The 54,279-nt window shown below is 57.3% G+C and carries 52 protein-coding genes; 22 read left to right on the forward strand and 30 right to left on the reverse strand.

Features of this window, described 5'->3' with window-relative positions; translation table 11 throughout:
• The first annotated feature begins 446 nt into the window (after positions 1-446).
• The 7 genes from tdcA (at position 447) to tdcG (ending at position 9,331) form a co-directional block, all read left to right on the forward strand.
• Positions 447-1,385, forward strand: coding sequence for a transcriptional regulator TdcA (gene tdcA, locus ACI2JR_RS13310; RefSeq protein WP_462478745.1), 939 nt, complete (start codon positions 447-449; stop codon positions 1,383-1,385).
• Between the two features lie 187 nt (positions 1,386-1,572).
• Positions 1,573-2,562: a bifunctional threonine ammonia-lyase/L-serine ammonia-lyase TdcB gene (gene tdcB / locus ACI2JR_RS13315; RefSeq protein WP_132724553.1), complete on the forward strand. Its 990-nt coding sequence runs from the start codon at positions 1,573-1,575 to the stop codon at positions 2,560-2,562.
• A gap of 21 nt (positions 2,563-2,583) precedes the next feature.
• Entirely contained in the window at positions 2,584-3,915 is a 1,332-nt protein-coding gene (tdcC, locus tag ACI2JR_RS13320) for a threonine/serine transporter TdcC (protein ID WP_132724552.1), read from the forward strand.
• A gap of 28 nt (positions 3,916-3,943) precedes the next feature.
• Positions 3,944-5,152 carry a propionate kinase gene (gene tdcD, locus ACI2JR_RS13325; RefSeq protein ID WP_462478746.1) on the forward strand — a complete coding sequence of 403 codons (1,209 nt, stop codon included), beginning with the start codon at positions 3,944-3,946 and terminating at the stop codon, positions 5,150-5,152.
• A 32-nt stretch (positions 5,153-5,184) separates the two neighbouring features.
• Complete coding sequence (pflB, locus tag ACI2JR_RS13330) at positions 5,185-7,479, forward strand: formate C-acetyltransferase (protein WP_462478747.1); 2,295 nt, start codon at positions 5,185-5,187, stop codon at positions 7,477-7,479.
• Between the two features lie 13 nt (positions 7,480-7,492).
• Positions 7,493-7,882 carry an enamine/imine deaminase gene (locus tag ACI2JR_RS13335; protein WP_132724546.1) on the forward strand — a complete coding sequence of 130 codons (390 nt, stop codon included), beginning with the start codon at positions 7,493-7,495 and terminating at the stop codon, positions 7,880-7,882.
• An 84-nt stretch (positions 7,883-7,966) separates the two neighbouring features.
• Positions 7,967-9,331 carry an L-serine ammonia-lyase gene (gene tdcG, locus ACI2JR_RS13340; RefSeq protein WP_462478748.1) on the forward strand — a complete coding sequence of 455 codons (1,365 nt, stop codon included), beginning with the start codon at positions 7,967-7,969 and terminating at the stop codon, positions 9,329-9,331.
• A 56-nt stretch (positions 9,332-9,387) separates the two neighbouring features.
• Here the strand turns inward: tdcG and ACI2JR_RS13345 are convergent, their stop codons facing one another.
• A complete protein-coding gene (locus ACI2JR_RS13345; RefSeq protein WP_462478749.1) occupies positions 9,388-10,086 on the reverse strand; it encodes an RluA family pseudouridine synthase in 699 nt (232 codons plus the stop codon).
• 326 nt (positions 10,087-10,412) lie between these two features.
• On the opposite strand from ACI2JR_RS13345, the gene ACI2JR_RS13350 reads away from it, so the two are divergent.
• Positions 10,413-11,105, forward strand: coding sequence for a lysostaphin resistance A-like protein (locus ACI2JR_RS13350; RefSeq protein WP_462478750.1), 693 nt, complete (start codon positions 10,413-10,415; stop codon positions 11,103-11,105).
• 15 nt (positions 11,106-11,120) lie between these two features.
• Here ACI2JR_RS13350 and ACI2JR_RS13355 read toward each other — a convergent pair whose 3' ends face one another.
• Positions 11,121-12,155: a malate/lactate/ureidoglycolate dehydrogenase gene (locus tag ACI2JR_RS13355; protein WP_132724538.1), complete on the reverse strand. Its 1,035-nt coding sequence runs from the start codon at positions 12,153-12,155 to the stop codon at positions 11,121-11,123.
• A gap of 316 nt (positions 12,156-12,471) precedes the next feature.
• On the opposite strand from ACI2JR_RS13355, the gene ACI2JR_RS13360 reads away from it, so the two are divergent.
• The 4 genes from ACI2JR_RS13360 to ACI2JR_RS13375 are packed head-to-tail and all read left to right on the forward strand — an operon-like array spanning position 12,472 to position 16,301.
• Positions 12,472-13,503, forward strand: coding sequence for an ABC transporter substrate-binding protein (locus ACI2JR_RS13360; RefSeq protein ID WP_462478751.1), 1,032 nt, complete (start codon positions 12,472-12,474; stop codon positions 13,501-13,503).
• A 1-nt stretch (position 13,504) separates the two neighbouring features.
• Entirely contained in the window at positions 13,505-14,359 is an 855-nt protein-coding gene (locus tag ACI2JR_RS13365) for an ABC transporter ATP-binding protein (protein ID WP_132724534.1), read from the forward strand.
• Positions 14,331-15,197 (forward strand): ABC transporter permease, encoded by an 867-nt coding sequence (locus ACI2JR_RS13370; RefSeq protein WP_462478752.1) that lies wholly within the window; start codon positions 14,331-14,333, stop codon positions 15,195-15,197. Before ACI2JR_RS13365 ends, ACI2JR_RS13370 begins: the two co-directional genes overlap by 29 nt.
• A 27-nt stretch (positions 15,198-15,224) precedes the next feature.
• Positions 15,225-16,301 (forward strand): iron-containing alcohol dehydrogenase family protein, encoded by a 1,077-nt coding sequence (locus ACI2JR_RS13375; protein WP_132724530.1) that lies wholly within the window; start codon positions 15,225-15,227, stop codon positions 16,299-16,301.
• Between the two features lie 43 nt (positions 16,302-16,344).
• Here ACI2JR_RS13375 and gap read toward each other — a convergent pair whose 3' ends face one another.
• From gap to ACI2JR_RS13430, 11 genes are all read right to left on the reverse strand, one after another.
• The gene (gene gap, locus ACI2JR_RS13380) at positions 16,345-17,355 is read right to left on the reverse strand and encodes a type I glyceraldehyde-3-phosphate dehydrogenase (protein ID WP_462478753.1); all 1,011 of its coding nucleotides are present in this window, start codon (positions 17,353-17,355) and stop codon (positions 16,345-16,347) included.
• 78 nt (positions 17,356-17,433) lie between these two features.
• Positions 17,434-18,414: a GlxA family transcriptional regulator gene (locus ACI2JR_RS13385; RefSeq protein WP_132724526.1), complete on the reverse strand. Its 981-nt coding sequence runs from the start codon at positions 18,412-18,414 to the stop codon at positions 17,434-17,436.
• A gap of 198 nt (positions 18,415-18,612) precedes the next feature.
• Complete coding sequence (locus tag ACI2JR_RS13390; protein ID WP_462478754.1) at positions 18,613-19,890, reverse strand: TonB-dependent receptor; 1,278 nt, start codon at positions 19,888-19,890, stop codon at positions 18,613-18,615.
• Positions 19,891-20,006: 116 nt separating this feature from the next.
• Positions 20,007-21,413, reverse strand: coding sequence for an FAD-binding oxidoreductase (locus tag ACI2JR_RS13395; RefSeq protein WP_462478755.1), 1,407 nt, complete (start codon positions 21,411-21,413; stop codon positions 20,007-20,009).
• A 26-nt stretch (positions 21,414-21,439) separates the two neighbouring features.
• Entirely contained in the window at positions 21,440-22,255 is an 816-nt protein-coding gene (locus ACI2JR_RS13400) for an ABC transporter permease (RefSeq protein ID WP_132724522.1), read from the reverse strand.
• 1 nt (position 22,256) lies between these two features.
• Complete coding sequence (locus ACI2JR_RS13405) at positions 22,257-23,087, reverse strand: ABC transporter ATP-binding protein (protein ID WP_132724520.1); 831 nt, start codon at positions 23,085-23,087, stop codon at positions 22,257-22,259.
• Entirely contained in the window at positions 23,084-24,067 is a 984-nt protein-coding gene (locus ACI2JR_RS13410) for an ABC transporter substrate-binding protein (RefSeq protein WP_462478756.1), read from the reverse strand. Before ACI2JR_RS13410 ends, ACI2JR_RS13405 begins: the two co-directional genes overlap by 4 nt.
• A gap of 11 nt (positions 24,068-24,078) precedes the next feature.
• Positions 24,079-24,948: a creatininase family protein gene (locus ACI2JR_RS13415; protein ID WP_462478757.1), complete on the reverse strand. Its 870-nt coding sequence runs from the start codon at positions 24,946-24,948 to the stop codon at positions 24,079-24,081.
• Between the two features lie 22 nt (positions 24,949-24,970).
• Positions 24,971-25,426 (reverse strand): RidA family protein, encoded by a 456-nt coding sequence (locus ACI2JR_RS13420; protein WP_132724514.1) that lies wholly within the window; start codon positions 25,424-25,426, stop codon positions 24,971-24,973.
• Entirely contained in the window at positions 25,416-26,699 is a 1,284-nt protein-coding gene (locus ACI2JR_RS13425; protein WP_462478758.1) for an amidohydrolase family protein, read from the reverse strand. Before ACI2JR_RS13425 ends, ACI2JR_RS13420 begins: the two co-directional genes overlap by 11 nt.
• Before the next feature lie 11 nt (positions 26,700-26,710).
• Positions 26,711-27,679, reverse strand: coding sequence for a PDR/VanB family oxidoreductase (locus ACI2JR_RS13430; protein WP_462478759.1), 969 nt, complete (start codon positions 27,677-27,679; stop codon positions 26,711-26,713).
• 208 nt (positions 27,680-27,887) lie between these two features.
• On the opposite strand from ACI2JR_RS13430, the gene ACI2JR_RS13435 reads away from it, so the two are divergent.
• From ACI2JR_RS13435 to ACI2JR_RS13470, 8 genes are all read left to right on the forward strand, one after another.
• Complete coding sequence (locus ACI2JR_RS13435) at positions 27,888-28,787, forward strand: LysR family transcriptional regulator (protein WP_462478760.1); 900 nt, start codon at positions 27,888-27,890, stop codon at positions 28,785-28,787.
• Positions 28,788-29,089: 302 nt separating this feature from the next.
• The gene (locus ACI2JR_RS13440) at positions 29,090-30,079 is read left to right on the forward strand and encodes an ABC transporter substrate-binding protein (RefSeq protein ID WP_462478761.1); all 990 of its coding nucleotides are present in this window, start codon (positions 29,090-29,092) and stop codon (positions 30,077-30,079) included.
• 11 nt (positions 30,080-30,090) lie between these two features.
• Positions 30,091-31,509 carry an amidohydrolase family protein gene (locus ACI2JR_RS13445; protein WP_132724504.1) on the forward strand — a complete coding sequence of 473 codons (1,419 nt, stop codon included), beginning with the start codon at positions 30,091-30,093 and terminating at the stop codon, positions 31,507-31,509.
• 21 nt (positions 31,510-31,530) lie between these two features.
• A complete protein-coding gene (locus ACI2JR_RS13450) occupies positions 31,531-32,520 on the forward strand; it encodes an isopenicillin N synthase family dioxygenase (RefSeq protein WP_132724502.1) in 990 nt (329 codons plus the stop codon).
• Positions 32,521-32,882: 362 nt separating this feature from the next.
• A complete protein-coding gene (locus tag ACI2JR_RS13455) occupies positions 32,883-34,112 on the forward strand; it encodes a PocR ligand-binding domain-containing protein (protein WP_462478762.1) in 1,230 nt (409 codons plus the stop codon).
• A 17-nt stretch (positions 34,113-34,129) separates the two neighbouring features.
• Positions 34,130-35,182 (forward strand): AraC family transcriptional regulator, encoded by a 1,053-nt coding sequence (locus ACI2JR_RS13460; RefSeq protein ID WP_132724498.1) that lies wholly within the window; start codon positions 34,130-34,132, stop codon positions 35,180-35,182.
• A 134-nt stretch (positions 35,183-35,316) separates the two neighbouring features.
• Positions 35,317-36,501, forward strand: a complete 1,185-nt coding sequence (metK, locus tag ACI2JR_RS13465; RefSeq protein WP_462478763.1) for a methionine adenosyltransferase — start codon at positions 35,317-35,319, stop codon at positions 36,499-36,501.
• 18 nt (positions 36,502-36,519) lie between these two features.
• Complete coding sequence (locus ACI2JR_RS13470; protein WP_462478764.1) at positions 36,520-37,113, forward strand: BMC domain-containing protein; 594 nt, start codon at positions 36,520-36,522, stop codon at positions 37,111-37,113.
• Positions 37,114-37,297: 184 nt separating this feature from the next.
• Here the strand turns inward: ACI2JR_RS13470 and ACI2JR_RS13475 are convergent, their stop codons facing one another.
• The 15 genes from ACI2JR_RS13475 to ACI2JR_RS13545 form a co-directional block, all read right to left on the reverse strand.
• A complete protein-coding gene (locus ACI2JR_RS13475; RefSeq protein ID WP_462478765.1) occupies positions 37,298-38,122 on the reverse strand; it encodes an MIP/aquaporin family protein in 825 nt (274 codons plus the stop codon).
• 86 nt (positions 38,123-38,208) lie between these two features.
• Positions 38,209-39,126: a glycyl-radical enzyme activating protein gene (locus ACI2JR_RS13480; protein ID WP_132731388.1), complete on the reverse strand. Its 918-nt coding sequence runs from the start codon at positions 39,124-39,126 to the stop codon at positions 38,209-38,211.
• A gap of 109 nt (positions 39,127-39,235) precedes the next feature.
• Positions 39,236-41,779, reverse strand: a complete 2,544-nt coding sequence (grpM, locus tag ACI2JR_RS13485; protein ID WP_462478766.1) for a glycyl radical diol dehydratase GrpM — start codon at positions 41,777-41,779, stop codon at positions 39,236-39,238.
• Positions 41,780-41,858: 79 nt separating this feature from the next.
• A complete protein-coding gene (locus ACI2JR_RS13490; protein WP_132731390.1) occupies positions 41,859-42,434 on the reverse strand; it encodes a DJ-1/PfpI family protein in 576 nt (191 codons plus the stop codon).
• A 10-nt stretch (positions 42,435-42,444) separates the two neighbouring features.
• Positions 42,445-42,744, reverse strand: coding sequence for a hypothetical protein (locus ACI2JR_RS13495; protein WP_132731391.1), 300 nt, complete (start codon positions 42,742-42,744; stop codon positions 42,445-42,447).
• A 25-nt stretch (positions 42,745-42,769) separates the two neighbouring features.
• The gene (locus ACI2JR_RS13500) at positions 42,770-44,278 is read right to left on the reverse strand and encodes an aldehyde dehydrogenase family protein (RefSeq protein WP_462478767.1); all 1,509 of its coding nucleotides are present in this window, start codon (positions 44,276-44,278) and stop codon (positions 42,770-42,772) included.
• 44 nt (positions 44,279-44,322) lie between these two features.
• A complete protein-coding gene (gene pduB, locus ACI2JR_RS13505; protein WP_132731393.1) occupies positions 44,323-45,108 on the reverse strand; it encodes a propanediol utilization microcompartment protein PduB in 786 nt (261 codons plus the stop codon).
• A 21-nt stretch (positions 45,109-45,129) separates the two neighbouring features.
• The gene (grpH, locus tag ACI2JR_RS13510) at positions 45,130-45,411 is read right to left on the reverse strand and encodes a propanediol utilization system shell hexameric protein GrpH (RefSeq protein ID WP_004863596.1); all 282 of its coding nucleotides are present in this window, start codon (positions 45,409-45,411) and stop codon (positions 45,130-45,132) included.
• Between the two features lie 202 nt (positions 45,412-45,613).
• Positions 45,614-46,825 carry a propionate kinase gene (tdcD, locus tag ACI2JR_RS13515; RefSeq protein WP_462478768.1) on the reverse strand — a complete coding sequence of 404 codons (1,212 nt, stop codon included), beginning with the start codon at positions 46,823-46,825 and terminating at the stop codon, positions 45,614-45,616.
• Between the two features lie 26 nt (positions 46,826-46,851).
• Positions 46,852-47,361 carry a heme-binding protein gene (locus ACI2JR_RS13520; RefSeq protein ID WP_462478769.1) on the reverse strand — a complete coding sequence of 170 codons (510 nt, stop codon included), beginning with the start codon at positions 47,359-47,361 and terminating at the stop codon, positions 46,852-46,854.
• A 19-nt stretch (positions 47,362-47,380) separates the two neighbouring features.
• A complete protein-coding gene (locus ACI2JR_RS13525) occupies positions 47,381-47,653 on the reverse strand; it encodes a EutN/CcmL family microcompartment protein (protein ID WP_132731396.1) in 273 nt (90 codons plus the stop codon).
• The gene (locus tag ACI2JR_RS13530; protein WP_462478770.1) at positions 47,635-48,390 is read right to left on the reverse strand and encodes a flavoprotein; all 756 of its coding nucleotides are present in this window, start codon (positions 48,388-48,390) and stop codon (positions 47,635-47,637) included. The genes ACI2JR_RS13525 and ACI2JR_RS13530 overlap by 19 nt, the downstream gene beginning before the upstream one ends.
• The gene (locus ACI2JR_RS13535; RefSeq protein ID WP_462478771.1) at positions 48,387-48,653 is read right to left on the reverse strand and encodes a hypothetical protein; all 267 of its coding nucleotides are present in this window, start codon (positions 48,651-48,653) and stop codon (positions 48,387-48,389) included. The genes ACI2JR_RS13530 and ACI2JR_RS13535 overlap by 4 nt, the downstream gene beginning before the upstream one ends.
• On the reverse strand, positions 48,646-49,338 hold the full coding sequence (pduL, locus tag ACI2JR_RS13540) for a phosphate propanoyltransferase (protein WP_462478772.1): 693 nt from the start codon (positions 49,336-49,338) through the stop codon (positions 48,646-48,648). The genes ACI2JR_RS13535 and pduL overlap by 8 nt, the downstream gene beginning before the upstream one ends.
• 125 nt (positions 49,339-49,463) lie before the next feature.
• Positions 49,464-50,579 carry a 1-propanol dehydrogenase PduQ gene (locus ACI2JR_RS13545; protein WP_132731400.1) on the reverse strand — a complete coding sequence of 372 codons (1,116 nt, stop codon included), beginning with the start codon at positions 50,577-50,579 and terminating at the stop codon, positions 49,464-49,466.
• Positions 50,580-50,951: 372 nt separating this feature from the next.
• On the opposite strand from ACI2JR_RS13545, the gene ACI2JR_RS13550 reads away from it, so the two are divergent.
• Positions 50,952-51,353: a RidA family protein gene (locus ACI2JR_RS13550; protein WP_462478773.1), complete on the forward strand. Its 402-nt coding sequence runs from the start codon at positions 50,952-50,954 to the stop codon at positions 51,351-51,353.
• Here ACI2JR_RS13550 and ACI2JR_RS13555 read toward each other — a convergent pair.
• A complete protein-coding gene (locus ACI2JR_RS13555; RefSeq protein WP_132731402.1) occupies positions 51,297-52,259 on the reverse strand; it encodes a LysR family transcriptional regulator in 963 nt (320 codons plus the stop codon). The genes ACI2JR_RS13550 and ACI2JR_RS13555 overlap by 57 nt on opposite strands.
• Positions 52,260-52,352: 93 nt before the next feature.
• Here ACI2JR_RS13555 and ACI2JR_RS13560 point away from each other — a divergent pair, with 93 nt between their 5' ends.
• Positions 52,353-53,186 carry an SDR family oxidoreductase gene (locus ACI2JR_RS13560; protein WP_132731403.1) on the forward strand — a complete coding sequence of 278 codons (834 nt, stop codon included), beginning with the start codon at positions 52,353-52,355 and terminating at the stop codon, positions 53,184-53,186.
• 127 nt (positions 53,187-53,313) lie between these two features.
• Here ACI2JR_RS13560 and ychF read toward each other — a convergent pair.
• Positions 53,314-54,279, reverse strand: a 966-nt coding sequence (ychF, locus tag ACI2JR_RS13565) for a redox-regulated ATPase YchF (protein WP_462478774.1), incomplete at its 5' end; no start/stop codon positions are given.

Consider the following 54,279-nt stretch of genomic DNA (forward strand, 5'->3'; position numbering starts at 1 on the left):
GTTTGTATGAAATAGTTTGCGTAATAATGAATAAAACATACTTTTACAAACAAATAAGGCCAAAAAGTGTGACCTCCTGCGATATTTAAACTAGGGAAAATCTTATTTGTCATTATATTTTATTATTTACGCCGTGAGTTTAATGATGATTTCGACGAATAATCCCCCCGATAGCGGTTAAATATCAAACTCCGACCCCGTAAAATAGCCTAAAAATTAACCTTTGTTATCCCCATAAAATATTTTTATCCGCGCATATTTTTTTGACTGAAATCATGATTATTTTTGGTTTTTTTAATTTAACTGTTTGAAATTTATCTTTGTTTTTTGTTTTTGCTCGCCAAGTAAAATACCGCTTAGAGGTGTTTGTGAGTGGTCTCACATAACCGTGCGATCGCCATTTGCTACACTCCACGGCGTCGAGAAAATAAATAAAGTGGGTTGCTATGAATACGATTCCTCTGCCAAAAACACAGCACCTGGTGGTTTTCCAGGAAGTGATCAGAAGTGGTTCCATTGGCTCGGCGGCAAAAGAATTAGGATTAACGCAACCGGCGGTCAGTAAAATCATTAATGATATTGAGGCTTATTTTGGCATTGAGCTGGTGGTGCGGAAAAATACCGGCGTGACGTTGACCAATGCCGGCCAGGTGCTGCTGTCGTGGTCTGAGTCGATCACCCGCGAAATGAAGAACATGGTGAATGAGATGAACAGCATGAACTGCAATACGGTCGTTGACGTCTCCTTCGGCTTCCCGTCGCTGATTGGTTTTACCTTTATGTCTGACATGATCCATAAGTTCAAAAAGGTGTTCCCCAAAGCCCAGGTCTCCATGTACGAAGCGCAGCTCTCCTCATTCCTGCCGGCGATTCGCGACGGACGGCTCGACTTCGCCATCGGTACGCTGAGCGATGAAATGAAACTCCACGATCTGCACGTGGAGCCGCTGTTTGAATCCGAGTTTGTGCTGGTGGCCAGTAAATCCCGAACACGCACCGGCACCACCACGCTGGAATCGTTGCACAACGAACAGTGGGTGTTGCCACAAACCAATATGGGTTATTACAGTGAGCTCCTCGCCACCCTACAGCGCAGCGGCATCAACAGTGAAAACATCGTTAAAACCGACTCCGTCGTCACGATTTATAATCTTGTTCTCAATGCTGATTTCCTGACAGTTATTCCCTGCGATATGGTCACGCCGTTCGGTTCCAACCAGTTTATTACCATTCCCGTTGAACAGGCCTTACCGGTAGCGCGCTATGCGGCGATTTGGTCGAAGAATTATCGAATCAAAAATGCCGCCTCGGTATTGGTGGAATTAGCGAAAGAATACTCAGCCTATAATGGCTGCAGGAGACGCCAGTTAATTGAAGTTGACTGATTAAACGAGCTTATTTTTATTAATTATAAATTCATACCAGCGCGCTGATTTTCAGCCTTTGGTAACGGCTAACTATACCCTGAATAATTTAAATTGTCGCATCATCGCCGGTTGTTTATCCGACTGCGGAACGGACAGTTTGAAGCGTGAGGGGATGATGATTTAATACCCTGATCAAGAGGCTATAATGCATATTACATACGATCTCCCGGTTGCCATTGAAGATATCCTCGAAGCAAAAAAAAGATTAGCAGGTAAGATTTATAAAACGGGAATGCCGCGCTCGAATTATTTCAGCGAGCGTTGTCAAGGCGAAATATTCCTCAAGTTTGAAAATATGCAGCGCACCGGATCTTTTAAAATCCGCGGTGCGTTTAATAAGCTTAGCTCATTAAGCGAAGCGGAAAAACGCAAGGGGGTGGTGGCCTGTTCCGCCGGTAACCATGCGCAAGGGGTCTCGCTTTCCTGCGCGATGCTCGGCATTGACGGCAAAGTGGTGATGCCAAAGGGGGCGCCGAAATCGAAGGTGGCCGCCACCTGCGATTATTCCGCGGAGGTCATTCTTCACGGCGACAACTTTAACGATACCATCGCCAAAGTTAGCGAAATTGTTGAGCTCGAAGGCCGTATTTTTATTCCGCCTTATGACGACGCCAAAGTGATTGCCGGACAGGGCACCATTGGTCTGGAAATTATGGAAGATCTGTATGATGTCGATAATGTCATTGTGCCAATTGGCGGCGGCGGTCTGATTGCCGGAATCGCCATTGCGATTAAATCCATCAACCCGACGATTAGAATTATTGGCGTCCAGTCCGAAAATGTCCACGGCATGGCGGCATCGTATTATGCGGGGGCGATCACCAACCATCGTACCAACGCCACCTTAGCCGACGGCTGTGATGTTTCGCGTCCGGGAAATCTGACCTATGAAATTGTGCGCGAACTTGTCGACGATATTGTGCTGGTCAGTGAAGATGAAATTCGACATAGCATGGTGGCATTAATTCAGCGGAATAAAGTGATTACTGAAGGGGCTGGCGCGTTGGCCTGCGCCGCATTATTAAGCGGCAAGTTAGATAGCTATATCCAGAACCGAAAAACGGTCAGCATTATTTCTGGTGGCAATATCGACCTTTCCCGCGTTTCGCAAATTACGGGTTTAGTTGACGCTTAATCTTATTGTTGAGGACAGGATATGAGTACTACTGATAGCATTGTATCCAGCGAGACAAGACAGTCATCCTGGCGTAAATCGGACACCACCTGGACGCTGGGATTATTTGGTACCGCCATCGGCGCCGGGGTGCTCTTTTTCCCCATTCGCGCCGGGTTTGGCGGGCTGATCCCGATTCTGTTAATGCTGGTTTTAGCCTACCCCATCGCCTTCTACTGCCACCGGGCGCTGGCGCGTTTATGCCTCTCCGGTTCTAATCCTTCCGGCAACATTACGGAAACGGTGGAAGAGCACTTTGGTAAGACCGGCGGGGTGGTGATCACGCTCCTGTATTTCTTTGCCATTTGCCCGCTGCTATGGATATACGGCGTTACCATCACCAATACCTTTATGACCTTCTGGGAAAACCAGCTCCAGATGCCGGCGCTGAACCGCGGCTTTGTGGCGCTGTTCCTGCTGCTGCTGATGGCGTTCGTCATCTGGTTCGGGAAGGACCTGATGGTTAAGGTGATGAGTTTTCTGGTCTTCCCGTTTATCGCCAGTTTGATTCTGATTTCACTGTCGCTGATTCCTTACTGGAACTCTGCGGTTATCGATCAGGTTCATCTCAGCGATATCGCCTTAACCGGCCACGATGGCATCCTGGTGACCGTATGGCTGGGGATCTCGATCATGGTCTTCTCCTTTAACTTCTCGCCCATCGTTTCTTCTTTCGTGGTTTCAAAGCGGGAAGAGTATGAAAAGGATTTCGGTCGCGACTTTACCGAGCGCAAATGTTCACAAATTATCTCCCGCGCCAGCATGCTGATGGTGGCGGTGGTCATGTTCTTCGCCTTTAGCTGCCTGTTTACGCTGTCTCCGCAAAACATGGCGGATGCCAAAGCGCAGAATATTCCGGTGCTCTCGTATCTGGCCAATCACTTTGCGGCCATGTCCGGCAGCAAATCGACTTTCGCCACGGTACTGGAATACGGCGCGTCGATTATTGCGCTGGTGGCTATTTTCAAATCGTTCTTCGGCCACTACCTCGGCACCCTGGAAGGTCTGAACGGGCTGATTCTTAAGTTTGGCTATAAAGGCGATAAAACACAGGTCTCCACCGGCAAACTGAACACCATCAGCATGGTCTTCATTATGGGCTCCACCTGGGTTGTGGCCTACGCCAACCCCAATATTCTCGACCTGATTGAAGCGATGGGCGCGCCAATTATTGCCTCGCTGCTGTGCCTGTTGCCGATGTACGCCATCCGTAAAGCGCCGTCGCTGGCGAAATACCGTGGCCGGCTGGATAACGTGTTCGTCACCGTGGTGGGATTACTGACCATCCTGAACATCGTCTACAAACTGTTTTAATTAAGCTCGGGACCCGCGGAGTCGTAACATGAATGAGTTTCCGGTAGTACTGGTGATTAACTGTGGATCGTCTTCAATTAAATTTTCAGTCCTCGATGCCACCACCTGTGATGTATTAATGGCAGGGATTGCCGATGGTATTAATACGGAACAGGCCTTTTTATCGATTAACGAAGGAGAGCCAGTAAAACTGCCTCACCGCAGTTACGAAGGTGCATTAAAGGCGATGGTATTTGAACTGGAAAAACGCGCTTTAATGGCCAGCGTGGCCTTAATTGGCCACCGTATTGCCCACGGCGGAAATATATTTACCGAATCGGTGATGATTACCGATGAAGTCATGGAGAATATCCGCCGGGTTTCTCCGCTGGCCCCGCTGCATAATTACGCCAACCTCAGCGGTATTGAGTCTGCACAACAGCTCTTTCCCGGCGTCAGGCAAGTGGCGGTATTTGATACCAGCTTCCATCAGACGCTGGCGCCGGAAGCGTATATCTACGGGCTGCCGTGGAAATATTATGAGCAGCTGGGCGTGCGCCGCTATGGCTTCCACGGGACCTCGCATCGCTATGTGGCTCAGCGGGCACATAGGCTGCTGGATCTGGCGGTAGAGGATTCGGGGGTGGTGATTGCCCACCTTGGCAACGGGGCCTCTATCTGCGCGGTGCGCAACGGGCAGAGCGTGGATACCTCGATGGGCATGACCCCGCTGGAGGGGCTGATGATGGGCACCCGCAGCGGGGATGTGGACTTCGGCGCGATGGCGTGGATCGCCAGCGAAACCCACCAGACTCTGAGCGACCTGGAGCGGGTGGTGAACAAAGAGTCCGGGCTGTTAGGCATTTCCGGCCTCTCTTCTGATCTGCGGGTGCTGGAGAAAGCCTGGCATGCCGGCCATGAGCGCGCGCAGCTGGCGATCGGGACCTTTGTCCATCGTATTGCCCGACATATTGCCGGACATGCCGCGTCGCTGCATCGCCTGGACGGTATTATTTTCACCGGCGGCATTGGCGAAAACTCGGTATTAATTCGCCGTCTGGTGATTGACCATCTGGCGGTGCTGGGGGTGAGGTTAGATCCGCAGATGAATAATTTACCTAATTCCCATGGTGAAAGAGTGATTTCCGCACTGCGCTCTCAGGTTATTTGCGCCGTTATTCCCACCAATGAAGAGAAAATGATTGCCCTCGATGCGATTCACTTAGGAAAAATTAACGCACCAGCGGAATTCGCATAACTTATTTTTGTCCTGTAGAGAGACTATTTTTCATGAAGGTAGATATCGATACCAGCGATATGCTGTATGCCGAAGCGTGGCAAGGTTTTAAAGGTACGGACTGGCAGCACGAAATTAATGTCCGCGATTTTATTCAGCACAACTATACGCCATATGAAGGGGATGAATCATTTCTCGCTGAAGTGACGCCGGCCACCGCGGCGCTGTGGGAAAAGGTGATGGCGGGTATTCATATTGAAAACGCGACCCATGCGCCGGTCGATTTCGACACCAATATTGCGACCTCCATTACCGCGCATGACGCCGGATATATCGACCAGGAACTGGAAAAGATCGTCGGCCTGCAAACCGACCAACCGCTGAAGCGAGCTCTGCATCCGTTCGGCGGCATCAATATGATCAAAAGTTCCTTCGATGCCTATGGCCGGGAAATGGATGCCCACTTTGCGTATCTGTTTACCGAGCTGCGCAAAACACACAACCAGGGAGTATTCGATGCCTACTCCCCGGATATGCTGCGTTGCCGCAAATCCGGGGTGCTGACCGGTCTGCCGGACGGCTATGGCCGCGGACGGATTATCGGCGACTATCGCCGCGTGGCGCTGTATGGCATCCGCTATCTGGTGCGTGAGCGCGAGCTGCAGTTTGCCGATCTGCAGGCAAATCTCGAGTACGGACAGAATCTGGAAGCGACCATTCGCCTGCGGGAAGAGCTGGCGGAGCACCGCCGGGCGCTGCTGCAAATGCAGGAGATGGCGGCGAAGTACGGCTGCGATATTTCGCGCCCGGCGCGCAATGCGCAGGAGGCGGTGCAGTGGCTCTACTTTGCCTATCTGGCGGCGGTGAAATCGCAGAACGGCGGCGCCATGTCGCTGGGCCGTACCGCAACCTTCCTCGATATCTACATTGAGCGCGACTTCAACGCCGGCCGCCTGACGGAGCGGCAGGCGCAGGAACTGATCGACCACTTCATTATGAAGATCCGCATGGTGCGCTTCCTGCGCACTCCGGAATTCGACACTCTGTTCTCCGGCGACCCTATCTGGGCTACCGAGGTGATCGGCGGAATGGGGCTGGACGGGCGTACCCTGGTTAGCAAGAACTCGTTCCGCTACCTGCATACCCTGCACACCATGGGGCCGGCGCCGGAGCCAAACCTGACGGTGCTGTGGTCCGAAGCGTTACCGGTGGCCTTCAAAAGGTATGCGGCCCAGGTCTCCATCGTCACCTCATCTTTGCAGTATGAAAATGACGATCTGATGCGGGTGGATTTTGACAGCGACGATTACGCCATTGCCTGCTGCGTCAGCCCGATGATTATCGGTAAGCAGATGCAGTTCTTCGGCGCGCGCGCCAACCTCGCCAAAATCCTGCTGTACGCCATCAACGGCGGGGTGGACGAGAAGCTGAAGATCCAGGTGGGTCCGAAGATGGCGCCGCTGCTGGACGACGTGCTGGACTATGAAACGGTGATGGCCAGCCTCGATCGCTTTATGGACTGGCTGGCGGTGCAGTACATCAGCGCGCTGAATATCATCCACTACATGCACGACAAGTATAGCTACGAAGCTTCGCTGATGGCGCTGCACGATCGCGACGTCTATCGCACCATGGCCTGCGGGATCGCCGGGCTGTCGGTCGCGACGGATTCGCTGTCGGCTATTAAGTACGCCCAGGTGAAACCGGTACGCGACCACACCGGACTGGCGGTTGATTTTGTTATCGACGGCGACTATCCGCAGTACGGCAATAACGATCGGCGGGTCGACAGCATCGCCTGCGATCTGGTCGAGCGCTTTATGAAGAAAATTAAAGTGCTGCCGACCTACCGCAACGCCGTCCCGACCCAGTCGATTCTGACTATCACCTCCAACGTGGTGTACGGCCAGAAAACCGGCAACACCCCGGACGGCCGCCGGGCCGGAACGCCGTTTGCGCCGGGGGCCAACCCGATGCACGGCCGTGATCGCAAAGGGGCGGTGGCGTCGCTGACCTCCGTGGCGAAGCTACCGTTTGCCTACGCCAAAGACGGCATCTCCTACACCTTCTCCATCGTCCCTGCGGCGCTGGGCAAAGAGGCGGGCGTTCGCAAAACCAACCTCGTGGGCCTGCTGGATGGCTACTTCCATCACGAAGCGCAGGTCGAGGGCGGTCAGCACCTGAATGTCAACGTGATGAACCGGGAGATGCTGATGGATGCCATCGCTCACCCGGAAAACTACCCGAACCTGACGATTCGCGTCTCCGGCTATGCCGTACGCTTCAATGCGCTGACGCGTGAACAGCAGCAGGACGTCATTTCACGCACCTTTACCCAGGCGCTTTAACGCCGGAGGAACGATGAGAAAGAGGATTGCAACACAACGCGCGCCCGGCGCTATCGGCCCCTATGTACAGGGGGTCGATCTGGGCAACCTGGTGCTGACCTCGGGGCAAATTCCGCTCTGCCCGCACACCGGCAATATTGCCGACAACGTTGCCGATCAGGCGCGGCAAAGCCTGGAAAACGTCAAAGCGATTGTCATGGCGGCGGGACTGGAAGTGGGCAGTATCGTCAAGACCACCGTGTTCATCACCGATCTTAACGACTTTGCCACCATCAACCAGGTGTATCAGCAGTTCTTCGATGAGCATCAGGCCGCCTATCCGGCGCGCAGCTGCGTGCAGGTTGCCCGACTGCCGAAGGATGTGAAGCTGGAAATTGAAGCCATCGCCCTACGTGAAGTCTGAAGTTCCGGCGGCGGGGCGTGCGCTCCGCCGCCAGCAGGAGAGTGGCATCCGCTCTTTACTGAACGGTAAGCCGAGGGGGGAGATATGATTAGCACATTCGATATTTTTAAAGCGGGCATCGGTCCTTCCAGCTCGCATACCGTCGGGCCGATGAATGCCGGGAAGCGGTTTATCGAGCGCCTGGTAAGGCTGGGGGATATTTCCCAGGTTACGCGGATTGTGGTCGATCTGTTTGGTTCTCTGTCGCTGACCGGGAAAGGCCATGCTACCGATGTCGCCATTATTATGGGGCTGGCGGGAAACAGCCCGCAAAGCGTGGATATCGACGCCATCGCCGGCTTTATTCAGCAGGTGACCCGCAGCGGACGCCTGCCGGTCGCCAACGGTGCGCAGACCGTGGACTTCGATATTACGCAAGATATTATTTTCCACACCGAAACGCTGCCGTTTCACGAAAATGGCCTGCGTATCACTGCGTGGAACGGCATAAGCCCGTGGGAAAGTCAAACCTATTACTCTATCGGCGGCGGCTTTATTGTCGAAGAAGGGGGGACGGAGCAGGCGCATGATGCGCAACGCCCGGTACCCTTTGATTTCCGCTCGGCCGCCGACCTGCTGCACCTGTGCGCGCGCAACGGACTTTCGGTCTCCGGGCTGATGATGCAAAACGAGCTGGCGCTGCGCGGTAAAGCGGAGATTGATGCCGGTTTTATGCGCATCCACGCGGTGATGTGCGACGGCATCGACCGGGGGATGAATACCGAAGGGGTACTGCCCGGCCCGCTGAACGTTCCGCGTCGCGCGGCGGCGTTAAGGCGACGGCTGGTCTCCAGCGATAGCCTCTCCAGCGACCCGATGAACGTCATCGACTGGATCAATATGTTCGCCCTGGCGGTCAGCGAGGAGAACGCCGCGGGCGGGCGGGTGGCTACCGCGCCGACCAACGGCGCGTGCGGCATTATTCCCGCGGTGCTGGCCTATTACGATAAATTCCGTCGCCCGGTCAACGCCGGTTCGCTGGCCCGCTATCTGCTGGCGGCCGGGGCGATTGGCGGGCTGTATAAAATGAATGCCTCCATTTCCGGGGCCGAAGTGGGCTGCCAGGGGGAGATAGGCGTCGCCTGTTCAATGGCGGCGGCCGGCCTGACCGAACTGCTTGGCGGCAGTCCGGCACAGGTTTGCATTGCGGCCGAAATTGCGATGGAGCATAACCTGGGACTGACCTGCGATCCGGTGGCCGGTCAGGTGCAGATCCCCTGTATTGAACGTAATGCCATCAACGCGGTAACAGCGGTGAATGCCGCGCGGATGGCGCTGCGTCGGACCTCCGAGCCGCAGGTTTCGCTGGATAAGGTTATCGAGACCATGTATGAAACCGGCAAGGATATGAACGATAAGTACCGCGAAACCTCCCGCGGCGGGCTGGCGATCAAGGTTGTTTGTACATAGTCATCTCCGCAAAGACGGGGCGGCGTGTCGCTCCCGGTTGTGTCGCATGATCGGGTTCAGAACGGGCTGTCATTTCTGGCGTGGATGGGCTCCCCGCTGATGGGATGGACAAAGTGCAGCTCACTGGCATGCAGCATCAGGCGCGGGGTCCTTTCGCTACCGGGAAACGACAGGCCCCCGTAGAGATCGCAGCCTAAAATCGGGTGTCCCCGCAGCTGACAGTGGATGCGCAGCTGATGAGTGCGCCCGGTCTCCGGGAACAGCTGCACCCGGGTCACCGCCAGCGCGCTACCATCTTCCCCCCTGCGCTGCAGACGTTCCAGCACCCGATAGCGTGAGCGGGCGGGCTTGCCGCGGGTTGCACAAATCGTCATCCGTGGGAAGCGCGGCGGATCTTTGGCGATAGGCGCATCAATGACCCCTTCATCGTCAAGCAGATGACCGCACAGCAAGGCGCTGTAAACTTTACTCACCGTTCGCTGGCTGAACTGCTGGCAGAGCGCGGCGTTGATCGCCTTATTTCTGGCGACCACCATCAGCCCGGAAGTCCCAAAATCCAGGCGGTGAACCAGGGTGCAGCCGGGGAACGCCTGCACCAGCCGATAGTGAACCGAATCGAGATTTTGCGGATTTTTCCCCGACAGGCTGAGCAGGCCGCCGGGTTTGTTAATCAACAGCAGGTGTTCATCCTGATAGAGGATCGCTATCGGGGTATGGCACGGTGGCGCAACGAAAGTATCGACAAGGGTGGACATGGCGTGGCACTTAAAAAGGGTGGCAGCGGATGATAGCGAATTTTTCGCCCTCTGGCGACCGCCGGCGCTGAGCTGGGGGAGGCGTGCGGCCAGGCCGTAGCGTTCAGCCGACGGGGGAAAGGGGCGATGGCCCGGCGAAAATGCTCACCAAAAATAAGGGGGTTACGCGATGGCGCTCATTATTTCATTGATAATAAGTCTCATCTGCATTTAAATGGCGATGCCGCGACCGATCGCCCATCAGGGTTATCCGGCATGCGTAGGATGGTGCGGAAGGTGCGGCGCAGACCGATATCATTGAGCAGACACCTTGTCAGGGAGAGACGATGGAAAGCGTAAAATACGGTGAAGAGTTTATTGCCAGGAGTAAAGCGGTAAGCGGATGTTTTGCGATGTTTATCCTGGCGATGGGCATCACCTTTTTTCCCCTTTTTATTAATAACAGCGCCGACCTGATGGCTCGCGGGCTGCTTATCCCGCTGCTGTTGGCGACAGAGTTTCTTATTATTGTTCCCCTTTACTACTTCTTCTTCAGGAAAAGAGAGGGGCTGGGGCGCGGGAGCGTCGATCTGAAAACGCTGCTGTCGCTGTTTGCCATCATTCTGCTTCTGCAGTGTATTTTTCCGTGGCTGACGGGGATGAGCAAGCCCGAAGGCTGGAGCGTCTCCCAGGTGGCGCTCCCGGGATATCTCTTCTGGCTCAATGCCATCGCGATGGTGGTGCTTGCCCCCGTATACGAAGAGATTGTCTTTCGCGGCTGCCTGTTTAACGCCTTCCGCTTCTGGTTCAACGATCGGATTTACGGGTCAGCGATTGCGGTGTCCGTGCTGTTTTCGCTTATGCATCTGCAGTATTCCGATTTTCGCACCTTCCTGCTGTTATTCATGATCTCATTAACCCTGGTGGCGGCCAGGGTGAAATCAAAGGGGCTCCTGATGCCGATCCTGCTGCATGGCGCAATGAACGCCATGGTGCTCGGCATCCAGTACAGTGCCTGGGGAGCGGGCGCCGCAGGCTAAAGCCGGCTTCATATCTCAACGCTGCGGCGCAAACAGGGCGCCCTCCAGCGCTTTGAACTGCTGCCAGCTGACATCATCGATTTCAATACCGTGCTGCAGGCGATATTGCCGCTGCTGCTGCTCCGCATCGCCGGGCAGCAGCAGCCCGTCGTCGTCCCGCGATGTTCGGGTCCATGCCAGCATGTCGGCCACGGCCTCGCTATAGCGCTCGCCCGCGCCGAGCAGGGTCGGGTCGAAGACGATCGACAGCATGTTGTTGATGATACCGGGCCCGGCGGGAGGCGGGGCGCTTTCGGTTTCTCCGCCGGTCAACGCCGCGCCGAGCAGGCTGCAGATCAGCGCCAGTCCGGCGCCTTTATGGGCGCCGAACGCCAGCAGCGCGCCGAGCGGCTCCTGCATCAGCCAGCGCGGATCGCGGGTCGGGTTGCCCGCATTATCCACAGCGCAGCCCGGCGGCAGCTCCCGTCCCGCGTTCCAGGCGATGCGCGCTTTGTTGCCGGCAATCGTGCTGGTCGCGAAATCAAGCACTACAGGCGGCCTGCCGGCGACAGGAATACCGACGCAGAAAGGGTTGGTGCCAAAGCGCGGGCGCTGGCCATTGAACGGCAGCACCACCGAGCGGGCGCCGACGTTAGCGAAATGTAAGGAGACCAGCCCCGCCGCCGCCGCCTGTTCTGCCCAGGCGCCGATGCGCCCAAGATGATGGGTCTGCGCCAGGCCCATAATACACACGCCAAACTGCCGCACCCGCAAAATGGCCTGTTCGATAGCCAGCCGACCGGTCAGCTGGCCAAAACCGTTGCCGCCGTGAAAGGAGATAACGGGCCCGGCATCGCGGAGCAGCCGCGGAGTGGCCTGCGGATCGAGTTCCCCGGCCCGAATGGCCTGGATATAGCGGGGAATAAGCGTGACCCCGTGCGAGTCATGGCCTTGCAGCGACGACTCGACAAGATTATCCGCCACTTCGCCGGCAATAGTCTCCGTCACTCCGGCTTCCTGCAGATGCTGGCGTAAATAACGACGTAGCTCATGATGATTGAAAACCGGCATAACCGCTCCCTGTTTATTCCTCTCAACAATATGAGCGGCAAACTATAGCGCCGTTTATTTCTTAACATAACGACAGAAACTAACTTTATATATCTGAAAAACGCATAGTGATAATCGGGTGTTAATTCTTGCCGGCAAAATAGACCACGATGTCATTTAACTGTTATCACCTGACGGACGTCCGGATTAACGGGAATAATATATAGCAATAAATAATTTATTAATCCCGGGAAATGGCTTCAGGATAAATCGACTTTTTTATATACGCCTCAGGATATGACGGCGATCGGTGGGTTGATTATTGACGGGAGCGGCAATGAATTTACGGCAAGGCAACGGGATATCTTATCGATGGAAACGGCCGGCAACGGCCTTATTCCTGTTCAGTACCCTGCTGGTGGCGACCGGGGCCAGGGCAGAGGGCACCATCGGTATTGCCCAGCAATACGGCATTGGCTATCTGATCCTCGACGTGGTGAGAGATCATCAGCTGATCGAAAAGCATGGCAAGGATGAAGGGCTGGATATCAAAGTCGAATGGCGAACGCTGTCCGGGGCCACCGGACTCAATGAAGGGCTGCTTTCCGGTGCGCTGGACGTGGTGGCCGCCGGCGTCCCGCCGGCGCTGACGCTGTGGGACCGCACCCGGGGCAAGCAGAATGTCAAAGCTATCGCCGCATTAGGGTCGATGCCGAACTACCTGCTGAGTAACAACCCGGCGGTGAAGAGCGTGCAGGATCTGAGCAGCAAAGACCGTATCGCGGTACCCGCCGCCGGGGTGGGTTTTCAGTCGCGGACGTTGCAGATAGAGACCGCGCGGCTGTTTGGCGCCGCTGACTATAAGCGCTTCGATAACATTACGGTCAGCCTCCCGCACCCGGACGCCAGCGCGGCGCTGATTGGCGGAAAATCGGAAATTACCGCCCATTTTTCCAGCCCGCCTTTTCAGTATCAGGCGCTGGAGCATGCCGGTATTCATAAAATATTAAGTTCCTATGATGTATTAGGCGGACCGGGAACCTTTAATCTGCTCTATACCACGGAGAAATTTCATGATGACAATCCAAAAACCTATCGCGCCTTTTTCGCTGCCTTAGCGGAAGCGCAGGAAATCATTAAAGCCGATAAAGCCGGGGCCGCGCAATCCTATATTCGGGTGGAACAGTCTAAGCTCCCGGCGGCGTTTATCGAGAAAATGATCGCAGACCCGGAAAATAATTTCACTATTACCCCGCAGCGGACGTTTGTTTATGCCGATAAGCTGTATCAACTGGGGATACTGAAACATAAAGCCGAATCCTGGAAAGATTATTTCTTTAGCGAAGCGTATACCCTGCCGGGGAGTTGATATGTCTGAAATATCCGCCGCATTACCGCCGCCGCTGCTGCGCGTTGAGGGCGTTAATCTGCAATACCGCACCCGCGAGCGGCTGGTGCAGGCCACCCATGACGTCAGCTTTGACGTCTGGCCGGGGGACCGGTTTGTCCTGCTTGGGCCGTCCGGCTGCGGAAAATCCAGTTTACTGAAAGCCATTGGCGGGTTTCTGCCCCCGGTCTCCGGGGCGATCCGCCTGGCGGGAGAAACGGTTAATCGCCCTGGCCCCGATCGGATGATGGTTTTTCAGGAGTTTGACCAGCTGCCGCCGTGGAAAACGGTGGCGGAAAACATCGCTTTCCCGCTGATCGCCAGCCGCCGGGCGGGGCGAGCGGAGGCGATGGAGCGCGCGGAGTACTTTCTGCATAAGGTGGGGCTCGGCGCGTTTCGCCATGCTTACCCCAATACGCTCTCCGGCGGGATGAAGCAGCGGGTCGCCATTGCGCGCGCGCTGGCGCTGCATCCCCAGGTCCTGCTGATGGACGAGCCTTTTGCCGCCCTCGATGCGTTGACCCGGCGCAAAATGCAGGAGGAGCTGCTTAGCCTGTGGCAAGAGGTGCGGTTTACGCTGCTGTTTGTCACCCATTCCATCGAAGAGGCGCTAATCGTCGGCAGCCGGGTACTGCTGCTGTCGCCGCATCCCGGGCGGGTGAAGGCCGAGCTGAACTGCCATCAGTACACGCTGGCGGACGCCGGCGGGGAGGGGTTCCAGGCCGATGTCGCGCGGATCCACGACCTGTTATTTCCGCCCCCGGCATCACCCGAGGTCGGCGCAAAGGATCATCACTCAGGGAGTCAATATGAGCAACCTACCTCCTGTCCGGCCTGAATTTCAGCGCGAGCTGCCGCCGCTGGAGAATTTCACTCTTGCCGAACCGCTGCCGCTGCACGTGCGGCTGGGAAATCAGGCGTGGCTGCGTAAATCCCTGTTGCTGCTGGTGCTGATCGCCGTATGGGAAGGGGCGGCGCGCTGGCAAAACAATGATCTGATGTTTCCCGGTTTCTGGCAAACCTTTACCGCCCTGCATGAGGATATCGCGAGCGGCGAGCTGCTCCGCCGGGCGTGGCTGTCGGTCAGTTTGCTGTTAAAAGGCTATCTGCTGGGTACGCTTCTGGCGCTGCTCATCAGCGCGCTGGCTATCTCGACGCGCCCTGGCCGGGATTTACTGAGCACCCTGACGGCGATGTTTAACCCGCTTCCCGCCATCGCGCTGCTGCCGCTGTCGCTGCTGTGGTTCGGCCTGGGGAACGCGAGCCTGGTGTTTGTGATCGTCCATTCGGTGATATGGCCAATGGCGCTGAATACCTGGTCCGGCTTTATGGGGGTGCCGGAGACGCTGAAAATGACCGGGCGTAACTATGGATTAACCGGATGGCGTTACGTGCTGTGGATCCTGATCCCCGCCGCGCTGCCGGCGCTGCTCTCGGGGCTGAAAATCGGCTGGGCCTTTGCCTGGCGGACGTTGATTGCGGCGGAGCTGGTGTTTGGCGCGTCGAGCGGCAGCGGCGGGCTCGGCTGGTACATTTTTCAGAACCGCAACGAGATGTATACCGACCGGGTGTTCGCCGGGCTGGTCATGGTCACCGCCATTGGCCTGCTGGTTGAGGGGCTGGTATTTGCGACGCTGGAAAGGCTGACGGTGAAACGCTGGGGTATGCAGAACTAGCGCCGGGCAAGAGGGAGAAAAACGCGAATGATAGCGATGAAAGTGCCGGAAAATTATCTGCAGCAGGCGGGGGTACTCAACAAGGTGGGGGAATACGTTGCGCCGCTTGCCCGCCGGGTATTGATTGTCGCCGGCAGCCATGCCCTTGGCGTGGCCGGAGACACGCTGCGTCACAGCCTTCAGCGCGCAGGTATCGGTTTCGACGTCGCCCGTTTAACCGGGAAATGTACCCTCGCGACCGTGCAAAATCTGGCGCGCCAGGCGCAGGAGAGCGGTGCCCAGGGCGTGGTTGGCCTCGGCGGCGGCGCGGTGATGGATACGGCAAAAGGCGTGGGGGAGCTGGCCGGGCAACTGCCGGTGATTCAGGTGCCCACGGTGGCGGCAACCTGCGCCGCATGGTCGCCCTTCAGCGTGCTTTACAACCACCGGGGCGGGCATAGCGGCAGCCTGCCGCTGCGGCGGTTTCCCGCCTGGATCCTGGTGGATAGCGAGGTTATCGCCGCCGCGCCGGTGCGTTTTTTAAAAGCCGGGATTGTCGATGCGCTGGCGAAATGGTTCGAGTTCAGCCCCTATCAGTCGCCAGACGGCGACGCGCCCGGCCTGACGCTGCAGCTTAAGTTTTCGGCGATGGCGCTGGAAGTTTTTGAGTCGTCTGGCATGCAGGCGCTGGAGGATAATCGTCGCCAGCGGGTGACCCGGGAGTTAGTGCGAACCATCGATGCGGTGATTGCATTCGCCGGGCTGGCTAACAGCGTCCGCGATGAGAGCCAGCGGATTGGCGTGGCCCACGCGATTCACAACAGCATGACCCATCATGAGGCGTTTCATCACTGGCTGCATGGCGAAAAGGTGGGCTACGGGCTGGCCGTACAGGCGATGTTGCAACACCGTCATCCGGCCGACCGCGAGCCGCTGCTGGGCTGGCTGCGGCGGATGGACGTGCCGCTGACGCCTGCGGAGTGGGGAAGCGGCGATCCGCTCCCCCTGCTGGCAGGCATTGCGGCAGGGGTGCAGATTAAACCTGAGGCGCGTGAACATCTGCCCTTCCCGGTGGATAGCGCCAGCCTGCAGCAGGCGCTGCTGGCGACCCTCAACCGGCAGTAGACGGTGAACGCCCGCGCTCGTCGGGCGTTGATCCCGGGCAGGGTTAGCGCTCGCGCCGGGCCATGAACTGCGCCAGATCGACCAGACGGTTGGAGAAGCCCCATTCGTTGTCATACCATGCGAGGATCTTGACCATATTCCCGCCAATCACCAGCGTCGACAGGCCGTCGACGATCGATGAGCGCGGGTCGCCCTGATAGTCGCTGGAGACGAGCGGTTCGTCGCTGTAGCCGAGAATGCCCTGCAGCGGGCCGGAAGCGGCGGCCTGACGGAATGCCTCGTTGACTTCCTCCGCCGTCACCTCGCGTTCCAGCGTGACGGTAAGGTCGACAATCGACACCACCGGCACCGGTACGCGCAGGGAGTACCCGGTCAGGCGGCCATCCAGTTCAGGGATCACTTTGCCCAGCGCTTTGGCGGCGCCGCTGGAGTAGGGAACGATAGACAGCGCAGCCGCCCGGGCGCCGCGGAGATCTTTTTCCGGCTGGTCGTGTAACGCCTGGCTGTTGGTGTAGGCGTGGGTGGTGTTCATCAGGCCGTGTTTGATCCCGAAATGCTGATGCAGGACCTGGGCGGCGGGGGCAAGGCCGTTGGTGGTGCAGCTGCCGTTGCTGACGACCGCGTGCTGCTGCGGATCGTACCGTTCGTGGTTGACCCCCATCACGATGGTTAAATCATCATTCTTACCCGGAGCGGAGATGATGACGCGTTTTGCGCCGCCGCGATCAATATGTACCGCCGCCTTTTCGCGTTCGGTGAAGAAGCCGGTGGCTTCGATAACGATATCGACTTCGGCATCGCGCCACGGGATACGCGCCGGGTCGCGTTCGCTGTAGACGACAACCGGTTGACCATCGACGCGCAGCTGCCCGTCGGCGGCCTCCACGCTGACCGGCAGGGTGCCCAGCAGCGAGTCGTATTTCAACAGGTGGGCCAGCGTTTTGCTGTCCGTCAGATCGTTGATCGCCACAATCTGGATATCAGGATTACCCAGCGCCGCGCGCAACACGTTACGTCCAATCCTGCCGAAACCATTAATACCGACCTTAACCATGATCCACTCCTTATTTGTTGTCTCTGGTTTTACTGTAGGTTGTCGGCATTTTGGCGTAAACGACAAATAACGATCACTTTACGCCATTTTGCGGCAGTGAAAGCGCTGCCGATATTCGCCCGGGGTGAGGTGAAGCTGTTTTTCGAAGATGCGGCGCAGGTTAATGGCGCTGCCGAGACCGGATTGTTCGGCGATGTTCTCCAGGGTGTCGCTCGTTTGCTCCAGCAGCTGCCTGGCGGCGGCGAGCCGGGCCTCGGCGACATAGCGCGCCGGAGACGCCCCGGTTTCACGGGTAAACACGCGGGTAAAATTGCGTGGACTCATCGCGACTTTTGCCGCCAGCGCTTCCACGCAGAGATCGGCGGTGATATTGGCGAGGATCCACTTCAGCAGCTCGCTTATCGGACCTGAGCTGCTGATTTGGTCGAGGTTGTAGCGGCTAAACTGCAGCTGACCGCCGGGGCGACGGAGATACATCACCATATCCTGGGCGATATCGCGGGCGAGGGTGAAGCCGTAATCGTCTTCCACCAGCGCCAGCGTCAGGTCGAAACCGGAGCTGACGCCGCCGGAGGTCCAGATCGGACCGTCCTGAATATACAGCGGCCCGCCTTCCACCCGCACCTCCGGGAAGGCCGACTGCATGGTGTCCAGCAGCTTCCAGTGGGTGGTGGCCCGCCGGCCGTTCAGCAGCCCGCTTTGCGCCAGCAGCATCGCGCCGCCGCAGACGGAGGCGATGCGCCGGGCGTGGGGCGCGGCGAGGCGCAGCCAGTCGACCACGGCGATACCTTCCTGCTCGTTTTGCCCTCTGCCGGTGATGATGATGGTATCAAGCGGCTCCCGCGGATCGACCTCGTGAAGACGATGGTCGGCAAGCAGGTTCAGCCCGGACTGGCCATGGATCACCTGATGCGGCTGGGTGGTGGCGAGGGCGATACGGTAGCGCGGGCGCTCCACTCCCTCCGCGTGCAGTCGGTTGGCCTGCATCAGAATGTCGGCAATACCGGCGGATTCAAACAGCATCCCGCCGTCGGGGACGATAATCAGTATTTTCTTCATGTCCTGAAAAGTAAACCTTTGACAAAATAAGTCAACAGGGAGTCGGGGGAATGAACGGTTCAGAGGGGGATGATGGCCGGCTAGCGGCGCGATGTGGCGCTGCCCCGGGAGATAAAAAAGCAGCAATGCGGCCATAGCGCATTGCTGCCCGGAGGTTAACTCCGCTGGCGCGCAGGCCGCTCGCCGGCCGCCAGAGGATTAAAAGTCATACTGTAACGCGAGACGGTTTTGCCAGAAATTTTTATCCGCGGTGGAGTTGGTCTGTACGCCAGCAAAGTCCGTGAGGCTCAGTCCGTTCAGCGGCCCCCCGAAACGGTAGGTGCCGTAGATCAGGTATTCGGACTGATGGCTGCTGGAAGCGCCGGCCGCGGGGGTTAAATCCATAAACGAGTAGCGGCTGCCGAGGGAAACCTGCTCCGTGGCGGCCCAGTTCAGATCGGTGGAGTAGGCGTTGCCGCTGCCGAGGTCCTGCGTACTGGTAAAGAAGGGCTGCGCGAAGTAGGGACCGGAAGAGGTATTGTGCGCGTACGGCGTCACCAGGGCGCCGTTGCCGTAAGCGTTACCGTTGGCGGCGATGTGGTTATAATTCAGCGTCCATGCCAGAGCCGGGGCCAGCTTCATACTGAACTGCGCGCCATAGCTGGTGCTGTTCACCTCGCCGGCCAGCGCTTTGCCTTCGCTCAGGCCGCGAATGAACTGGAGGCCGATTTTGGGCGCAGCGGCATATTCGTTCCACGAGAGGAAGCTGTCGGCATAGACGATCCGCGTGTAGTCGTCATAGTTTTCGTACCACATCTGGGCGTTAACTTTTTGTTCGCCGAACTGCAGGGCCCGCCCGCCGCCGACGCCCCACATCCCGTTGGTGCGTTGCTCTACGTCGGTATAAGCGGTGGTATCCAGAAACTGGTCGTCGCCCCAGGGCTTATAGCGGGTGATTTTCGTGGCATGCAGGAAATTGTCGCTATCGCCATAGCTGGCATCAACCGCCCGGAAAAGTATCGGCGTAATGCGCCAGTCGTAGTCGCCGATGAAGGGAATATTAATCCGCTGGTCGCCGGCGGTGATTCTGAACTGGTCATAATGCCAGCTGAGCCAGGCTTCGCCGACGCCGGTTTCATTGGGCCCCAGCTCGCCGATCAAATGATCATCGTTATGGGAAATCCCGCGCTGCAGAATGCCGCTGACGCCGAGGCTGACGCCATAATATTCCGCCGTGGCGTATTTTACGTTGCCGCCGTAGCTGACCGTGTCCTGCGATAGGCCCGAAACAAAATAGGCGTTATGGGTCGAATAATATAGTGTGCGCAGGCTGCCGCTGACGCTACCGCAGGTAAAGAATTCCGCTAGCGAACCGGCGCCGCCGGATTCACAGTCCGAGGTTAAGGGAATTGCGGCCTGGCCGGCCGGGATGAATAATCCCTGGGAAATGAGCAACGCCCCCAGCGTCAGTCCACGTTTCATGGTTTTGCTTTTCATTTACATCACCCTGTTAAATATCGCTTCAATTTCGGGAAGGAAAATACCGGCCATTAAGATGGCGGGTAATAACGTTGTGCTTTTATTTTGTAGGGCGGCCGGTAAGCTTCGGGCTTTTATTTATCGGTTAAGGACAACGGGTTGTTGTCTAAGACTAACTGGTCGCGCAGCGCCCAGCCGCGCAGCTTACCTGGGTTAAGCAAACCGTCTGGGTCGATATATTTCTTAACGGCGACGACGTCCGGGCGAATAATTCCCTGCTTGCCGTCTTCAACCTGAAAAACATGCGGGTTATTAATCTTGATATCGTTATCGCGGAATATCTGCATAATTTCATTAAGCCGTTCTTCTGTCGAATAGCGCACCAGCTGCAGGCCGCTGGCGGTAATATTGCCATCATTATCGCGCAGGAATTCAATATGCGAGATGACCTCCCCGGCGAACCGCTGCTCCATCTGCAAAATTTGCTCCGGGAAATGCTGATAATTAAACGCCGTTTGTAAATAGGTCAGCGTATTGTCAATTTTGAGCGCATGTAGCGTGGTGTGGTTCCAGCAATATTCCATTAATGAGGCATGGTTCTCCCGGGCCTCGTCGCCGCTCTGGCGGATGGCGTTTTCTCCCCGATGCTTCGGCACCAGACCGGCGCAGAGCCCTTCACTCTCCTCGGCGATAACGCTGATGACCGCGTGCTGCCCGGCCCGATAGTGGCCCTTGAGGTGGCTAAAATAGGCGGGGATCGGCGCGGCAAGCAGCGCGAGCTGGCGCTTGACGAAGCCGGGCGAGCGGAGGCACTCGTTGGCATAATTCAGGGCGTCGGCGAAGTCGTCAAACACATCCAGGCGTTCGATCCAGCGGTGCACGGGAGCCAGCGCCAGTTCGACTTCAAGGATGATGCCGTTGCTGCCGTAGGCGTGATGAAGCAGCAGCGCCTGCGGTGCCGGAATGGTCAACACGCGGGGAGAGGCCTCCACGGTCATCACTTTGACGCTGAGCACATTGCCGGGCGCCGCCAGGGGACCGTAGTTAATGGAACCGATGCCGCCAAAACCACCGCAGTAGAGGCCGCCTAAGCTGGCCAGACGAAAGGTCGACGGCATACAACGCAGCTCCCATCCCGTCGGGCGGGTGGCGTCTTCAATCTCCGCCAGGCGAATGCCGGCCTGGGCGCGCACCGTGCCGTTTTTGAGTTCGCAGATCCGGTTCAGGGCGGTCATCTCCACCAGGATTCCTCCCTCCAGAGGCACCAGCTGGCCATAATTACCGGTGGCGCTGCCGCGTAGGATCAGCGGCAGCTGCTGCTGTACGCAGGCGGCAACCAGCTGTCGCAGCTCTTCTTCGTCCCGCGGACGGACCACCGCATCCGCCTGTTTTCCCTCAAGCTGCTGGTTGAGCACCGGGCTGAACCAGTGAAAATCGCGGGAAAGACGTTTGATCTTCGCCGGCTGTAAGGTCCACTCCAGCTCCGGCAATGCCTGCTGGATCAGCGCGACCGCCTGTTGACGTTGCTCACGAGTCATCATTTTTCTACCTGTTAATCATCAATACGTTAGTGAGATTGCACCGCTTCGCTTTCATGCCATGCGCTGAGCGCCCGCCGCGACACCCAGGACATCACTCCAAACAGCGCGATACCGGCGAGGGAAATTAACAGCAGAGCGGCAAACATCAGCGGGATGTCCAGCTGGTAACCCGCCTGCAGAATCTGATAGGCGAGGCCGGTATTCGTGCCGCCGGTGCCGGCGACAAACTCCGCCACCACGGCGCCGATCAACGACAGGCCGCTGGAAATACGCAGGGCGCCGAAGAAATAGGGCAGCGCGGAGGGAATGCGCAGTCGCACCAGAGTTTGCAAACGGCTGGCGTGATTTAACCTGAAATAGCTCAGCAGGCCGGGCGATACGCTACGCAATCCCTGGGTGGTATTGGCGATAATCGGGAAGACCGCCATCAGGGTTGAGCACACCACCAGTGAGAGGGTGGCGTCTTTTACCCAGATAATGATCAGCGGCGCGATAGCGACAATTGGCGTCACCTGCAAGAAGACGATGTAGGGAAACAGCGCGGTTTCCACAAAACGGTTCTGCACCAGGATAAACGCAATGGCGGTGCCGATGACGATCGACAGGAGAAACGAGATCAGGGTGATCTTCAGCGTGAACAGCAATGACAGCAGCAGCGGCGTCAGATGCGTCCACAGACTTTCCACCATCACCAGGGGGGAAGGCACCAGAAATTGCGGAATGCGGAAATAGCTGACCGCCCCCTGCCACAGCAAAATCACCAGTACCGCGACGAGGGTTGGATAGAGAATTTTGAGAAAACGGGGATGATTAATCCACGGTGTCGATTTAGCGGGTTTCATATTATGGCTCCATACCGGATTGGCTTGCCTGTAAGAGACTGTCCTGCAGCTGCCGGGCATAGTGGGAGAATGACGGGCTGACGCGGAAATCCTCACTGCGCGGGAACGGCTCTCTGATGGCGATATCTTCGACGACCCGGCCCGGGCGGGCCGCCATCATAATCACCCGCTGAGAGAGGAACACCGCTTCATGGATCGAATGGGTGACGAATACCACCGTCAGGTTCTGCTCCTGCCAGAGACGCAGGAGATCGCTATCGAGCTTGTTACGCGTAATTTCATCCAACGCGCCGAAGGGCTCATCCATCAGCAGCAGTTTTGGTCGCGTCACCAGGCCACGGGCGATGGAGACGCGCATCTGCATGCCGCCGGAAAGCTCACGCGGCAGGACGTTGGCGAACTTGCCCAGCCCCACCAGTTCCAGAGCTTCGCTCACCCGGGTGTTGGCTTCCGCCCGCGGGACGCCGGCAAGATCCAGAGGCAGCCGAACGTTGCTGTGGACGCTGCTCCAGGGCATCAACGTGGCCTCCTGGAAAACGAAAGAGAGGGGGACCTGGGCTTTTTCCCGGCTATCGCGACGCCACAGCATCAGCTTGCCGTCGCTGGGCTCCACCAGACCGGCGACCATTTTCAACAGGGTGCTCTTACCGCAGCCGGAGGGGCCGAGCAGGGTAACAAACTCCCCCTGATTGATGGTCAGATTGACGGGCAGCAGCGCCCGGGTGCCGTTGCTGTAAATCTTCTCCGCCGACAGCACTTCGATGGCGGGGGCCGCGGACGGCTGAGCGAAGCGGCTGTCGCTCATGACGGTGAGTTTAGGGGCGGTATTCATGGCATGACTCCGGCATCTTTGACCATATCCAGGGTATAGGTCTGCTCAAAAGGCACTTTGCTGGCGTCGATAAGCTTGTTTTTCACCAGCATATCCCAGGTTTTTTTCAGCCGCGGTCGGGTGATGATACCGATGCCGTCGGTCATGGCGTCGCCGCCGGTGACCAGCTGATATTTCTTCATCTGGGCAATACCGAAGGCGATCTGCTCGGCCCCCATTTGCGGATTCGCTTTGCTAATTAGCTCATTTCCGGCGCCGGGATCCTGAAGATAGCTTTTCCAGCCCTCCATCGAGGCTTTAACGAACGCCGCCACGGCCGCCGGACGTTTCTTGATGGTGTCGGTCATACAGATAATCGAGTTGCCGTAGGGAGGGTAGCCCCAGTCGCTGAGCGGATAGACGTAGAACGGCTGCCCCCCTTTGGCGACGGAGAACGGCTCGGAGGTCACGTAGCCCTGCTGCACCAGATTTTTGTCCGCCAGGAACGGCTGGACGTTGAAGGTATAGGGGCGCACTTTGGCGCTGCCCAGCCCCAGCTCGTTCTTCGCCCACGGCCAGAAAGAGGTATAGGCTTCGGTGGCGAGCAGGAAGGTTTTATCTTTTAATTCTGCGGGGTTACCCACCTTATCATGGGTGATAAATACCGTTGGCGAGTGCTGAAAAACGGTGGCGACGGTGACGGCGTGCACGCCGGCCTGCCAGGTTTCCAGCGCCTGGCCGTTGTCGCCGAGGGTACAATCGGCCTGACCCGCCGCCATCAGCTGCATCACGTTGATCTGCGGGCCGCCCATTTTAATGTCGACATCGAGGCCGGCGTTTTTATACAGCCCTTTGGCCTGAGCCTGATAGAAGCCGCCGTGTTCCGCCTGGGCATACCAGTTGGTCAGGAAGGTAAACTTTTCCGCGGCGAGGCAGGATGCGGAGGTGGCGATGGCCGCAAGGGTCAGCATTGTATAAGCCGGAGTACGCATATTTTTCATCAGAGTTCCTTTTACTCAGCAACGGAAGGGGAAGGCGTGGACTGTACAAAGCCGTTCCAGTGGTGTTTTCCCCAGCTTGGTTCATGACGTACGACCCACTCCATGCGGTGGATTTCGCTAATCGCCTGTGCCCAGCTGACGGCCAGGGATTCAAGCAGCCCCTGGCCCTGTTCCAGAGTCGCCGGGGTCGGATCGCCGATGACGCCGCTGGGGCCAAAGTCGTAGGAGGCCCAGGCCGCCGCAGGGCGGCCTTTCGACAGGGTCGGACAGGGGAACGGCGGCGGAAAGTTAGCGACGGCGCGCTCCATATGGACGCACTCCGGCGCGAGGGCCAGCATCAGCGCTGTTTCGCTATGGCCCGCGTGCATCGCCATTGTCTGTTCCTGAGGGCTAAGAAACTGCTTTTCGCTATTGGGGACGTTGAACACATCGTGCGGGATGATGATCATATCGCCGTGGCGCAGGCGCATTTCCCGGGAGGCCATCTGCAGGACCTGCGGCTGGCCGCCGTGACCGTTGATCATCAGCAGCTTGCGAAAGCCGGCCCGATACAGGGATTCGGCTATCTCAAGGAGAGTGTGCAGCAGCGTGTCGCCGCTCAGGGTCAGGGTGCCGGGAAAATGCAGATGCTCGTCGGACTTACCGTAGGTAATTGGTGGGATGGCGTAGGCCGGGATATCCGCCGGCAGCCGGGCGAGAGCATGGCCCGCGACGCCGGAAGAGATGACGCTGTCCACGGAACAGGGCAGATGCGGACCGTGTTGTTCAATCGCACCGGTGGGGAGCACGATAACCGTATTGCTTTTGTCTGGCAGGTCGGCAATCGCCGTCCAGCTCAGAAAAGGGAGAAAGCGCTCTGCAGGAATATAACCGTTGATCATCGCTGTGCCTCTGGGTCAAGAATTATTGGGGTAACCAGACCGTTGCTTCAACTTCAATAAGCACCGTGGCGTCGGGCAGCATTTCGCTGACCTGCACCACGGTAGAAACCGGCGGCTGTTGGGGGTAAAACAGCTTTCTTACCCGGCTGTAATAGGGAAAATGGTCAAGATTGCGAAAGTACTGCACCAGTTTGATGACGTCGCTCATCTGCCCTCCCGCGGATTCCACGGTTCGGCGGATGCTTTCCAGGACGTACCAGCTCTGGGCCAGGATCGGTCCCTGTTTCGCATCCGTCGAAAACTCGCCCGTTTCTCCCAGTAGTTCCCGCACCTCCTCCGGCACATCCTGAAAGCCGTTGACGATGGTGCCGCTCAGCGGGTTGACCGGGATAATGCCGGAGAGAAAAATAAAATCGCCGGCTCTGCGCCAGGCGGCATACCGCGCCAGCGGAGCGCCCGCGCCTGCTTCAAGACTCATACGTCATCTCCTGTCGCCACACCCGCTGGTGGGTTAACCTGCCGCGGTTAACCACCAGACGAGCTGCGCTATTTAAAGGCCAGGTAAACATGTCGCTACCCGGGAAAATCACCAGCGTGGCCGCGTTGCCGACGGCGAAAGGCGCTGCGTCCTCCGGCGCACCGGTTAACGCCGCCCGGTCGCAAATCAGCCGCGACTGCCGGTCGAAAACATCGCTGAGCTGGGCGCTGAACAGGCCGCAGGCCAGGGTATCCAGCGGGTCATAGCTTCCCGCCGGGCAGAAAGCGTCCTGCACATTGTCGCAGCCGAGCAGGGTGGCAACGCCGGTGGCGCGGGCCTCCTGGAGTAGCGTGATCCCCCGCTGGCGCGGCGTGCGGCCAGTAACCGCATCCTGTAGCAGCAGGTTGGTCATCGGCAGGGCGATAAGGGTGACGGAGTGCGCTGCCAGCTGACGCAGGATCTTCTCCGCCTGCTCTTCGCTGCCGCAGGCCAGGGCGCAGCCGTGACTGCAGCAGATGTGTCGCGGAAAAGCGTGGCGGGAGAGGTACTCCGCCAGCCAGGCCAGCCCCCGGGGATTGTCGTTGAGCTCCTCATCGATATGCAGATCAAGATCCAGCCGCCAGCGGGCCGCGCTGCGTAGCAGGTTTTCCATGGCCGCGGGATCCCAGTTGGAGGAGTGGACAAAACCGCCGAGTAAGCCGCCTTCGCCGCTGTTGGCCACCGCCTGCGCAATGGCCTCCGCGGCGGCCGGGTCGGCAAACAGTCCCAGCGGCGCCAGCGCCACCCGCTCCAGGGTGACGCCGGGATGGTCCAGACGGGCGATTTCGCGCCAGGCATCAGGCGCGGCGGCGGTAAACCAGTCGATATGGGTGCGCAAATGTGTGACGCCATTGGCCGCAGCCCGGGCCAGCGCGGCGGACGCGCGGCGCTGGAGATCCTGTGCGGTCCAGTATCGGCGATCCTCGTGCATGGCGCGGATGGCGGCCAGCAGACCGGGTTCCGACGGACGGCAGCGTTCAATGGTATAGGTCTTATCCAGATGGGCGTGGGGTTCGACAAGGCCGGGCAGCGCCAGCGCGCCGCCGAGATCCCATAAGCTGAGATTCGGTTGGCCGGTTGGTGCTATCGCCGCGATCCGCCCGTCGGCAAAGGTCAGGTCCGCCGTCAGCGGCGCGCCGTTGTGCCGCGTCGGCCAACCCGCAGGCAGCGCCCATGCCGGGAGGCGGGCGTTGCTGACGCCGGCAAGCGGCGCGTGGCGTGAGGGGATGCGCATCGTCAATCTCCTCACAGGTCGAGGACCAGAACCGGCGTTTTCGAACGCGAACAGCACAGGGTAATCTGACTGTTGCTGGCTTTTTCTTCCGCCGTCAGGACGCAATCCCGGTGTTCAGGAATGCCGTCGATAACGTCGGTAATGCAGGAGCCGCATATTCCCTGCTCGCAGGAGAGCATGACCTCGACTCTGGCGTGCAATAATACCTGGGCGATGGTTTGTTCCGGCGCAACCGGCAGGCGCTGGCCGGTTGACGCCAGCTCAATATAAAAACTTTTATTTTCTGCTTCATTATTCAGCCCGACGGGAGTAAAGCGCTCAAAAAAGAATTGCGTGGCCTGCCAGTCATATATTGGCATCAGATCCTGTAGCCGCTGAATAAAGCCATCCGGGCCGCAGGCAATCACGGCGGTATCGGCTTCAGACACGGTTAAACAGGCGGGGATCCGGCGGCGCAAAGAGTCGCCCTCGTCGCTGCAATGGATAACGACATTTCCCGCCGCAGAGAGCTGCTCCAGCCGTGCGGTAAAGGCCGCGTGCCGGGCGGTGGCGACATAATAATGAATTTCAAAATCAAGCTGTTGCCGTGCTATCTCTTCAGCCATCGCCAGCAGCGGGGTAATGCCGATACCGCCGGCCAGCAGCAGGTAACGCCCGGCCGCCGGCAGCGGGAAATGGTTGCGCGGGCGGGAGATGGAGAGTCGGTCGCCGGGTTGAAGCTCATGGTGCAGATAGCGGGAGCCACCGGAGGAAATATCATCCAGCTTGACGCAAACTTCATAACTCTGGCGGTGGTCAGGTATCCCGCAGAGGGAATACTGCCGCGGGCCGATGCCGGGAATCATAATATCGATATGGGCGCCCGCAGAATAGCCAGGGAGTATTTTCCCGGCTGCGGGAATGAATTTTAATGACAGATTACCCAGCCCATTTGGGCTTATTTCCTTGACTGATACAGGAATCAGATCGCCGTCTTTCATTAACGTTTACCATCCCACATTAGGCCGTCTGCAGGGCAGCGAGGGTCAGCGAAGGGAGAAAACGCCCTCCGCCGTTGGCTGCCCGGTGTGTGAGTTAATCGGTGAAACGATTGTTTCTCCACTATGAATGCTACGGTATTGTGATAAAACTGTTGCGTCCAGAGCTTTGATTCGCACAACCCGTTGCAAAAAAGAGAGCACCCAGACCATGTTTGCATTCTCCCGTTTTCTGCTGTATTTCACCGAAGTGGCCCGCCAGGGGTCGTTTCGTAAAGCATCAGAGGCGCTGCATGTCTCGGCGTCTTCCATCGATCGTCAGATTTTGCGCGTCGAGAATGAGCTGGCGATGCCGCTGTTCGAACGCCATCCGACGGGGCTGCGCCTGACGGCCGCCGGGGAACTGCTGCTGCATGCGGCAAATAACTGGAAAAAGGACTTTACCCGGGTGTGTGAGCAGCTGGATGACCTGCGCGGGCTGCGGCGCGGGCATGTACGCATCGCCACTATCGATGCCATTAACCGGCATTTCTTTTCGGCGATGCTGAAGGAGGTGCATAACCATTATCCCAACATTTCTTTTACATTAACCACCATGAACAATATCAACATCCAGCAGGCGCTGATCTCGGGCGAGGCGGATTTTGGTATCATGCTCAACCCCCAAAGTTCCCGTGAACTGCAGGTCCGGGCCTTTGCCGAAATGAATATCGGGATCGTGGTGCCCAAAGGCCACCCGCTGGAAAGCCGCAGCGCCGTGCGGTTTAATCAGTGCATCGAATACCCGTTTATCATTCCTTCCGCGCCGCTGATGATCAGCGAACCGGTGGAGGCGCTGGTGAATATCAGCGGCAATGAGGTCAGGGAAGTGGCTGTTTCTAATAACATTCACATGATAAGAACCTTGATTAAAGAGCAGATGGGCATCGGTATTTTGTGTCGTCTGGATATTCTGGATGAGATACAGGCGGGCCAGCTGGCGTTTATTCCGATGACCGATCCACAGCTTAAACCTTTCACCCTGGCGCTATGTGTATCCTCCGCCCGACAGCTGTCGCTTGCCGCCTCTATGATGCTCAATCAGCTGGAAATCCTCTTCAGTCAGATTTGACTCGCAGGCACTAAAACATTCCACGGGCGCACTATTATGGTGCGCTTTATGTATTGATGAATCAAAGGTTGCATGAAGGTAGTCGCTGACAAAGCGCTATTCTGGCGGAGGCGCCGGGGATGAGATATGCCGATCGTCCCTGGCATAGTTTTTGTATAACTGAACATGAGTATAAGCGGTCAGTCCGGTTTATCCGTACGGGACATTGCTCAGTAACCATTTCGCGGTTCAATGTCGACCGGGGTGGGAGGCTGAGCCGTTGTCCGCTCGTCCTCTTTCCCGGCGTTATGAGGAGAGGGGCAATGAAAATACGTTCATGCATTCCCTGGGGCTACCGTATGCTGGGCCTGGTTGCCCTGAGCGGTATGTCTCTGGCCGTTCAGGCCGAGGATAAAATTGTGCTGCTGACCTCCTGGTACGCCCAGGCGGAGCAGGGCGGCTATTATCAGGCTCAGGCAACGGGGATCTACAAAAAATACGGTCTGGACGTCGAAATTCACTCCGGCGGCCCCCAGGTTAACGGCATGCAGCTGCTGTTATCAAAACGAGCTGACGTCATTATCGGCTACGATCTGCAACTGCTGGAAGGCATTCAGCGGGGATTCCAGGCCAAAGCCATCGCCGCCCCCTTTCAGTATGATCCCCAGGGACTGCTGACCCACGCCAATGTTACCTCGCTGGAGGGGCTGAAAGGGAGAACCATTCTGGTGTCCAGCTCCGGCCAGGCGACGTGGTGGCCGTGGCTGAAGGGGCAGTATCAACTGAATGATGCCCAGGCCCGACCCTATACCTTCAATATTCAACCCTTTGTCGCGGATGACAACGTCGCCCAGCAGGCCTACGTCAGCTCCGAGGTTTTCCAGGTGCAAAAGGCGGGGGTGAAATCGAACTTCTTCCTGTTTTCTGAACACGGCTATCCCCCCTATGGCGGCATTCTGATTGCCCGCCCGGAAACCATCGCCGATCGCAAAGCGGCGATGGTGAAGTTTGTGCGCGCGTCGATGGAGGGATGGGTGAGCTACCTGAATAATCCGGCCCCGGGAAATACGTTGATTAAAAAAGATAACCCCAAAATGACCGACGATCTGCTGGCCTGGGCCGTCACGCAAATCCGCCAGCATCACCTGATTGATGGCGGCGACGCCGCTACCGAGGGCTGGGGAACGATGACGGAAACGCGCTGGCAGAAGACCCGTGATTTTATGGTCAGAGCCAACCTGCTGGATGCCGCGACCGACTGGAAGCAGGCCTACACCACCGAATTTGTGCAGGATATGCAGGTTAAACCCTGAGGAGCGACGCCATGTCATTATTGATTAAAAACGCGCATGCCATCCTCAGCGGTCTCCCGGGGGATGCTGCGCGGCTGGCCGGGCCGGATATCCGTATCCGCGATGGCGTTATCGCCGCCATCGGTTCGCTGGCGGCGCTGCCGGAGGAGCGGCAGATCGATGCCCGGGACTGCGTGGTCTATCCGGCTTGGGTGAATACGCATCACCATCTTTTTCAGTCGCTGTTAAAGGGGGAACCCCAGGGGCTGAATCAAAGCCTGACGGCATGGCTGAGCGCCACGCCATACCGTTTTCGCGCCGCGTTCGATGAGCACACTTTTCGTCTGGCGGTGCGTATCGGGCTGGTGGAGCTGCTGCGTTCGGGCTGCGCCACCGTCGCGGATCACAACTATTTATACTGGCCCGATATGCCTTTCGACACCTCGGAGATTGTGTTCAGCGAAGGCGAGGCGCTGGGCATGCGGATTGTTCTGTGCCGCGGAGGCGCTACCCAGGGGCGAGCCGTTGAGCAGGATCTGCCGGTCGCGCTGCGTCCTGAAACCTTCGATGGTTATATGGCGGATATTGAACGGTTGGTTAAACGCTATCACCACCCTGGAGCCGGCTCCCTGCGGCGGGTGGTGATGGCTCCCACCACCGTGCTGCATTCCGCGCCGGGCGCCCAGCTGCGGGAGATGGCCAAACTGGCTCGTCGCCTGGGAATTCGGCTGCACAGCCATTTGTCGGAAACCGTGGATTATCTGGATGCCGCGCGGGAGAAGTTCGCGATGACGCCGGTCCAGTTCTGCGCCGAACATGACTGGCTGGGGAATGACGTGTGGTTTGCGCATCTGGTGAAGCTACTGCCGGAAGAGATCGCGCTGCTCGGGCAAACCGGCACCGGTATCGCCCATTGTCCGCAAAGCAACGGGCGGCTGGGAAGCGGGATTGCCGATCTGCTGGCGCTGGAAAAGGCGGGGGTGCCGGTATCGCTGGGGGTGGACGGCGCCGCGTCCAATGAAGCGGCGGATATGCAAAGCGAAGCCCACGCCGCGTGGTTGCTGCAGCGGGCGCGTAAAGGCATGCAGGCGCAGCCACGCTACGCCGGCGGCACCTTTGAGGGCGGCGCCGACGCCGCCACGGTGGAGGATGTGGTGCGCTGGGGAAGCGCGGGCGGCGCGCGCATCCTCGGCCTGCCGCAGTGCGGCGCCATCAGCGTCGGGATGCAGGCGGATTTAGCGATTTATCGCCTCGACGATCCGCGCTACTTCGGACTGCACGATATCGCGATTGGCCCGGTAGCCTGCGGCGGTCGGGCCTCGCTGAAAGCGTTGCTGCTCAATGGGCGGCCGATCGTTGAGGAAGATGTGATTCCCGGTCTGGACCTTGAGGCCATGCGTCGCGAAGCGCTGGCGGCGGTACGAACCCTACAACAGCGTGCGGCTGTTTAAACCCAATACAGGACAATCATAATGACGCAATCCATTCAGAATCAGGGCTATGCATTACAGGAACTGGAGAACGAAGCGCTGATGGGCGCGCCGGGGGAAGAGACGTTTACCCGCGAAGTCCGCTGCATCGATCTCTCAAATTTTGAGGAAAGGAAAAGTGAGATCGCCGATCGCCTGTGGGAGGCGGCAGTGGAGATTGGCTTCTTCCAGGTTAGCCATCACGGTATTCCGCTGGCGGATATCCGCCAGGCGTTCAGCATGACCGAGGCGTTTTTCGCCCTGCCCGATGAGGTGAAGGGGCAGTATCCGTTGGCCCGCAATGCCGGTTGGGAAAGCAAGGCGCAGGTCCGACCGTCGACGAAGACGCCGGATCAAAAAGAGTCATACCAGATTACCCGTCCGCTGATGGCGGGGCTGTGGCCCAGCGACCAGGAGCTGCCGGCGTTCAGAAAGACGATGCTGGAGTTTGAATCCCGGTGCTGGCAGCTGGGGATGAAGCTGCTGTCTTGCTTTGCTTTAAAGCTGGGGTTTCCGGAGTCGTTTTTTACCACCGCTCACGATCCGAATCGTGAAACCTACCAGAGCACATTGCGCATGCTGCACTACTACGCCAGCGACCAGGCGCAGCAGGGGATGTGGCGCGCCGGCGCCCATACGGATTTTGACTGCCTGACGCTGCTATTCCAGCGCCTGGGGCAGGGCGGGCTGCAGGTGTGTCCGGGTAAGGACCGCGAGAGCCAGCAGTGGACCAGCATTGAGCCTCGCGAGGAGGTGATCACCTGTAATATCGGCGATATGCTGATGCGCTGGAGCGACGACCAGCTCCCCTCTAACTTCCACCGGGTGAGAAGCCCGCTTGCGCATGAGTATCAGGGACCGCGCTATAGCCTGGCGTTTTTCTGTCAGGCCAATAAAGATGTCGAGATCCTGGGACCGCAGGCGAAATATCCGCCGATTACCGCGGAGGCCTATCTGCAGCAGCGTATTCAGGCCAATTTTGCCAAAGGATAGGTGTCCTGACGGCGGTCGTTACGCGCCGCTTCATGAAGCGGTCATAAAACAACAAACCACGCCATGGCGTGGTTTGTTGTTCATCGGGAGCGGCTATTCGCGAAACAGGGATTTCATTTTAATCGCCTGAACGGCAGCCGGTTAGCGAGCGTCTCTTTTTTATTTTATTGATAAATCGAGATGCGCGACTTTATATTATTTCCCGTTAAAGGATGTTAATTAATATAATAAAAACAGAAACAACATAGTCACTATATTAACATTACTCATACAATTCATTTTTTGTTTGTGAGCGATTTCATCATTTTTAAGCGGTAAATAGGGTATGGTTTAGCTGCATTTGACCTGACCTGGTGGATATCATGAAAAATAACTACAAATTACACGAATTTCTTGATGTTGACCGCCTGCAAACGCTGCAGGACAATTTTAGTAAATCCATGATGATTGCCCTGGTGGTGGTGGATCAGGAAGGTATTCCGGTGACGCGCCCCAGCGGGTTTTCAGATTTTTGTGCGCGCTCAAGGATGAATGACACGCTGGCCCGCCATTGCTATGACAGCGACAGCGCCGGTGGGCAGGTGGCCATGCTCGCCGGAGAGCCGGTGGTGTATCGCTGTTACTGTGGTTTTGTCGAGTTTGCCGTCCCCATCATGATTAACGATCACTATCTTGGCGCGTTTATTTCTGGCCAGGTGAAGGTCGAAGCTGAGAAAGAGCAAACCATCCCCTACATCCTGAATAATAATCATCTGTGGCAAGAAAATCCCTGGCTGATTAATCTGCATGAAAATACGCAGCGCATGCCTTATGAACGGTTCGAATCCACCGCCTACACGTTACTCCACGTCGCGTCATATCTGGTTGAGCAGGCTCATGCCAACAATATTCAGCGTGAACTGCGGCAAAAGGATCAGGAGTTAACCAACGAGTTGCGTAAACGGGTTGAAATTGAACGCTCATTACATGAAGCCGAGTTTAAAGCGCTTTCATACCAGATTAACCCTCATTTTCTGTTTAATGTGCTGAACACCATCGGTCGTCTGGCGTTTCTCGAGGATGCCAGCCGTACGGAAACGATGGTGCATGATTTTTCCGATATGATGCGCTATTTACTGCGCAAGAATAACAATGGCCTGATTACTCTTGGGCGGGAGATGAATTATGTGAATTGCTACATGTCAATTCAGAAGGTCAGAATGAATGAGCGGTTTGACTATGTTTGCGATATCCCCGAAAAATACAATGAAACAGTTTGCCCGTTCTTAATTCTTCAGCCGCTGGTGGAGAATTTCTTTAATTATGTGGTGGAACCACGTGAAACCAAAAGTCATATCGTTCTGCGGGCTAGTGACGATGGCAAGGATGTAATTATCGAAATCACCGACAATGGCGACGGCATTTCACCAGAGGATATTGAGCATATTCTCTCTGGCAAGCAGAATCGGCAGAAAGGGGGCATTGGTATTAATAATATTAAAAACCGTCTCCAGCTGTTATTTGGTGAAAGTTATGCTTTGCAAATTACCAGTCCCCATAAGCCGATGCTTGGTACCACCATAAAACTACGGTTCCCGATGGCCCCGGCCTGAGCCTGGAGTGTGTGAGTATGTACAATATTGTGATTGTCGAAGATGAATATATTGAATCCGAATCGTTAAAACGCATCATTTCCCGCTGCGTAGAGAACTCCGTTATTCATGAAGCGGCGACGGGAAAGAAAGCAATTCAACTCATCGATCGGCTTAGTCAAATAGATATGATGTTTGTGGATATCAACATCCCGCTGCCTAATGGTAATCAGGTTATTGAGTATCTCAAGCAGAAGAATACCGCGACCAAAGTGATTGTCACAACGGCAAACGATGACTTTGAAATTGTTCGCCAGATGCTAAGCCTGAAAGTAGATGATTACCTGTTGAAACCCGTGAAGCAAAGCATTCTGCACGATACTATCCGCAAAACGTTGCGGGTAGATGAGGAGGGGGCCGTCGCCACGCGTGAGCTGCGGCAGAGGATCCACGATCTGATTAGCCGCTGTGATTATCCTGGCTGGCACGAATTTTTACTTAATTTGCTTAATACGGCGTACGCGGAGCAAACCCCCGCTAGCGATCGGCCGAAAACGCTGACCGACGTTCTGGAACTGCTCCAGCAGCATCTTGCCGGTCTGGGGGATAAATATGCCCCTGGCCGTAACAAAATAGGCGCAATGATTCACAGCATTCACCAGCAGGGTTTGCCCGCCAGCCATTACTGGCGGGTGATGAGCGGATTGTTAAATATCAGTGGCGACATTTTTGAACAGCTGTTTAAAAGTACCTGTAGCAGCATGGATTTTGTTACCAGAGCATGTTTTCATATTGAAAAGAATATCCTGCAAAACATGACCCTCGATGATATTGCGGCAGAGTCCTTTGTCAGCCCATGCTATTTGAGCCGGGCGTTTAAAAAGAGCATGGGGACCGGGTTCTCAAGCTATATTACCAACCGTAAAATCGCCATGGCAAAATCGCTCCTGCAATTCAGTGATTTGAAAGTCAATACTATTGCACTGGAGCTTTCCTGGCAGGATGCCAATTACTTCTGCCGGATCTTTAAAAAAGAAACGGGGATTGCGCCGTCAGATTATCGCCGTCTCACCTCGTCGCAGGCGTGCTGATATTGCCCTGCCATTTTTTGCGCTTGCGCAACAGGGGAGCGCAAAAAAGTCCGCTATGGCGGCAAGATAGTTTATTCGCCGCGGCGCCGCGGGCCGCTAAGATGAGACTCTCTTCTTCATAAAGTGGCCCTGCCGTGGATGAATATGTTTTTACTTCGGAATCCGTTGCCGAAGGGCATCCGGATAAGATCGCGGACCAGATTTCCGACGCCATTCTTGACGCCTGTTTGCTCAACGATCCCTGGTCCAAAGTTGCCTGTGAATGTCTGGTAAAAACCGGCGCGGTTATTCTGGCCGGGGAAATCTCTTCCGCCGCGACTATCGATATCGAACAGATTGTCCGCGCGACCGTTAAATCTATCGGCTACGACCACTCCTCGAAAGGCTTTGATGCCGCGACCTGTGCGGTCATCAGCATGCTGGGCAGACAATCCGCGGATATTGCCGCAGGGATTCGCGCCAGCGATCCGCTCTCACTCGGCGCCGGCGACCAGGGGATGACGTTCGGCTATGCCTGCGATGAAACGCCGCAGCTGATGCCCGCGCCCATTCTGTACGCCCACCGGCTGATGGAACGGCAGGCGATGTTACGTAAAACGTGCCAGCTGGATGGATTATTGCCGGATGCCAAAAGCCAGGTCACGCTGTATTACGGCAACGGGCAAATAGGCCATGCCGATACCATCGTTATCTCAACACAGCACCGCGCCGATATCCCGCTCGCCACGCTGCGTGAAGCCGTGGTTGAAGAGATCATTAAACCGGTTATTCCGGCGCGCTGGCTGACATCAGCCACCCGGCTATTGATTAATCCCGCGGGCTCCTTCATCCACGGCGGCCCAGCAGCGGACTGCGGTTTGACCGGGCGTAAGATCATCGTCGATACCTACGGCGGCGCGGCATGCCATGGCGGCGGGGCGTTTTCGGGTAAAGATCCGTCTAAGGTCGATCGTTCAGCGGCCTACGCCGCGCGCTATGTGGCGAAAAATATCGTCGCCGCCGGGTTAGCTACGCGCTGTGAAGTTCAGCTGGCCTGGGCCATTGGCCTTTCCCGCCCGGTCGCGGTGCGCATTAACACCTTTGGCACAGGCAAAGTGGCGGCGCAACGTCTGCAGCAGCTGGTTGCGCATCATTTCGACCTCAGCGTTTACGGCATTATCCGTCAGCTCGATTTGCTGGCGCCACGTTACCGCCAGACGGCGTGCTACGGCCACTTCGGCCGGGAAACATTTCCATGGGAACGCACGGATAAGGCTGAGCAGCTGCGTGACGATGTCGCCGCGCCTCGGTGTGCGCCCCTGTGTCCCCCATTGCATTGAAAATAACAGGAGAAAGTTATGTCCGGGCAGAGTTTAGGCTTAATTGAAACCGTCGGCTTAACGGTGGCGGTAGAAGCCGCCGATGCCGCAATGAAATCGGCTAATGTCGGCCTGATCGGATACGAGCTGACGAAAGGCGGGGGACTGGTGACGGTAAAGTTTAGCGGTGAGGTTGGCGCCATGAACGCCGCCGTCGCTGCCGGTGTGGCTGCGGCCAGCCGGGTGGGGAGCGTCTACGCGTGGAAAATCATCGCCCGTACCGCAACCAGCATCGATAGCCTGATTGCCTCCACGGAAACCTGCGGTATTGCTCCCGACCCTGTGGCGGCCGCCGCGACAGTGCTACCCCCGGCGGCGGAACAGAAAGCGGTCGCCATTCCGGTGGTTAATGTCGAACCTGATATGACGGCGGCCTCTTGCGGTGAGCTAAGCGACAGCGTGTGCGCTGAGGCACCGCTAAGCGGAGAGTCCGCCACCCAGGCAAGCGAATCGCCGCAGCGTAGCGAGCAGGGTGATGAGACGGAAAATGGCGGCGATCGCATCATCAGTACGCCGGCGGAAAAGGCGGCGCCCAAACCCGCGCGTCCTCGTCCCAAAAGCCCCCGACGCTAACGTGATAATTGCCTGACGAGCCACCTGCGGGTGGCTTTTTTACGACGGAAGGATGACCCCGCTATGAGAACGGGCGGTGGGAAGGGAAGAACGGTCGATGGGAAGGATTATCGGAGGCCCGCCGTGGGGCAAACTCCGCCGCGGCCAGCAGGGGCTGGCGGAGTTGTGGGTCCCGGGAGCATCATCAAGGCGTGGGGTTATTCACCGTCTTGCCGGCTTTGGCGGCGGGCAGATGGCGTCCGATGCCAAAGCGGTAAATGGCCGCCCCGACGATCCCGCCCACCACCGGCGCAATCAGCGGGACAAGGAAGTAGGGAATCTCTCTACCGCCCGTCATCGCCATCGATCCCCAGCCGTTCAGAAAGGTAAACAGTTTCGGACCGAAGTCGCGGGCCGGGTTCATGGCAAATCCGGTGAGCGGCGCGGTCGCGGCGCCGATCACCGCCACCAGTAAACCGATTAACAGCGGTGCAAGCGGCCCTTTCGGCACGCCGTTGCCATCATCGGTCAGTGCCATAATAAGACCGATCAGCATTGAGGTAATGACGATTTCCACGAGCGCCGCCAGCCAGACGCTGATATTCGCCGCCGGATAGGTGGAGAATATGCTGGCCAGATACAGGCTGTCCTGACTGCCGCGTACCATTTGGTGGGCTTGTTCATAGTCGGCGAACATATTGTGGTAAAGGAGATAGGTGAGCGCGGCGCCGCAAAACGCCCCGGCCATCTGGGCCAGAATATAGGGCACCACTTTTTTGGCGTCAAAGCTGGCGAACATCCATAGCGCGATAGTGACCGCCGGGTTAAGGTGCGCGCCCGAGATGCCCGCCGTCAGATAGACCGCCAGAGCGATACCCAGGCCCCACACGATGCAGATTTCCCAAAGACCAAAGCTGGCGCCGGCGAGTTTTGCCGCGCACAGCACGCTGGTACCGAAAAACATAAATAAGCCGGTGCCCAGAAATTCCGCAAGACAAGGCCCGGTAACTGCTTCACGAGATTCACTCATAGTTTTTTCCTGTATTAAGCGATGCGTGGTTTCATCTCTTAACGCTGCTGGGGACAAAGGATAAGAGAGCTAAATCATGCTGCTGGTTAACCGCCGATATGGCAGTGAAACCCCATCGATTCGACGACTTTTTTCAGGCTGGCCATTTTGTCCTCGGGATGCGACTTTGCCTCGCCCATGGGATAAATGCGGCCCAGCAGGTTATATTTATTTTCACCAAAGGTGTGATAAGGCAGCAGATGAAGGGTATCAACGCCGGACATGAGCCGGGCAAATTCGGCAATGCTGCGAATCTCATCTGCGCTATCGTTGACGCCGGGAATGACGGGAATGCGAACAATAACGTGGGTGATAAAGGAAATACGGATAAGGTTTTCCAGAATCCGCTCGTTATTGACGCCGGTATTTTGTTCATGAACCACCGGGTTAATGGCTTTAATATCCGTCAGCGCCAGGTCAACCCACGGAAAGACCTCCTCAATCACCTCTTTGCTGGCCATCCCGGTGGTTTCCATCGCCGTGTGCCACCCTTTTGCTTTACAGGCTTTTAAAAGCTCACGGGCAAATTCCGCTTGTGCCAGCGGTTCGCCGCCTGACAGGGTAATCCCCCCGCCTGAACGACGAAACAGGTTCTCCTCTTTCTGTAATTCACGCATCACCTCGCTGACGGTCATGCGTTTCCCTTTCATTTCCAACGCCCGAGTCGGGCAGACTTGCGTGCATTTACCGCACTGAATGCAGCGCTCGCGGTCGATGAAAAAGGGATTGCCGGGGGAGAGCGCATGCTGCTGACAAACATCGACGCATTTTCCACAGCGGATACAATCGCTCTTTTTATAAATTAACTCAGGTTGCGGGCGCTGCGATTCCGGATTGCTGCACCACCTGCAGGCCAGCGGGCAGCCTTTAAAAAAAGGGATGGTGCGGATGCCGGGACCATCATGCAGGGAATAGCGTTGAATATTAAATAAAACGCCTTCGGTATCGTATTCGACTCTGTTCATAACATCACTCGTCAAAAAAGCGACCATCAGGCAACAGCAAGTCAGCCGCTAAAATCGGGTCTGATAAGGGGCCATGCGTACCAGTACGGCCCCGATCGGTAGGGCAAAATCAGAATTGCTGCTCGGTACGACTGATAATGTCATCCTGAACTTCTTTAGCCAGCACCACGAACTGAGCGCTATAGCCGGCGACGCGTACTACCAGGTCCTGATGCTGCTGCGGGTTTTTCTGCGCTTCCAGCAACGTGTTGCGGTCAATCACGTTGAACTGAACGTGCATCCCTTTCTTATCGAAGTAGTTGCGCACCAGCCCGCCGAAGTTACGCAGACCCTTTTCGCCCGCCAGAGAGGAGGGCAGGAATTTCTGGTTATAGAGGGTGCCGTTCGAGGCGATGAAGTGATCCAGTTTCGCCACCGAGTTGGCCGCTGCGGTAGGGCCAAGGGTATCTTTCCCCTGACGCGGAGAGACGCCGTCGGCCAGCGGTTCTTTCGCCAGACGGCCATCCGGGAGGGCGCCGACGTCCTTACCAAACAGAACGTTAGCGGATACCGGGTAGATCCCGGCCTGGAAACGGCCGCCGCGTGGGTTGGTATACTTCTCCACTTCCTGGCAATAAATCAGCGCGCAATGACGGGCGACGAGGTCCACGTCGTCGATGTCGTTACCGAAGCTCGGGGTGTTTTCCAGAATATGACGGATCTCTTGATAGCGGGAGCTGTCCGTGGCCGGCGCTGAGCCGGCGCTGGAGAGCTGGCGGTAAACTTCATTTTTAATCGCTGCCGGATTGAGCGAGCCGTGCTGGTCGATAATACGTTTGACCACGTCGTAGATATCCTGCTCGTCCAAAGAGGCTTTCGCCGACCCGGCATGAGGGTTCCCTCCTGACGGATAGCCGAAGTTAGCATCCAGCGCCCCTTTCAGCTCCTGCAGCGTCAGACGCCGATCTTCGAAGACCTGTTTCTGTATGGCATAGACGGAGTCGCCGGTATCTGCGATGCCGAAGGCCTGCGGACCGGTAAAGTTATAAATCGCGCCGCCTTCCTGCAGGGATTTGCCGCGACCAATACAGTCATCGACCAGCGCCGACAGGAACGGTAGCGGGCAGCGTTCGCCGTGGGCGATATCGACGCTGTTGCACGCTTCCACCAGCTGGTGGACGAAGTGCGCCATCTGTTGTTTGAAGGCGGCGTAGAAGTCGTCGATGCTGGTGTACTGCGTCATCTCGCCGGTGACCGGGCCGAGTTGTTGACGACCAGAACGGCCGTTGTTGAGGGTGATTTCCAGTACCTTCGCCACGTTGAAAAAGGCCGCGTCATGCCAGCCTTCGGTACGATGCGGCGCCTGCGGCTCCACGCAGCCGATAATGCAGTAGTCGCGGGCGTCATGCAGCGATACTCCGCGGTTTTGCAGCGCCGGAATGATCACCTCGTCGTTGTACATCGCCGGAACGCCAAGACCAAGCCGCACCAGTTCGCAGGCGCGATAGAGAAACTCATCCGGCGTGCCCTGCCAGACGCGAATGGAGAAGGAGGGCTGCGGCAAACGGACGTGGGCCGTCGCTTCCATGCACATATAGGTCAATGGGTTGGTGGCATCGCGACCGTCCTCGGTCTGACCGCCAACGCACAGGTTCTGGAACACGGCATAGCCGGCGAAGGCCTGGGCGGAAATCTCATCGCGCGTTTTGTTGATATCATTCAGTTTGATCCAGCAGCAGTCCACCAGCTCCTGGGCAAATTCGCTGCTGATGGATTTATCCGCCGCCAGATAGGGATACATATACTGATCGAAACGGCCGGGAGAAATAGAGTGGCCGCTGGATTCAATCTGCAGCATGCTCTGTATAAACCAGAACGTCTGGCAGGCCTCCCAGAACGTCGTCGCGCCGTATTCCGGCACGCGGGTACAGTTTTGCGCAATGTGCTCCAGCTCGCGCTGGCGTGCAGGGTCGCGCTCTTCGCGGGCAAGACGAGCGGCTTCCTGGGCATAGCGGTGCGCAAAATTGATTGCCGCCTGATAGCTCAGAATAACGGCGTGATAAAACTGCTCTTTTTTGATGTAATCCGAGGTGCCGCGATCGAGGTTTTCCAGCGCGCGGGTCGCTTCATCGATGATTCCGCGAAAGCCGATTTTCAGCACTTTGCCATAGTCAACGCTGACGTGCCCGACTCCGCCGAAGAAGTAGTTACCCACGGTGAACACGCCGTTGCCCATACTCTCTTTTGTCCCTGCGGACATATAGGACGCCGCCAGCGAACTGGTGGTTTTACCCGGCCAGTATTGAAAGGCCTGGCGCAGCTCGTCGGCCGTTTTCTTCTCAATGATAAACGGGTCGGCAACCCGTTGCGCCATGGTTTCGAACTCTTTTTCGACCCAGTCGTAGGAAAATTCAGGGCAAATTTCCGTCGAACGTGGGTTGATGGTGACCGCGCCGACAATTAATTCATCAGGACGGATGGTCACCGGCAGTTCATTGAATATTTTCTCAACGACTTTTGCCCGCCGCATAATCGCGGGAAGGTGTTCATTCTCTTTATAAGCTTCGGTTGCCAGTACCGCACGTTCAGATTCCACATAAGGTTTAGCCTGCAGAATCATATTTTTCAGTCTTACCACACGATCGGTCGGATGAGTAAAGCCTTTCTCTAACATACAATAACTCCCGAAATAATATAAGCGTGATTCATTAACCACACCTGAGTTGTGTTACCTGACGGCAGTGACGGGTACGCTAGCTAATAATGTTGCTGCCGATTAAACGAATAAATTGACGTAATATTTCCGGGTGCCCCATCCAGGTGGCGGCGGTGACCAGGTTACCGTCCTGGACGGCTTCATGATTCGCCGCGTTGATCCAGATGCCACCGGCCAGTTCAACTTCAGGCTTTAAGGTGAAATATCCCGTCAGCTTCTTTTCTTTTAATACGCCGGCGGCCACCAGAATTTGCGGGCCATGACAAATTGCCGCAATAGGTAGCGCAATATTATCCGCATAGTGAATAATATTTAATACCGTTCTGTTGAGACGTAAATATTCTGGCGCACGACCGCCGGTTATATAAATTCCACAATATTCCTGCATCCTGATTTCATCAAACGAAGCGGTTAAGCGGAATAAGTGACCCGGTTTTTCGGTATAGGTTTGATCGCCTTCAAAGTCATGAATCGCGGTCTTAATATATTCCCCGCTGCGTTTCCCGGGGCAAACGACATCAACTCTGAAACCTAACATGCTTAATGCCTGCCATGGCACCATGACTTCATAGTCTTCAGAGAAATCGCCTGCGAGCAGCAAAATTCTTTTCATAAGCGAACTCTCAGAATGTACTGTCATCATCCTCAATAATACGCATGGCCTCATGCACCGCGGCGATCTCGCCAAAGATGGCCAGCGTCGTGATATGCTGCGGGCAGCTACCGAAGATCTCCGATACCGCAACGTGCGCGCTTTTACTTGCCAGATCGGCGTAAAAGTACAGATCCGCTACCGGCAGCATCACCAACCCGATCGCGTCAATGCGGATGCTTTCCAGCCGGTTGCGCGATTCTGAAGGCATCCGCCGTTTTAGCATGGCCAGCGTTTCCGGCATCGGCGCGTTGATAATGCGTTTTTTCATGGCTGGGCCACCTACTGTGCTGCTGTCAACGAATATTGAGCGCTTCAACCATCACGCACCGGCGATGTCTGGCGAAATTGCGCGCCGACGTCAGCCCTTCACCGGTCGGGCCGGCAATAGTAAACGTGGCGTGCCCCTCGCCCCCGACGCCAAGTCCGGCATATGAGGGACCGTTTTTTACAAAAATCGTGGTCTGGATCTGTCGCGCCATTTTGGTGAGTTTTTCGACGTTGGTCGAGTGCATCATGGCGGTGTGGCGATTGCCATGCTCGACCTTTACCGCCAGATCGATCGCTTCATCGACATTCTCTACCCGGACCACCGGCAGAATCGGCATCATCAATTCGTGTACCACGAAGGGATGGTCGCGTTCGGTTTCAATCAGCACCACTTTGATCTCTTCCGGCACGCTAATGCCAATTTGCTGCAGAATGTAGCGGGCGTCTTTGCCCACAAACGCGGTGTTCGGGCCGGTCCCTTTTTCATTCAGCACCAGCGCCTGCAGTTGCTGAATCTGCTGCCGGTCGCACAGCAGCCAGGCGCCGCTTTTTTTCATGCAATGGATCAGGTAGTCAGCCGCTTCATTGACGACAATGACCTCTTTTTCCGCCACGCAGGGGAGGTTGTTATCGAAGCTGCAGCCGTTGATGATATCCCGGGCGGCTTTCTCAATATTCGCGGTCTCATCCACCACCACCGGAGGGTTGCCCGCGCCCGCGCCGATCGCCTTCTTACCGGACGACATCACGGTTTTCACAATCGCCGGTCCGCCTGTCGCCACCAGCATATTGATCCGCGGATCGCTGATTAATGCGTTGGTGTTGGCAATCGACGGGCTGGCGACCGTCACCACCAGATTATCAGGGGCGCCCAGGCGGGCCAGCTGCTGGTTGATGAGGGAGACGCAGTGCAGCGAAACATGGCGTGAACGGGGATGCGGGCTGAACACCACCGAGTTGCCCGCCGCCAGCATGCCGATGGTGTTGCAGATAATGGTCTCCGTCGGATTGGTGGTGGGGGTGATCGAGCCAATGACGCCATAGGCGGAGTATTCGCTCAGCGTCAGGCCGCCGTCGCCGCTCTGTGCGGAGGTGACCAAATCTTCGACCCCCGGCGTTTTTTGCGCGGCAACGCGGTTTTTCACCAGCTTGTCGGCATAATTACCCATCCCGGTCTCTTCCACGGCCATGGTGGAGAGAGTTTGTAAGATGTCCTCCTGCAGGAAAAACTGGCGAATGCCGCCAACAAAACGGGCGCGATCCTGCATTGAACAGTGGCGATACTGGATTTGCGCCTGCTGCGCTGCCGTAATGGCTTCGTCCATCGTCGCAAAAACGCCCTCCGCGGATGCGCTGTCGCCGGCGGTTGCGGGTCCGGCATGGCTTGCCAGCACGCTGGCGACAATCGCTTCGATGCTCTCCCGGTCGAGAGGCGAGGCGGCGATCGGGGCGCTCTGCTCGGGCGCTGGCGCCGTCGTTTTGCTGTATTTACTCAGCACGCGGGAGACGGCCTGAGTAATTTCAAGATCGTTCATGCTGTATATTCCTTACTGCGCTAGGCACGCGTTTTTACCCATCATCAAATGTACGGCGTGGTGGTCGATTTGAGCGGGGCCGGATCGAGGGTCGCCAGCAGCTGCTTCCCGACGTCCCTGGCGGCAATGACCGCTTGCCGCACCGCACCGGAATCGCCGGCAAAAGTGAAGATCACCTCATTACTGAAGCTGGTGCCGTGCGCCGGGCTGGCGTATCCCACCGGCTCGATGACGGCGGCCTTGGCGGCGGCATCAGCCACCACGACGCCAATCGCCGCCGGAGAGGCGCAGGTCAGACCGAAGGATTTACCCAGCGGCGCGCCAAATGCCTTATTAAGGGCGCTGCTGGCGCGCGCGGTGTACTGGAACTCCAGATGACCTGCCGGCGAGCCATAGACATCGCCCATGGTGCGTTGAATTTCGCCCAGCGCTACTTCCACCGCGCGGCGAACATCGGACACATCGGAAGCGCCGAAAATAATCAAGCAGCCATGGCCGCCGCCGCCTTCGGTATCGCGAGCCAGCTCAATAGAGAGAATTTCGCTGTTGGTGGCTTTAATCGCTTCATCCGCGGCAAAGATATGCGGGCCGGCCCCGGTGCGGGCGCCAAGAATACCGATTGAGCGATATTTCTTGTCGATATTCATGACTTCATGTAATTGATGGTCGACATTGGCAATAACCAATCCGATAGTATGCCCGAGGGCGGTACCGACAAATTCTGTTAAACCGCAGCCGATAACACTGGCCACCGTTTTATTATTTGTGCTCGCATCAGTCTGTTTATTCATTACTTCAGATATAATCTGTTCAACAAGATTATCTCTCATGGTCAGTATCCTCTGGCTGTATTAACTGACGGCTTTCGGCAGGATTTTTTCCACTTCAATATGCGGGCGCGGAATAACGTGTACGGAGACCAGTTCCCCGACTTTGCCTGCCGCCGCCGAACCAGCATCCGTGGCCGCTTTTACCGCACCTACATCGCCGCGAACCATGACGGTTACTAACCCTGAGCCAATTTTTTCATAGCCAACCAGGGTGACGTTAGCAGATTTAACCATGGTATCTGCGGCTTCAATTGCGGAAACCAGACCTTTTGTTTCAACCATACCTAATGCTTCTTGTTGCATAACGACCTCAATATTCCAGGTGAGAGTAAAAGCAAGTCATGAAATAACCGCGCGGGTTGCATTCATGTACTTAATAAATTCATGCACTACGATGTTATTGCGCTCAGGACAAAATGTTTTGCCCGCCAGAGAGACTTTCTTGTTTTTCGCTATTAACCCGGACAATAAAATCCTCCCCGGCAAGATCGGGGCGGCGAGTTGCTCAGGCCACGCTCTCTAACCGGGCAGCGAGCGCGGCCGCATCTTGCGCAATCATCTGTTCTTCATTGGTGGGTATCACGGCGACAATGGGATGGCCGGGCAATGAGATAACCCCCTCCCGGCCGGCAAATATTTGCCCATTCTTCACGCTGTCGAGATGGACCCCAAATATCGCCAGCCGTTTAGCGGTGAGCTCCCTCACCAGCGCCGAGTTTTCGCCGATGCCACCGGTGAAGATCAGCGCATCAAAGCGGTGTAACGAGGCCAGATGGGCGCCAAGATGGCGGGCAAGCCGGTGAACCATGACATCAATCGCCAGCGTGGCCCGAGGATCGCCGGTGCTGCGCGCTTCCTGTAGCGTGCGACAGTCGCTGGAGAGGCCGGAGAGACCGAACAGCCCCGCATCGTTATTGACCATGCGGTAGAGCGATTCGATGGTCTGCCCGGTACAGCGGGCGATATAGGCCGCGGCGCCAAAATCCAGATCGCCGCAACGCGTTCCCATCACCAGCCCCTCCAGCGGGGTCATACCCATCGAGGTATCCACGCTTTGCCCATTTTTGACTGCGCATACCGAGGCGCCGTTACCCAGGTGCGCAATCAAAATGCCGTGGTTAGCGGGATCGAGTTTCAGACGCGTCACGGCCTCGGCGGCGATAAAACGATGAGATGTGCCATGAAAACCATAGCGTCTGACCTGATGCTGCTGCAGATACTCAAGCGGGATGGCGTAGGTATAGGCTTCTGGCGGTAGCGTCTGATGGAAGGCGGTATCAAACACGGCAACCTGCGGCAGCTCTGGCAGAAGCGTCATGGCCGCCTCAATGCCGATCAGGTTGGCGGGATTATGCAAAGGCGCCAGCGCCGAAAGTTCCCGAATGCGGCTAATCACCGCCGCGGTAAGGCGTACCGATTGTTTGAAGTCACTGCCGCCGTGGGCCACCCGATGGCCGATGGCGCACACGCGGGCGAGCAATGCCTGACTTTCGAGTGTCGCAAAGAGGGTGGTTAACGCGCAGTGATGGCTGGCATCGTCAAGCCGCCCGGTCGTTTTGTTACCCTCCGCGTCTTTAAACGTCATGCAGGCATCTTCCAGCCCCAGCTTTTCCGCAATCCCGGAAAGCAGCGGTGCGTCCTGGCCGCGTGGCATGACTGAGAATTTAAGAGAAGATGAACCACAATTAATAACCAGAACCAGTGAAGCTGACGACATGATAACCCCTGTCTGTAGCAGTCTTTTTAGAAAGACCCATTGCATGGTGTGAGTGAAAACTGTTCACGGCTGAAACGTTCGAGAGTCAAACGCGCAATGGCGATGTCTTCCTCGACGCTCCCGCCGCTGATGCCAATCGCGCCGAGCAGTACGCCCGCGGACCAGCAGGGGAGCCCGCCGCCAAAGCAGCAGATGCCCGGTGCGCTATGCAGGCCGTAAAGGCTGGCGCCAGGCTGTACGTGCGCGGCGAGCTGATGGGTCGGCATCTTCAGCGCCACCGCCGTCCAGGCCTTTTGCGTTGCGAGCGTATGGCTGATAAGCAGGGCGTTTTCCATACTAAAGAAGTAACGCTGCTGACCGCAGGCATCCACCAGACTGAACACGATGGGCACATTGGCGGTCTCTGCGGCATCCGCGGCATATTTTGCCAGCGATGCGGCATTCGTCAGGCTCAGCGAGCCATGGCGCGGGGCGAGCTGGCGCGCAATCGCTTTGTCGATACGGTGTTCCAGTTCGTTATTCGGCGTCGGGAGCATGGTGTTTCCTCGCGGTGACCTACTGACCATTCAGGTCGAGTGAATCGACAATGCCGACCACGGCGGCATCGATAACGGAGTGTTCTTTACTGGTGCTCATTCGCGCGGAGCTGCCGGTGGTGATAATCACCGTTTCGCCATTCCCCGCCCCGACGAAATCCACGGCGACCTGCGCTGTCCCCGTGGGCTGATAGTGTTCATCCAGACGGGCGACAATCAGCAGTTTCGCGCCATTGAGCGAGGCGTGTTTAGTGGTCGACACCAGAGCCCCGGTTACTTTTGCCAGATACATATTTCCTCCTGGTGCCCCTCAACGAGGGTGATACCCCGGGCGCGCAGCTCGTCGCGTGCGGCGGGGGTGATGAGCGTACGCTGAGCGATACGTAAAACGGCGCCTTTCGGCTGCCGGCGTACATCGCGAAGGGTCATCAGCGGCCTGCCGGCGCGGGGCGACGGCGAGGGGGGCGGGTTTGCCCTGGGTTGGCCGATGACGGTGACGCCATACTCCGCGAGGGTGGCAAGGTAATTGGCCTGCCGTGCCCGAAACGCCGGCGGGAGCCGGTGGGCTGAGTCTTCCCGGCATTCGGCGTTGAGCGTCACGATCGTCGGTTTATTCAGGCTGAGCGCATGAAATGCCCAGCGGCACACCAGGTTATCGCACAGGCCCAATGCGATTTTGCTCAGGCTGTTAGTGGACAGCGCGGGCAGGAACAGCGCATTGAATGCGGCGGCCGTTTGCGCGGGCGCCTGGTTATCGCACAGGACATCCACCCCGCGGCGTGCCAGCGCTTCCAGACAGGCAGCGTGCAATGGCGACTGCGTTGCGCTGTGGGAAGAGGCGATGACCAGCAGGTAGCCGCTCCGGTCCAGGGCGGTGAGGCAATCCAGCGTGGTGGGCAAGGTGGTGAGATCCTCCCCGCTTAACACCACGCGCATCACCCGGCTGCGTGACTGGAGGGCCCGCTGGCGCTGGGCCAGCACGTTATCAATGATGGTATCGAGCAGCTGAGAGAGTCGTTGTGAGTTCATCGCTCTCCTCCCCGGCGGCGGTGTATGGCAACGACCGGCGCCACCAGCAGCGATGGTATCGCCGGAATGACGCATGTGCCGGCGTGCCGGGAAACATCGGCAAAGTGGCGCAAGCTGTTTGCGCCGCCGACCGGGTTTCCTTTTTCATCCGCTACGGCTAATGCGATATGGGCCTGGCCAGGGGCCACGCCGGCTGGCAACGCCTCGCCGCTGCGCCGCGCTGCCAGAATCGGTAACCGCCGGATTGCCGCGCTGTCAGCCATAGCGGCATTCCGCCATCACGCGCCTGACACAGTCGCCGTTACGTAGACCAAAACCATTGGCTTCTTCGACATCGACATGCATTTCCAGTACCGCGTCAGCGCTGACGCGAACCACCACGTGGCTGAGAATACCGCCGCGCAGGCCTTCAATACGCACATCGATCTCCATGCCGTCACGCAGGGCATGCCGCTCGGCTTCCGCTGGCGAAATATGAATATGCCGCCAGGCAACAATCGCGCCGTCGCTTTTGCTGACCCGTCCGCGCGGGCCGATGATCTCTATCCCCGGCGAATGCTGCAGGTCGCCCGACATTCTGAGAGGAGCCTTCACGCCCAGAACAAAACTGTCGGAGACGGAGATTTCAATCTGGGTGGCGCTACGCAGAGGGCCAAGAACGCGCACCCTGGTGAGCTCTCCCTTCGGCCCGCGGAGGGTTACCGTCTCTTCGGCGGCGTACTGACCCGGCTGTTTTACCGCCTTCATCCGGGTGAGGGTGGAGCCATAGCCAAACAGAATGTCCATATCCTCCCGGCTGAGATGAACATGGCGATTGGAGATGCCCACGGGGATGTCCAGCGTCTGCGTCCCCTCCGGCCGGGAGGTTATGGCTCCCGGGCCACGGGCGGCGAGTTCCTGAAGAATCTGACGGGTGATCAATTCGGCTTGCTGCTGGTTATCATGCATAACGTCAACGACCTGAAAGTGATGAAAGAAGCGATATTCAGCATATTCACTCCCGCGTCGGGCTTTTTGCCGTGACGCAGGACTTTTTTGACCGTCCGCCGGGGGGAGGACAAACTTGTCCAGAGTTACCCGGCAACGGCGGTCAGCAACTGGTCTATATCCGCGGCGCGCGGCTGGCAGGGATTCGAGGCCGTGCAGCCATCTGCTAGGGCCGCGTCGATCAGCGGCTGACGCAGGGAGGTTAATTCCGCAAGGTCTGTGCCCAGCGCCCGTAGCGTGGCGGGAATACCAAAATGGCGATTGATATCGCGGATGGCGCTTATCAGCGCATCCAAAGTCTGGTCAGGCGTGGCGGCGCGGATGCCCATCAGGGCGGCGCATTGCAGATATCGCGCTCTGGCATGAGGGGCATGACCGGCGTTGTATTCAATAATGAAGGGCAGCAGCATGGCGTTAATTTTGCCGTGCGGAATATGCAGCATACCGCCGATGGCGTGTGCCATGCCGTGTACCAGGCCCAGTCCCGCCGAGTTAAACGCCATGCCGGCCATGCAGGAGGCGTTGTGCATATGCGTGCGTGCCTGAATATTCTTCTCATCGTGGAAAATGTCTGGCAGGTTTCGCCAGGTCAACGTGATGGCTTTCTCGGCGAGCGCGTCGCTAAAATCATTTGCCCCCGTGGAGACCAGCGCCTCAATCGCGTGGGTCAGCACATCCATACCGGTATCCACCGCGACCTGGCGAGGCACGGATAAAACCAGCTGCGGATCGAGGATGGCGCAGTCCGGAACCAGTTCGTCAGCAATCAGGGGGTATTTTCGCCCGTTTTGCGGATCGGCGATGATAGCGTAAGCGGTGACTTCGGAGCCGGATCCGCTGGTGGTCGGAATCGCGATTAGCTCAATGGCATGACCGGCGAAATACTCTTCCAGCGTGACCTTGATCCCCTTTGCGGCGTCAAGCGACGATCCGCCGCCCAGCGCGATAATGGCATCCGGCCTGAAACGTTTAAACTGCGCCGCACCGGCATGCAGAATTTCCACGCTCGGGTCGGGTTTGACCTCGCTGAAAATAGACACCGAGGCCTGAGGCATTTCGTTAATCAGGTAGCGCGTTTTACCTGAAGTCACCATAAAACTATCGGTAACAATGGCCACCTTTTTATTGTTCAGTCGACGCAATGCCTGAATGGCGTCTTCACCAAAATAGACGTCAGGAATAGAGAAAAAATAGCTCGCCATCTTTCGATTACCTTATCCCGTGAGCGGATTGCGGGGATGCAAACTCCGGATGTAAAAAGAGAACGTATTGTGTCATGAGGGGAGGGAGAAGAAGCTGGCAATGCTTGTGCTCTGTGAGGATTTGGTTGCGGTCGTCTTTGCGCATTGACAAAAAAGTGCAGAGCCGTGATAACGATGCCGCTGCCATCCTCTCTTAATGAGATGATGGCGGTTTCCCCCCTCAGTGGCGGCAAGGGACGCCGTCATCCCGCGCAATTTACCTTCGCTACGTGAATAATATTCACCAGCTCATGCCAGTCGGCGGGCATAGCGGCAGCAGATGCGGACGCCTATCATCCCTGTAAACACCCCGCGGCCAGAACAGGAGAAAAGATGAGAACGCCAGAAGATGTGATATTCCCCGCAGGACGCCAGGCGCTGTATGAGCAAAACCGCTACTCCCCTGCCGTCAAATCCGGGGGCTTTCTGTTTGTTTCCGGTCAGGTGGGAAGCCGCGAGGATGGTTCAGCGGAACCCGGGCTGGAGCAGGAGGTCCGCCGGGCATTTGAAAACCTTAATGCGGTGTTGGCTGCCGCAGAATGTACCTTTACGGATGTGGTCGATGTCACCATGTATCTGGTCGATGCCCAATCGACTATCGACACGGTCTGGAAGGTGCTGCCGGAATTCTGGGGTGAAGCCCCCTGGCCGACGCTGACGGGCGTCGGCGTGAGCTGGCTATATGGCTTCCGTTTTGAAATCAAGGTCACCGCCCGGCTGCCCACTTGTCGATGAGTCTCGACTCCGTTCTTTAATGATATCGATCAGTGCGCGCAGGCTGGCGGGCATATGCCGGTTGGCCGGGAACCAGAGGCACAAACCGGGAACCGGGGGGCACCACGGTTCCAGCACCGTGACCAGCCGGCCATCCGCCAGCGCCGCGCGGGCGTGTAGGTCCGGGACATAGGCGATCCCCAGACCTTTCATCGCCGCATCCACCATCAGCGGCGAACTGTTGAGCGTCAACGTCCCGGGGACATCCAGCATGATGCTTTGACCGTGGCGGGAAAACTCCCAGCGGTAGCGCTTACCGCTGGGCAAACGCTGGCGAATGCACTGATGGTGCGCCAGATCGTCCGGGGTCACGAGAGCAGGGCGCTGCGCCAGGTACGACGGCGACGCCACCGCCAGGAAACGCACATCTTCGCCAAAACGTACTGCCACCATATCGGCAGGGACATCCTCCGCCAGCCGGATCCCCGCATCAAAACCGTCGGCGACGATATCCACCAGTCGGCCATCCACCACCAGATCCAGCGACACGCCGGGATAGCGCGCCATATAATCCGGCACGACCGTCTGCAGCAGCAGGTGAATAGCCTCTTCGCCACCATTAATACGCAGCGTGCCCACAATCTGCCCCTGGGTCTCCGCGACCTCTTCCAGCGCCTGCTCCAGCCCGTTCAGGTGCGGCGAAATACGCCGCAGCAGCGCCTCTCCGGCTTCGGTTAACGCGACGCTGCGCGTGGTGCGATGTAACAGGCGAACGCCCAGACGCGCTTCCAGCCCGCGGATCGCATGGCTTAATGTGGAACGGGTCACGCCGGAAAAATCCGCTGCGCGACGAAAACTACGCTGTTCCGCTACGGCGATAAAGGCTTTCAGGTCGGAAAGCGTCGGCGTTTTAACTGGTGATTTCATTTCACCTCTTCATGCTATTTGTTGAGTCTTATCATGCCAATCATCATGCCATATCCTGTGGCGGTGGGTTAATAACTTTTCAGGAGAATCACGATGAGCAGTAAAACCTGGTTTATTACCGGTACCTCAACCGGCCTCGGGCGCCTGATGACCGAGCGTCTGCTGGCGCGAGGCGACAGAGTGATCGCCACCCTGCGCCGCTCCGGCGCGCTGGATGATCTGCTGGCCCAATATGGCGGGCAGCTTCATGTCCTGCTGCTGGACGTGACGGACGCTGATGCGGTACGCCGGGTGGTGCGGCAGGCGTTCGACTTCGCCGGGCGTATCGATGTGCTGGTCAGTAACGCGGGATACGGGCTCTTCGGCGCGGCGGAAGAGGTTACCGATAGCCAGATTGAGCGTCAGATTGCCACCAATCTCACCGGACCGATTCAGCTGATTCGGGCGGCATTACCTGCCCTGCGTCAGCAGGGAGGCGGGCGCATTGTGCAGATATCGTCAGAAGGCGGGCAGATTGCCTGGCCGAATTTCAGCCTTTATCACGCCACCAAATGGGGGATTGAAGGATTTATTGAGTCCGTTGCGCAGGAGGTGGCGCCTTTTGGCATCGATTTTATTATTGCTGAACCCGGCCCGACCGCGACGAATTTTGCGAGCGGACTGGATACGGCTCCGCCGATGGCCTGCTATGACAGCACCCCCGCCGGCGAAGTTCGCCGCGGGCTGGCGCAGGGAACAATCGCCATTAACGGCGATGCGTTAAAAACCGTCGCCGCGATAGTTGCCGCTTCGGACGAGGACGCGCCGCCGTTTCGTCTGGCGCTGGGCGGTAAGGCCTATCATTCTATCCGCGAGGCGCTGCACAGTCGGTTGCAGGTGCTGGAGGAGACCCGCGCCGTGGCGCTGAGCGTGGATAAGAAGGTGTGATGAGGCGGTATTAGTAAACGCGAGATCAACGGTGACAGGATGAAAAAAATCCACGCGGGGGCGTGGATTTTTGCGGCGTTACGGCGGCGATGAGGCCCGCGGGGCCCATCGCACGGCCAGAAACGATTTAGACGTTGAACAGGAAGTTCATCACATCGCCATCTTTAACGATGTAGTCTTTCCCTTCCGCGCGCATCTTGCCGGCTTCTTTCGCCCCTTGTTCACCTTTGTAGGTAATAAAGTCTTCGTAGGCGATGGTCTGCGCACGGATAAAGCCTTTTTCGAAGTCGGTGTGGATTTTACCCGCCGCCTGCGGAGCGGTAGCACCGACGGGGATAGTCCATGCGCGAACTTCTTTTACCCCAGCGGTAAAGTAGGTCTGCAGGTTCAGCAGTTCATACCCGGCACGGATCACGCGGTTCAGCCCCGGCTCTTCCAGACCGAGCTCGGCCATGAACTCATCACGGTCGGCATCGTCCAGCTCGGCGATATCTGATTCTACCGCGGCGCACACGGCGACAACCACCGAGCCTTCAGCCGCGGCGATTTCACGGACTTTGTCGAGGTACGGATTGTTCTCGAAGCCGTCTTCGTTCACGTTGGCAATGTACATGGTAGGCTTCAGGGTGAGGAAGCTCAGGTATTTGATGGCCGCTTTATCTTCATCGGTCAGGTTTTTCAGCGCGCGCAGCATACCGGCATTTTCCAGCTGCGGCAGACATTTTTCCAGCGCCGCCAGTTCGGCTTTGGCGTCTTTATCGCCGCCTTTCGCCTTCTTCTGCACGCGGTGAATCGCACGCTCGCAGGTGTCGAGGTCGGACAGCGCCAGCTCGGTGTTGATTACCTCGATATCATCCGCCGGATCCACTTTATTGTTGACGTGGATGATGTTGTCGTTTTCAAAGCAGCGCACCACGTGACCGATAGCTTCGGTTTCACGGATGTTGGTCAGGAACTGGTTGCCCAGACCTTCGCCTTTGGACGCGCCTTTCACCAGGCCGGCGATATCGACGAATTCCATGGTGGTCGGCAGAATACGCTGCGGTTTGACGATTTCAGCCAGCTTGTCCAGACGCGGATCGGGCATCGGCAC

The sequence above is a fragment of the Klebsiella sp. NPDC088457 genome, from assembly GCF_044900465.1.
Classification (GTDB): Bacteria; Pseudomonadota; Gammaproteobacteria; order Enterobacterales; family Enterobacteriaceae; genus Klebsiella.

What these genes read in the sequence shown, in the direction of transcription:
- tdcA (WP_462478745.1), top strand. Translation starts at nt 447, where the DNA reads ATGAATACGATTCCTCTGCCAAAAACACAGCACCTGGTGGTTTTCCAG.
- tdcB (WP_132724553.1), top strand. Translation starts at nt 1,573, where the DNA reads ATGCATATTACATACGATCTCCCGGTTGCCATTGAAGATATCCTCGAA.
- tdcC (WP_132724552.1), top strand. Translation starts at nt 2,584, where the DNA reads ATGAGTACTACTGATAGCATTGTATCCAGCGAGACAAGACAGTCATCC.
- tdcD (WP_462478746.1), top strand. Translation starts at nt 3,944, where the DNA reads ATGAATGAGTTTCCGGTAGTACTGGTGATTAACTGTGGATCGTCTTCA.
- pflB (WP_462478747.1), top strand. Translation starts at nt 5,185, where the DNA reads ATGAAGGTAGATATCGATACCAGCGATATGCTGTATGCCGAAGCGTGG.
- ACI2JR_RS13335 (WP_132724546.1), top strand. Translation starts at nt 7,493, where the DNA reads ATGAGAAAGAGGATTGCAACACAACGCGCGCCCGGCGCTATCGGCCCC.
- tdcG (WP_462478748.1), top strand. Translation starts at nt 7,967, where the DNA reads ATGATTAGCACATTCGATATTTTTAAAGCGGGCATCGGTCCTTCCAGC.
- ACI2JR_RS13345 (WP_462478749.1), bottom strand. Translation starts at nt 10,086, where the DNA reads ATGTCCACCCTTGTCGATACTTTCGTTGCGCCACCGTGCCATACCCCG.
- ACI2JR_RS13350 (WP_462478750.1), top strand. Translation starts at nt 10,413, where the DNA reads ATGGAAAGCGTAAAATACGGTGAAGAGTTTATTGCCAGGAGTAAAGCG.
- ACI2JR_RS13355 (WP_132724538.1), bottom strand. Translation starts at nt 12,155, where the DNA reads ATGCCGGTTTTCAATCATCATGAGCTACGTCGTTATTTACGCCAGCAT.
- ACI2JR_RS13360 (WP_462478751.1), top strand. Translation starts at nt 12,472, where the DNA reads ATGAATTTACGGCAAGGCAACGGGATATCTTATCGATGGAAACGGCCG.
- ACI2JR_RS13365 (WP_132724534.1), top strand. Translation starts at nt 13,505, where the DNA reads ATGTCTGAAATATCCGCCGCATTACCGCCGCCGCTGCTGCGCGTTGAG.
- ACI2JR_RS13370 (WP_462478752.1), top strand. Translation starts at nt 14,331, where the DNA reads ATGAGCAACCTACCTCCTGTCCGGCCTGAATTTCAGCGCGAGCTGCCG.
- ACI2JR_RS13375 (WP_132724530.1), top strand. Translation starts at nt 15,225, where the DNA reads ATGATAGCGATGAAAGTGCCGGAAAATTATCTGCAGCAGGCGGGGGTA.
- gap (WP_462478753.1), bottom strand. Translation starts at nt 17,355, where the DNA reads ATGGTTAAGGTCGGTATTAATGGTTTCGGCAGGATTGGACGTAACGTG.
- ACI2JR_RS13385 (WP_132724526.1), bottom strand. Translation starts at nt 18,414, where the DNA reads ATGAAGAAAATACTGATTATCGTCCCCGACGGCGGGATGCTGTTTGAA.
- ACI2JR_RS13390 (WP_462478754.1), bottom strand. Translation starts at nt 19,890, where the DNA reads ATGAAAAGCAAAACCATGAAACGTGGACTGACGCTGGGGGCGTTGCTC.
- ACI2JR_RS13395 (WP_462478755.1), bottom strand. Translation starts at nt 21,413, where the DNA reads ATGATGACTCGTGAGCAACGTCAACAGGCGGTCGCGCTGATCCAGCAG.
- ACI2JR_RS13400 (WP_132724522.1), bottom strand. Translation starts at nt 22,255, where the DNA reads ATGAAACCCGCTAAATCGACACCGTGGATTAATCATCCCCGTTTTCTC.
- ACI2JR_RS13405 (WP_132724520.1), bottom strand. Translation starts at nt 23,087, where the DNA reads ATGAATACCGCCCCTAAACTCACCGTCATGAGCGACAGCCGCTTCGCT.
- ACI2JR_RS13410 (WP_462478756.1), bottom strand. Translation starts at nt 24,067, where the DNA reads ATGAAAAATATGCGTACTCCGGCTTATACAATGCTGACCCTTGCGGCC.
- ACI2JR_RS13415 (WP_462478757.1), bottom strand. Translation starts at nt 24,948, where the DNA reads ATGATCAACGGTTATATTCCTGCAGAGCGCTTTCTCCCTTTTCTGAGC.
- ACI2JR_RS13420 (WP_132724514.1), bottom strand. Translation starts at nt 25,426, where the DNA reads ATGAGTCTTGAAGCAGGCGCGGGCGCTCCGCTGGCGCGGTATGCCGCC.
- ACI2JR_RS13425 (WP_462478758.1), bottom strand. Translation starts at nt 26,699, where the DNA reads ATGCGCATCCCCTCACGCCACGCGCCGCTTGCCGGCGTCAGCAACGCC.
- ACI2JR_RS13430 (WP_462478759.1), bottom strand. Translation starts at nt 27,679, where the DNA reads ATGAAAGACGGCGATCTGATTCCTGTATCAGTCAAGGAAATAAGCCCA.
- ACI2JR_RS13435 (WP_462478760.1), top strand. Translation starts at nt 27,888, where the DNA reads ATGTTTGCATTCTCCCGTTTTCTGCTGTATTTCACCGAAGTGGCCCGC.
- ACI2JR_RS13440 (WP_462478761.1), top strand. Translation starts at nt 29,090, where the DNA reads ATGAAAATACGTTCATGCATTCCCTGGGGCTACCGTATGCTGGGCCTG.
- ACI2JR_RS13445 (WP_132724504.1), top strand. Translation starts at nt 30,091, where the DNA reads ATGTCATTATTGATTAAAAACGCGCATGCCATCCTCAGCGGTCTCCCG.
- ACI2JR_RS13450 (WP_132724502.1), top strand. Translation starts at nt 31,531, where the DNA reads ATGACGCAATCCATTCAGAATCAGGGCTATGCATTACAGGAACTGGAG.
- ACI2JR_RS13455 (WP_462478762.1), top strand. Translation starts at nt 32,883, where the DNA reads ATGAAAAATAACTACAAATTACACGAATTTCTTGATGTTGACCGCCTG.
- ACI2JR_RS13460 (WP_132724498.1), top strand. Translation starts at nt 34,130, where the DNA reads ATGTACAATATTGTGATTGTCGAAGATGAATATATTGAATCCGAATCG.
- ACI2JR_RS13470 (WP_462478764.1), top strand. Translation starts at nt 36,520, where the DNA reads ATGTCCGGGCAGAGTTTAGGCTTAATTGAAACCGTCGGCTTAACGGTG.
- ACI2JR_RS13475 (WP_462478765.1), bottom strand. Translation starts at nt 38,122, where the DNA reads ATGAGTGAATCTCGTGAAGCAGTTACCGGGCCTTGTCTTGCGGAATTT.
- ACI2JR_RS13480 (WP_132731388.1), bottom strand. Translation starts at nt 39,126, where the DNA reads ATGAACAGAGTCGAATACGATACCGAAGGCGTTTTATTTAATATTCAA.
- grpM (WP_462478766.1), bottom strand. Translation starts at nt 41,779, where the DNA reads ATGTTAGAGAAAGGCTTTACTCATCCGACCGATCGTGTGGTAAGACTG.
- ACI2JR_RS13490 (WP_132731390.1), bottom strand. Translation starts at nt 42,434, where the DNA reads ATGAAAAGAATTTTGCTGCTCGCAGGCGATTTCTCTGAAGACTATGAA.
- ACI2JR_RS13495 (WP_132731391.1), bottom strand. Translation starts at nt 42,744, where the DNA reads ATGAAAAAACGCATTATCAACGCGCCGATGCCGGAAACGCTGGCCATG.
- ACI2JR_RS13500 (WP_462478767.1), bottom strand. Translation starts at nt 44,278, where the DNA reads ATGAACGATCTTGAAATTACTCAGGCCGTCTCCCGCGTGCTGAGTAAA.
- pduB (WP_132731393.1), bottom strand. Translation starts at nt 45,108, where the DNA reads ATGAGAGATAATCTTGTTGAACAGATTATATCTGAAGTAATGAATAAA.
- grpH (WP_004863596.1), bottom strand. Translation starts at nt 45,411, where the DNA reads ATGCAACAAGAAGCATTAGGTATGGTTGAAACAAAAGGTCTGGTTTCC.
- tdcD (WP_462478768.1), bottom strand. Translation starts at nt 46,825, where the DNA reads ATGTCGTCAGCTTCACTGGTTCTGGTTATTAATTGTGGTTCATCTTCT.
- ACI2JR_RS13520 (WP_462478769.1), bottom strand. Translation starts at nt 47,361, where the DNA reads ATGCTCCCGACGCCGAATAACGAACTGGAACACCGTATCGACAAAGCG.
- ACI2JR_RS13525 (WP_132731396.1), bottom strand. Translation starts at nt 47,653, where the DNA reads ATGTATCTGGCAAAAGTAACCGGGGCTCTGGTGTCGACCACTAAACAC.
- ACI2JR_RS13530 (WP_462478770.1), bottom strand. Translation starts at nt 48,390, where the DNA reads ATGAACTCACAACGACTCTCTCAGCTGCTCGATACCATCATTGATAAC.
- ACI2JR_RS13535 (WP_462478771.1), bottom strand. Translation starts at nt 48,653, where the DNA reads ATGGCTGACAGCGCGGCAATCCGGCGGTTACCGATTCTGGCAGCGCGG.
- pduL (WP_462478772.1), bottom strand. Translation starts at nt 49,338, where the DNA reads ATGCATGATAACCAGCAGCAAGCCGAATTGATCACCCGTCAGATTCTT.
- ACI2JR_RS13545 (WP_132731400.1), bottom strand. Translation starts at nt 50,579, where the DNA reads ATGGCGAGCTATTTTTTCTCTATTCCTGACGTCTATTTTGGTGAAGAC.
- ACI2JR_RS13550 (WP_462478773.1), top strand. Translation starts at nt 50,952, where the DNA reads ATGAGAACGCCAGAAGATGTGATATTCCCCGCAGGACGCCAGGCGCTG.
- ACI2JR_RS13555 (WP_132731402.1), bottom strand. Translation starts at nt 52,259, where the DNA reads ATGAAATCACCAGTTAAAACGCCGACGCTTTCCGACCTGAAAGCCTTT.
- ACI2JR_RS13560 (WP_132731403.1), top strand. Translation starts at nt 52,353, where the DNA reads ATGAGCAGTAAAACCTGGTTTATTACCGGTACCTCAACCGGCCTCGGG.